Origin of the sequence: Salinisphaera orenii subsp. halophila YIM 95161 (genome assembly GCF_003732545.1) — a bacterium.
GTDB lineage: Bacteria > Pseudomonadota > Gammaproteobacteria > Nevskiales > Salinisphaeraceae > Salinisphaera > Salinisphaera orenii_A.
This window is the reverse complement of sequence record NZ_AYKF01000132.1, coordinates 1-56,950: the sequence shown is the minus strand read 5'-3', so window position 1 is coordinate 56,950 and position 56,950 is coordinate 1. Positions and strand designations below refer to the sequence as shown.

Sequence of the window (56,950 nt, the reverse complement as noted above, 5' to 3'; positions counted from 1 at the left end):
ATATCGGGATGCGGCGGTTGATGTAGCCCTGCATCACGATCTGCCCGCTCATCGTGCCGACCGACGAGCTCGAGAAACCGCTGGCCAGCAGGCCGATGCCGAACAGCGTGGCCGCCAGCGAGCCGGACACGGCCTCCAGATGCGCGAAGGCGCCCTCGAGCGTGGAGACCGGCTCGACCGCGCCGAAGAACAGGCCCGCGGCCATCACCAGCATGGCGCCGTTGATGAGCCCGGCCAGGCCCATGGCGATGAGGATGTCGATCAGCTCGAAGTGGAAGATGAGGCGCCGCTGGGCAGCGTCGCGGCCCACGACGCGTCGCTGGGTCAGCGCCGAATGCAGATAGATGACGTGCGGCATGACCGTGGCGCCGAGAATGCCGGCGGCCAGCAACAGGCTGTCGGTGCCCGCCAGCCGCGGCACGAACAATCCGGTCAGCAGGTCGCCGCCGTCCGGGCGCGCGATCCAGACCTCGTAGGCAAACGCCGCGACGACGACACCGAGCAGGGCGGAGATACCGGCCTCCAGCGGGCGAAAGCCGCGGCGCTGGAGTTCCAGCAGCCCGAATGAGAACACCCCGGTGATCACCGCCGCCGGAAACAGCGGGATCCCGAACAGCAGATACAGGCCAAGCGCGCCGCCGATGAATTCGGCCAGATCGGTCGCGATCGCGATGATCTCGGCCTGGATCCACAGCCCGATCGTCACCGGTCTTGGAAAGCGTTCACGCGAGAGTTCCGGCAGATTGCGGCCGGTGGCGATGCCGAGCTTGGCCGACATGGACTGTATGAGCACCGCCATGAGATTCGACACGGCGACGACCCAGAGCAGCATGTAGCCGTAGCTGGAACCGGCCTGGATATTGGTGGCGAAGTTGCCGGGGTCGATATAGGCCACGGATGCGATGAAGGCCGGCCCGAGGAAGGGCAGGAATCGCCGCAGGCCGCGCTGTCGGCCGGCCAAAGCGGCTTCCGCGGCGCGCGCGGTGGCGTTCTCGCCGGGCAGCGGATCCACGGCGGCATCGGCGGCGGCACGTGACTGCGTCACGCCGGAACCGCTCTCGGGCAACGGCGATGTCGTGGTCGTTCGTATTGCATCAAGGGGTGGTGTTGGGTCCGGACGCGGCGGGCTCGAACGACAGTCTTCGGCTCGCGCATCAAAAATTAGCTAAGGCTTATTTTTGATGCGTTGACAGCCCGGGTCAAGCCGCATCGACGTCATGGGGCATGCCGGCGGCCGGCCGCCGACGTACAATCGCGCGATGATTGCCCCTACCGATGGCCTGCCCGCTGTTCTCGCGGGCCCGATAGTGCGCCGCGCCGAACCGGAGCGCGTCGTGTTGTGGCTCGTGACGAGCCGCGACATGCCGCTCACGCTGGCGCTGTATCCCGACGATGACGGTCGCGCCCAGGAGCCCGCCGCGCGCATACCGCTGGCCGCGGCCACCCGGGGCGTGCGCATCGGCAGGCACGCCTGGATTCAGCTGATCGATGTCGATCTGGCGGCACACGCGGTCCCGCCGCTGCCGGTCGACGTCCCCATCGGCTACGACCTCGAACTCGGCGCCGCGCGGACCTCGCTGGCCGCGGCCGAACCGGGGCTGTGCTATCCGGGCGAGCGGCGGCCGCGATTCGCCATCCGCCCCCGGCTGACGAACCTGCTGCACGGCTCCTGCCGGCGACCGCATCACGATTCCGGCGACGGCATGGCGCGCGCCGATCGCTGGCTCGGCGCGCAGCGCGATGATACCGCGGAGTGGCCTTCGGTGCTCCTGCTGACCGGGGATCAGATCTATGCCGACGACGTGGCCGGGCCGATGCTCCGGGCGATCCATGCCCTGATCGCACGGCTCGGTCTGTGGTCGGAGACGCTCGCCGGCGCGACCCTGCCGGACAGCGAAGCGCTGTACGCCTGCGAATACTGCTACTACCAGCGCGAGGAACTGCTGCCGATGGAAAAGACCACCCGCGACCTGCGGGACCGGTTCTTCGGCGGCACGCGCAAGCCCGTGTTCACTTCGGCTACGGCCGGCAATCACCTGATCACGTTGGCCGAAGTCCTGGCCATGTATCTGCTGTGCTGGTCGGACGCGCCGTGGCGAGGCCTGACCTTCACGCGTCCGGAACTCCAGGGCGACGAGAATGCGACCTACGATGCGGAACGGCCGGTCATCGAGCGCTTCGTGGCAGAACTGCCGGCCGCGCGCCGACTGATGGCGAATCTGCCGACCGCGATGATCTTCGACGATCACGACATCACCGACGACTGGAACCTCACCGGCGAGTGGATGGACAGCGCCTATGGCCACCCGTTCTCATGCCGGATCATCGGCAACGCGCTGATCGCCTATCTGCTCTGCCAGGGCTGGGGCAATCGCCCGGAGGCCTTCGACGACGGGGTGCTCGACCAGGTCGATCACTTCATCGCACGGCGCGACGGGGCCAGCCAGGACGCATTGATCGATCGGCTGCTGTCCTTTGACCAGTGGCACTTCACCCTCGACACCGAGCCCGCGGTCGTGGTGCTCGACACGCGCACGCGGCGGTGGCGGCGCCAGCGCCAGCCCACCCGACCCTCCGGGCTGATGGACTGGGAGGCCCTCAGCGAGATGCAGGGCCGGTTGCTCGGCCGCGATGCGGTGGTCATGGTCTCACCCGCCCCGATCTTCGGCGTGAAGCTGATCGAGAATATCCAGCGCGTGTTTACCTTTTTCGGCAAGCCGCTGATGGTGGATGCGGAGAACTGGATGGCCCACCGCGGCGCGGCGCATACGCTGCTCAACATCTTTCGTCACCGGGGCACGCCGCGCACGTTCACGATCCTGTCCGGCGATGTGCACTATTCGTTTGTTTACGACGTCACGCTGCGATTCTCTGCGATGCGCCAGCGCATCTGGCAGATCACGAGTTCCGGCGTCAAGAACGAGTTTCCGCGCACGCTGCTGGACTGGTTCGATCGCCTCAACCGCTGGCTGTATGCGCCGTATTCGCCGCTGAACTGGTTCACCAAGCGTCGCCGCATGCGCATCGTGCCGAGACGGCCTTCACCGGCCGAGCGCGGCGAGCGGCTCGTCAACGGCTCGGGCATCGGGCACGTGCGCTTCGACGCCGCCGGCCGGCCGGTCGCGATCACCGAGCTTCGCGCGGATGCCCCCGACGTGGTCTTCGATTATCCCGACTCGGAGGACGAGAACGGCCACGGCCGATTCTGAAGACGCGGCGGCGGGGTGGGATGCGCCCGGTGCCGGATCGCGCTTTTTCGGCCGTTTCAAGCGAACGCAGCCGCATCGACGCTGCCCAAGACCCGAGTGCGGCGTCGGCCGCGATCATGCAGACACGGGATCAAGCAATGAACACGAATGCGTCTCCGACCGGATATGTCATCGGCGCGCTGCTCCTTGCCGGCCTGGCCGGTACCGCTGCAGCGCAGGGGCCGCGCGGCGGCATCGACGCGCTGGATGCCAACGACGATGGCGTCATCAGCCGCCAGGAGGCGATGGACGCCCAGGTCGCCTCGTTTCGCCGGATGGACACCGACGGCGACGGCACGATCACGCGCGAGGAGCTCGAGCCGGCCCAGGCGGCCATCGAGGGCGACACGTCGAGTCCCGCGGTCCGGCGCGCCCGCGAGGCCGCGCGCGAGCGCTGGATCGACAACCTCGACCGGGACGACAGCGGGGGCATATCGCTGGAGGAGTATCAGGCGGCGATGACGCCGTACTTCGATCAGCTGGATGCCGACGACAACGGCGAGATCGATCCGGAAGAGCTCCGTCAGGGCTACGGGCTCGAGGAACAGGGCGGCGGCTGAAGGCGTTCGTCCCGCCCCGATCGACGTTGCCCGGATCCGGTGGTCCTGGTGCGTCGGCGAGCCGCGTGAACACGACCGCGCTCCAGTCGATGCGCGCGGCGTCGAACGCAGGCGCCCGGCGTTCGGGGACGCGTCGTAGGCGGCGGCCGGACAGCCGATCGTGCTCGTTCAGAGCCCGAGCGCGCTCAGCGACGGGTGATCGTCGGGACGACGGCCCTGTGGCCAGAAGAACAGACGGTCGCTGGCCCTGATGGGCAGGTCGTTGATGCTCGCCAACCGTGTGTGCATCAGACCCTGTGCGTCGAACGCCCAGTTCTCGTTGCCGTAGGCCCGGTACCACTGGCCGCTGTCGTCATGCCATTCGTAGGCGAATCGGACGGCCAGTCGGTCGTCCCGATGGGCCCAGAGTTCCTTGATCAGGCGATAGTCGAGCTCGCGGCGCCACTTGCGCTGCAGAAAGGCGATGACCTCCGCACGGCCCTGCGGGAATTCGACCCGATTGCGCCAGCTGGTGTCCGGGGTGTACACGGCGGCGATCGCCTCGGGATCGCGGGTGTTCCAGGCATCCTCGGCCAGCCGCACCTTGCGCAGCGCGCTGGCCTCGTCGAAGGGTGGAATCGGGGGTTTGGTATCCATGGTCGCTCCATCGGCATGCCTGCTCCTTCCGGCGCGCGCGATGTGCCGCGTGGCCATCCGAAGATCGTTGGCTCGGGCTTTTCCGGAAGCCGGCGATCAGCCTGTCTTCGTGTCGCGCGGTACCCGTCAATATGCCATGCCGGCGCGATGCGGCGCTCGCAGCGAGGGGACGCCGTGGCGTGTCGATCCGCGTCGGCGTCAGCGCAGAGCCTCGGCTAGGACCTGCGCTGCGCGCGTTATCGCGGCGTCGGCCCCACGCACCGCGCCGGCGAAGTTGAGAAAACCGTGGATCATGCTCGGCAGCCGGCGGTGGGTCGCTTTCGTGCCGGCCGCGGCGAGGGCGGCGGCATAGGCTTCGCCCTCGTCACGCAGCGGATCGAAGCCGCCGGTGATGATGTGGGCCGGGGCCAGGTCGGCGAGCCGACCGTGAATCGGCGATACGCGCGGGTCGCCATTGTCCATCGACGCCGGTATGTAGTGTCCGTGGAACCAATCCATGGAGGCCTTCTCGAGCAGGAAGCCGCGCGCGAAGGTCCGCACCGACTCGCGGTCCTCGGCGAAGTCGACCGCCGGGTAGAACAGGAGCTGGAAGGCCGGGGCGATGTCGTCGTCGGCCGTCTGCTGGGCGACCACCGTCGCGAGATTGCCGCCGGCGCTGTCGCCGCCGACGGCCAGCCGTGTCGGATCGAGGCCGAGGCTGTCGGCGCGGTGGGCGATATCGCGGAATGCCGCCACCGCGTCCTCGACGGCGGCCGGTGCCGGATGCTCGGGGGCCAGGCGGTAGGCCACCGAGACCACCACGCAGCCCGCGCGCGCCGCAAGCGCCCGGCAGATGCCGTCGTGCGAGTCGAGCGAGCCGATCACGAAACCGCCGCCGTGGTAGAAGACGAGCGCCGGCGCCCGGGCGGGGGCACCGTCCGGGCGGTAGAGGCGACCGTCGATCGGGCCCGCGCCGCCCGAAAGGCGCACGGCGCGCGTCTGGATCGCCCCGACGGCCCTCGGCTCCAGCAGGCGGCACTGGGCGTCCATAACCCGGCGCTCGTGGGCCGGGTCGCGACCGCCGAGCGCCGCGTTGCCCTGCAGCCGCTGCAGGCGCAGCAGCAGCTGGGTCTGGACGTCGAGGGTCTGACCGTCGCGCACGATGGGCGTGCCGGCGAGCAGGCGCAGCATCGGCGCCGGCAGATTGAGCAGGCCGCGGGCGGCGGCGGCCTCGAGGCGCGGCGGCAGGGCGGGTGTCGGCATGGCGGGTGTCTTGACGATGGGTTGTCTGCGCGGTCTCCGATCACGCATCTGACCAGAGGTATTGTCAGAAGTCTACCGCATCATCACGCCGATCGTCCGTGTCGCCCCGGGCCCGTACGGCGCCGACCGTCGCGCGCCCGACGCCGTGTCACGAAGCCGAGCGCGGCCGAGCGCGGCCGAGCGCGGCCGAGCGCCGTTGCGGCGAGACTGCGCCGCCCATCGGCCCGACGGCCGTCGCCGGTAGGCCGGCCGGAGGCGAGCCGGCGGGCCGTTCGATGGCGACAACCGGCTCCTGACGCGTTGCGCCCGGCCAGTCGCGCCCCGCCGGGACGACCCACCGGGCGCCCGTGCTAGCTCGGCGGGTTACGAAAGCCTTCGGCCAGCTCGTAGAAGTCCACGTCGAGGCCGGACAAGGGTTCGCGCAGCCGATCCAGTTCGGCCTTGGGGCCGTGGACTTCCATGCGCACCAGGCGGGCGACGGTCTGGGCCTTGGCGAAGAGTTCGCCGACGTTGTCCAGATGGGCGAGCACGCCGTCGGCGTCGTCGTAGCCCTCGCGACAGGTCGCCGTGTTGCCGTCGAACAGAAAGCCGTAGTACAGGCATGCGGGTTCGTTGCGCGTCGCCTCGACGAACTGATCCACCAGGGTCTGGAACTCGTCCATGCGGTCCGCCGGCACTTCGAAATAGGGCGCGATGGAACAGCAGTTATCCTGTGACATGTTTCCTCCGGTCAGAATAGGGTGCGGGGCCGAGCTTATCCTGTCGCAGGCGACGGGTGCGATGCCGGTGCCGTGACTGCCGCTACGGCGGGTGACGCGGCGCGTCTAGGTAGTGGCCGGGATGGCGGCGAGCGGCACGACATGGTTTCATGGGCAGCCGATAGGCAAGGAACGCTACTGGATGATCAATCTCGAGCTGCTCAAGCAGGCTGTCATGGACTCGCGGGATGGCATCACCATCACCGACGCGCGCCGGAGCGACCTGCCGATCATCTTCGCCAATCCCGCCTTCGAGCGCATGACCGGCTACCCGCTGGACAGGCTGGTCGGCCATCCCTGCGGCATCATGCGGCCCGCCGAAGATGCGTCCGCGGATGCCGCACGCACGGTTCTCGACGACGGGGACGGCTGCGAAGCGACGTTCGCGAGCCGCCGGCGCGACGGCAGCCGTTTCTGGAACGAGGTCAGCATCTCGCCGATCTACGAGGCCGACGGGACCCTGACCCATTACATCGGCATCCACAAGGACGTGACCCAGCGCGTGCTGCTGGAACGTGAACTGCGTTCCAAGACGCGCGACCTGGCCACCGCCAACGCCGAACTGGAGAAGCTGGTGGCGCTCGATGCGCTGACGGGCATCTACAATCGGCGCCACTTCGATGAGCGGCTGGCCGTGCTCTGGGAGTTCGCCGCGCGCAACGCCGATCCGATCGCGCTCTTCTTCATCGACATCGACCACTTCAAGCACTACAACGACGCCTTCGGCCATCCCGCCGGCGATCGGGCGCTTGTGCAGGTGGCACAGCGCCTCGCGGAGATCTTCCAGCGCGGCTCCGACGTCCTGGCCCGCTACGGTGGCGAGGAATTCGTGGTGCTGGCCAGCGGCATGGCCCGCGAGCCGGCGGCGCGCTTCGCGCAGCGCCTGTGCGAGCGGATCGAGGCGCTCGAACTGCCGAACCCGGAAGCGCCCGGAGCGCGTCTGACCATCAGCGTCGGTCACGTCGTGGTCACCCCCAAGGCGGGGATGCGGCCGGCGGAAGCCGTAGAACGCGCCGACCGGGCGTTGTTCGAGGCCAAGACCAGCGGTCGCGGGCGGGCGGTCGGCGCGGTCGAGGTGGCCTGAGCGCCCCGGGGCGTTCGCTCCCGGTGTCTATACCGGATCGGACCGCGAATACGCGTCGGCCGGGCCCGGGTCACTCGCGATCCTCGGCTTCCCCTTTCGCGCCGCGGCCCGGATCGGCCCCCTGACCGCGCGCTGGCAAACGAAACTCAGTCGCGGGCGGCGAACCGGTCGGTCGCCTCGAGCAAGGCATGCCGGTTTGCGGGCTCGAAAGCCGAATGGCCGGCGGCGGGGCTGATCCGCAACTCCGCCTCCGGCCAGGCGCGATGCAGATCCCAGGCGTTGGCCAGCGGGCAGACCACGTCGTAGCGGCCGTGCACGATGACGGTCGGGATGTGGCGGATGCGGTCGATCTCCCGCAGCAGCTGATCGTCGTGTTCGAAGAAGCCGCCGTGCACGAAGTAGTGGCATTCGATGCGGGCGAAGGCCAGCGCGAAACGGCTGCCGGCGGTGGTCTCGAGATAGTCGCGGCTGGGCTGGAGATGGCTCGTCGCGCCTTCCCAGGTGGACCAGTGCCGGGCCGCCGCCATACGGACCTCCGGATCGTCGCTGGTCAGGCGCCGATAGTAGGCGCCGATCATGTCGCCGCGCTCGGCCGCGGGAATGTGATCGCGATAAGCTTCGAAGGCATCCGGGAACAGCGCGTTGGCGCCCTGTTGATAGAACCAGAGCATCTCGGCGCGGCGCAGCATGAAGATGCCGCGCAGCACGAGCTCGGTCACCCGCTGTGGGTGCGCTTCGGCGTAGGCGAGGGCGAGCGTCGAGCCCCAGGAACCGCCGAAGACCTGCCAGCGGTCGACGGCCAGATGCTGTCGCAGACGTTCGATGTCGGCGACCAGGTGCTGGGTCGTGTTGTCGACGAGGTCCGCATGTGGCGTCGAGCGTCCGCAGCCGCGCTGGTCGAACAGCACAATGCGATAGCGCTCGGGATCGAAGAAGCGTCGGCTTGCCGGGGCGCAACCGCCGCCCGGGCCGCCGTGCAGGAACACCACCGGCTTGCCGTCGGGACGCCCGCACTGCTCGTAGTAGAGCGTGTGGCGCTCGGACACGGCGAGACGGCCACTGTCGAAGGGCTCGATCTCCGGGTAGAGGGCACGAAACGTGTGATCGGTCATCAGGATGAGGCCATGGGATATCCGCTCAGGCTATCATCGCGGCCGGTACGGGCCGCTAACCGAAAAGCGCGATCACGGTCACGGCGGCGGCGAGCGTCGAGGCGAGCGTCAGGGCGCATAGCGACAGGTGCCCGCTCCAGGTTACCGACACCCGCCAGTTGTCGTAGCCGGTGAGCCGCTGGACGAGCAGGGCGTTCGCGGAATAGGGCGTGCCGGCGATGGTCAGCCCCCAGCCGGAGACCAGTGCGATGCCGAGACCGAGACCGGCCGCCGGCGGCCACAACCGGCCGGCGAGACCGCCGAGCAGCGTCACCAGCACCAGGGGATTGAGGCCGCAGAGCCCGCCGCCGAACAGCAGCCAGGGCGTGCCCAGCGCGATCAGCGGGAAGGACCACAGGGGCAGCGCGAAGTCGGCGCCGAGCCGGGTGGCGACGAACGCACTCAGGGTCGCGCCCAGAAATGCCGAACCGCCGATGATCGCCAGCTCGTTGCCGATGCCGCCCATGGCCGGCACGCGCTCGGCGCGCGGGGCGCCGAGCAGCCCGAGCGCGACCACTGCAAGGCAGCTGCAGGTGACCGCGCGGGCGTAGTCGAAGCCGGCGAGCTGGCGCAGCAGGCCCGTGCCCACACAGATCAGTCCGATGCAGCCGGCAAAGAACAGCCAGGATGCGGCCACCTGGCCGGCGGACCGGTCCGGCACCCGGCCCGCGTCGGATTCGGGCTCGCGAAACCAGGCGCCGAGGGACAGATAGGTTGCCGCCAGCGGAAAGGTCAGTGCGATCAGCGACGTGCCGTCGATGCCGGGAACCAGGGTCAGGGTGAGCACGACCGCGATCGACAGCGGCGAGCACAGTGACGCCGAACCAAAGCCCCTGAGCACGCCGCGGGCCGCGTTCCGTGTCCCGGCGGAGTCGCCGTGACGTTCGATCTCGCGGCCGATGAGCGTGCCGACGACGCTGACCGCGCCGAAGTTCAGCGGTACCGCCAGGAACAGACTGCCGAAGGTCACGCTGAGATAGCGCGTCAGCGCCCGTCCGGAGAACAGATGCTCCGAGATCACGCCCAGATGCCGCGAGCGGCCGAGCGTATGCGCGAGCAGCATGACGGCGATGATCAGGGCGGCCAGCCGGGTCAGCGTGCGGCCGCCGTCCACCAGCAGCGCGGGTGCGGCGAGCAGGCAGACCCCCGTGGTTGCGGCGGCGACCGCGAGGATGAACCGGGGGACGCGGTTCAGCGACGGCCAGGCGAGGGCCACATAGGCCAATACCGCCGGCGCGCCGACGAAGGCCGCCCCGTGGCCCACGCCGGCGACACCGGCGGCCAGCGCGATGTAGGCGAGCGCGCTGCGCAGCCGGGCGCTGTCGAGGTTCGCGTTCAGGCCGCCGGCGGCAGCAGCCGGGTGCCGGTCGCCGCTTGGACGTCTTCGAAGCTGTTGCCGTCGTGCAGTTCCACGACCTGCAGCCCCGCGTCGGTGACCTCGATCACGGCGAGATCGGTGTAGATCCGACGGACCACCCCGGTGCCGGTCAGCGGATAGCTGCACTCGTCGAGGATCTTGGGCTGGCCGTCCTTGGTGGTGTGCCGCATGAGCACGTACACCGCCTTCGCGCCCACCGACAGATCCATGGCGCCGCCCACGGCCGGCGGGTATTTCTCGTTGTCGGTCGCCCAGTTGGCCAGATCGCCGGCCGCGGAGACCTGGAAGCCGCCGAGCACAGCGATGTCCAGATGGCCGCCGCGCATCATGGCGAAGGATTCGGCCGTATCGAAGAAGCAGCCGCCCTTGATCAGGGTGACGTACTGCTTGGCCGCATTGATCAGATCCGGATCCTCGGTGCCCGGCGCCGGCGTGGGGCCGACGCCGAGGATGCCGTTCTCGCTGTGATAGATCACATCCCGGCCCTCGGGCACGAAATTGGCGACCATCACCGGCATGCCGATGCCGAGATTCACGTAGCTGCCGTCGGGAATGTCCTGGGCCAGCCGTTCGGCCATCTGTTCGGGTGTCAGGCGCTGCATCAGTTCATGCCCTCCTGTGCGACGACGCGGTTCACGAACACGCCGGGGGTGGCGACGCTTTCGGGGTTGAGATCGCCGAGCTCGACGAGATGCTCGACTTCGGCCACGGTGACCTCGGCGGCCATCGCCATCACCGGATTGAAGTTGCGGCCGGCGGTGTTGTAGGCGAGGTTGCCCCAGCGGTCGCCCTTGTGGGCGCGGACCAGGGCGAAATCCGCCGACAGCGGATGTTCGAGCACATAGCCGCGACCGTCGATCTCGCGGGTCTCCTTGCCTTCGGCCATCTTGGTGCCGTATCCGGTCGGCGTGAAGAAGCCGCCCAGGCCCGCGCCGGCCGCACGCATGCGCTCGGCGAAGGTCCCCTGCGGGATCAGCTCCAGTTCGATCGCGCCTTCCTCAAACAGGCGCTCGAACCAGATCGAACCCTGGGAACGCGGGTAGCTGCAGACCACCTTGCGCACCAGGCGATCGCGCAGCAGGGCGGCGATGCCTTCCTCGGCCACGCCGGCGTTGTTGGAGATGATGGTCAGATCGCCGGCGCCGTGCTGACGCAGGGCCTCGATCAGTTCGAACGGAATGCCCGAACTGCCGAAGCCGCCGATCATCACCGCGCTGCCCGGCGCGACGTCGGTCAGGGCCTCGCGCATGGAGGCGATACGCTTGTCTATCATTCAGATTCCCTCGTGGGTCGCGGGCTTGTCTTCGGCGGCCTGCTGTTCGGCCCGTTCGCGGGCATACCGCTGGGCCTCCTTCGAGCCCAGGCGGCCGCCCAGGGCGGCGTCGGCGATGTAGACGCCGACGATGATCGCAAGGCCGGCCAGGTCCGTCTGGCGCTCCGGATAGATGAGGGCCGCGGCCGCGACCAGCACGATCAGGCGCATGGCCGGGTTGATCGTGCCGACGCGGTAGAGATAGCCCTCGAGCGCGGAGGCCACCAGCCAGATCGCGGTGAGCGCGGTGGCCGCCGAGATGACGATATGGAGCAGGTCACCCTGCAGGATCAGCGACGGATTGGTCACGAACAGGAAGGGCAGCACGAACAGAATGCTGCCCAGACGCATGGCGTAGAGTCCCGTCCGCGAGGCCTTGGAGCCGGCCACGCCGGCCGCCGTGATCGCCGCCAGCGCCACCGGCGGGGGGATGTAGGACATCATGCCCCAGTACAGGATGAACAGATGGCTGGCCAGCGGATTCAGCCCGGCCTGTACCAGCGCCGGCGCCAGCAGGATCGACAGGAAGATGTAGCAGGCGCTGACCGTCATGCCCATGCCCAGCACGAAGCTGGTGATCGCGCCGGCGCCGAGCATCAGCGCGATGTTGCCGTCGGCATAGAGCAGCAGTTCGCGCGAGAACGCGCCGGCCACGCCGGTATAGGACAGCCCGCCGACGACCAGGCCGATGCCCGCGAGAATGGAGACCAGGCTGCCGACGCTGCTCGTCAGCGTCATGATCAGATACTGAAGCCGTGTCCAGTTCATCCGGTACTGGCGCTTGAACACCGAAATCACCAGCAGAACGACGGTCGCGTAATAGGGCGCGTAGGCGTCCAGGCGCATGACCAGCAGCATGTAGATGAGCATCGCCAGGCTGAACAGATACGGCCAGCCCGTCTTCAGCGTATCCAGCACCTTCGGAATCTGCGACTCCGGCATGCCGATGAGTCCGCGCCGGGCGGCGTAGGCGTCGACCTGGAACAGCAGCGCCATGTAGAACAGCAGGGCCGGCAGGAAGGCCGCGATCATCACCTCGGCGTAGGGTACGTTCAGAAACGAGGCCATGATGAAGGCCACCGCGCCCATCACGGGCGGCATGAGCGTGCCGCCGGTCGATGCACAGGCCTCGATCGCGCCGGCGTAGTGGGCCGGATAGCCGGCCTTTTTCATCGTCGGGATGGTGATCGGGCCGGTGGTCAGGATGTTCGAGATCACGCTGCCCGACAGGCTGCCCATGATCCCGCTGGAGACCACGGCCACCTTGGCCGGACCGCCGCGGCTGCGGCCCATGAGCGCAAGCGCGAAATCCATGAAGAAGTCGCCACCGCCGGTCACCGTGAGTGCGGCGCCGAAGACGACGAAGCCGATGATCAGGTTGGCCACCACCTGCATCGGAATGCCGATGACCGACTCCACACCCATGACGTGTGCGCGCAGCGTCTCGCCGAAGCCGTACTGCGTGCCCCACAGAAACCCGGGCATGTAATCCGCGAACAGCGGATAGCTGCCGAACAGAATCGCAACGAGCAGTAGCGGAATCCCGCCGCAGCGTCGCGTGCCCTCCAGGATCAGCGCCAGCAGGACGCCGGAGGCGATGGTGGCTTCGAGCGGTGCACTGAAATCCCAGCCCTCGCGGATGATCTCGAGGCCGTGATAGCCGAGATAGAGCGCGGGGATGATCGCCGCGATCGCCAGAACCCAGTCATACAGCGGCACGTGGTGCTTGGCGCCGGACCAGGCCGGATAGTAGAGGAAGGTGGCGGCGAGGAAGATGCCGATCAGGTAATAGAGAAACGAGTTGCCCAGCGGCTGAAAGCCGAACGGGCCGATATTGAACGTCTGGTTGATGGTCAGCAGCAGGCCGACGGTGCCCAGCAGCAGCACGATCCAGTAGGACACACCGGAAAGTCGACTGCCAGCTTCGCGCTCGGCTTCCATGTTCAGCTCGGTCGCCGAGGGGGTTTGGGTGCTCATGAAACCGGTCTCCGTTGCAAACGGGATAAGCGTCGGGCGCAGGTCTCCGCCTGCGCCCGACGGGCCACGGCGCTCGGTCTAGAGGGAGTCGAGTGCGTCCTGGCGGTGCTTCTGCCAGATCTCGGCGAAGGCGTCCTCGTCCTTGCCCTCGCCCTCAGCGACGGCCTCCTTCCAGGCCGATTTCAGCGCGTTGAGCCGGGCCAGACGCTGATCGTTCCAGGCCTGCATCTCGTCGGTCCAGATGCCCTTTTCCTCGAGATACTTGATCGCGCCCGGGTGGAACGGCGCGTCGATCGGCGGCGTGCCGGCGCGATCGAGGTCCCAGCGCTGCATCACCGAAGTGCCGTCCTTGTACATCGAATAGGTCTGGTCGAACGCCTTGAGGAAGTTGTAGACGAAGTCCTCGTCCGCGTCCGCCTGGACCACCAGCACCGGATAGCGATAGGCGAAGATGTCGACCGGATTGTCCTCGCTCAGGCCCGCGCCCGCGGTCTCGCGGTAGGGCTGGAGGAAGGGGGCGACCTTCTTCAGGCGGTCCCAGCCTTCGGTGTTGTCCGGATCGACCTCGAGCCAGCGGATGCCGCGCGGCGACTCCGCGAGCTCATAGACCTGGCTCGGCGTGGTCGTGGTGCAGGAGGCGTCGGCCTTGTCCTGGGCCAGAGAACTCATCGCCGCGTTGTAGGTCGGGAACATGCGCGCATCGACGTCGTCGCGGCTCAGGCCGGCGAAGGCGAGCAGCGCATCGCACTTCTCGTTGATCGAGGGGTTGCCTGCCACATAGGCGAAACGCTGGCCCTCGAGTTCCTCCATCGACGTGATGTCCGCATCGCGCGCGGTGAAGATACCGAACGAGGACGGCCGGCCGGCCATCGTGCGGAGGTCCTGCGGGCCCCATTTGCGCTGGCCGAAGTCGGCGACGCCTTCGGTCGCGAAGAAGGTCTCGGTCGCCAGGAACCCGACCTGGGCGCGATCGCGCAGCAGCGGCTGCAGCCGGCCGATCGCCGAGCCCGAGGGCTGGATGCGGATCCGGGTGCCGAACTCGCGGCCGAAGGCGTCGGCGATCGCGGACGCCTCGGCGTAGCCGGCGGAACCGACGTCATAGGACGACCAGGTCATGGTGCCGGGCAGGTCGGGCTTGCTGTCCTCGTCGGCGACGGCCTGCGTCATCGGCGCGAGCGCAAGGGCGCCGAGCACGAGCGAGGCGGACAGTGGACGCAGAAAGGAATCGATGAGCATGGGCTGCTTGATCTCCGGTTTTATTGTAAAAGCGTCGTATTTGGCGGCCCGGTACGATTTCGATCCCGCGATGGGGAAACACGCTTTGGCCGGACCACCGGAAAGCGGCGTTCGCAAGCCTAAACGGCCGTCGTTCGAGCGTCAATATATTTATCGAGCACGATGGAATGCGGCTCTTGAAGGGTGAATTGTTTTTAAAAAACGGGAGAAATAACGAAGGACTGAACTTATTTCGTATTTGCCGTCGACGGCGGAATATTGAATCGACATGCGCCGCTGCGAGCGTACCCGAGACCGATGTTCGTATACAGAATACGAAGCCCTTGTCGCCGCGCCGAGTCCGGTGTACAAAAGGCTCGAGACATTGAGTTCGCTGTGAAAGTTGAGTAGCGTCGAGCCGCGAACAAAGAGGTGCTCAACTTCGCACAGATTCCACCGGGAGGTTCGCCGAAGCGGACTTGCCGGCCCGATAATGTCATTCGCACACTCGCCTGTGCCAATGGGCGAAAGATAGTATCGCTAAGCGGAATATATGTCGAGGTGTGCCATCCCTTGCCATGGAGTGGACGCTCCGATACGCGCCGCCGACGGCTCAGTGCGACACGCCTGCCGGCGCCGGCAGGGAATCGGCGCCGCTGCCACCGTGTCCCGTCGGGCTTCGGGCGTCTTAATCATGCGCCTCGAAGTGCGGGCTCATAGGGGGCGGGCAAGACGCCCACACCGAAGCGGACACCGCCCTCAGCGATCGCGCCAGTGCGGCGCGCGTTTCTCGAGGAAGGCGTCGATGCCTTCCCGTGCGTCGTGCGAGGACAGGTCGCAGGTGATGGCCTCGCTCGCATCGGCGTAGGCCTCGGCCAGGGGGCGCTCGATCTGGCGATGGAAGAGCGCCTTGCCGCGCCGAATGGCGTGACGGCTCTTGGCACAGATGCTGTCGGTGTAGCGGGCCACGCCCTCGTCGAGCGCGGCGTCGGTGACGACGGCGTTCACGAGGCCCCAGTCGCGTGCGGTCACGGCGTCGATGAAATCGCCGGTGACGAGCATCTCGAAGGCGCGCTTGGGCGCGATCGCACGGCTGAGCGCCACGGCCGGCGTCGAGCAGAACAGGCCGGCTCGGATACCGGAAACCGCGAACTGCGCCCGTTCGGCGGCGACCGCCAGATCGCAGCTGGCCACGAGCTGACAGCCGGCGGCGGTGGCCAGGCCCTGCACTCGTGCGATCACGGGCACGGGGTGAGCGACGATGCGCTGCATGAGCCCGCTGCAGCGGGCGAAGGTGGCCTCGTGGACGCGCCGGTCCTCGCTGGCGCGCAGTTCCCGGAGATCGTGGCCGGCACAGAACGCGGGCCCGTTCGCGGCGATCACCACGCAGCGGACCTCCGGGTTCTCGCCGCTGGCCAGGAGCGCGGCGTCGAGTTCGTCCAGCACCGCGTCGGACAGGGCGTTGTACTGCCGGGGTCGATTCAGTGTCAGGGTGCAGACACCGCGAGCGTCGACGCTCTGCAGCACCAAAGCGTCGGTGTCGTCGATTCGCGTGGGAGCGGTCTCGGATGGAGTCATCGGATTTAGCACCGAGCGATTTTCAGCCGATCATGCCACATACCGCCACGAGCCACGGCCTACTACTTGGGCTGCATCCGGATGGCGCCGTCGAGCCGGATGGTGCTGCCGTTGAGCATCGGATTCTCGATGATGTCGCGGGCCAGGCGGGCGTACTCGGCCGGCTGCCCCAGGCGCGACGGGAAGGGCACCATCGCCCCGAGCGAATCGCGGACATCCTCGGGCAGTTCGGCCATCATCGGCGTGTCGAACAGCCCCGGCGCGATGGTCATCACGCGAATGCCGTGGCGTGCCATCTCGCGGGCGATGGGCAGCGTCATGCCGACGACGCCGCCCTTGGAGGCGGCATAGGAGGCCTGGCCGATCTGGCCCTCGAAGGCCGCCACCGAAGCCGTGTTGATGATGACGCCGCGTTCGCCGTCGTCGTCGGGCGTCTCCGCGGCGATCGCCTCGCTGGCCAGCCGGATCATATTGAAGCTGCCGATCAGATTGATCTGGATGACGCGACTGAACTGGGTCAGGTCGTGGGGGCCGTCCCGGCCGAGCACCTTGGCCGGGATGCCGATGCCCGCGCAGTTGATCAGCCCGTGCAGCCCGCCGCCGTGCTCGCGTGCCGCGGCCACGGCCGCGCGGCCGTCCTCCTCGCGCGTGACGTCGCAGTGGACGTAGTGGGCGGAGCTGCCGATGGCGTCGGCGGTCTCGCGTGCCTTGGTGTCGTCGATATCCGCCAGCACGACACGGGCGCCCGCCTCGACCAGCGCGCGAGCGCTGGCGGCGCCGAGTCCGGAGCCGCCGCCGGTGATCAGGAAACAGCGATCCTCGATGCGCATGATCTGTCCTTGTTATCTGCATGAACGCCGGATCGCAGCCTAGCAGGCCCGGCCCGCAGGGCGCAGGCGCGGGCGTTTCGCGACTCAGCGTCGATGCGATCCGGGCTTGGGCGCGGACGTGGCGCCAGCCGACCAGGCGCCGATCCAGCGTCTGACGAACGGGGCCAGGTCATGTGGCTGACAGGCGCGCGCGACGTTGAATCGACGCACGGAGCGGCATCGATAGGTCGCCGGCAGTCCAGATCCACGCACGGTGCGTGTCGAGGCGGGCCGGCTGCTGCTGCCGGCCGCGCACGCCGACATGCGATGGCGGCCGGCCAGCAGCTGCAGCGGCTGTCGCGGGCGGGCGCAGTGAATGGCGTTGAAACGATGGACCAGCCCCGGCTCGTTCATCACCGCGAGTGGCGACAGGAACAGGTGGACGCCGCCGTCGGATTGCGGTTCCGACCACAGGCTGACGTCCTCGGGGCTGCCTGCGGCCCGATGGGCGTTTTCGAACGCTTGTTTCACACGCTCGCGTTCGCCGCGCGTCAGCGCATTGGCATCGAGGGCGATCCGGTACCAGCTCGCCGTCATGCGCATTCGTCGCGTTCGATGGCTCAGAAGCATGGCGATCTCCTCCTGTGTTATGGCGATCCTCATTTCGCCACGCGGCTGCGACGTGCGTCCATCCGGTAATTTACCCCCTCGGGCCGCCGTTGCGCCCCGGCGCGCCCTGTGCTGGACGATAGCCCGCGGCGTGCGAGGCGCCTGGTCAGAAAATGACCGCCGGCCGCAATCCCTTGGTACAGCGGGGCTGTCGCCGTTTGTTCACAGGCTTGTGCACGCCTGGTGTTGATTGTTGTTGGGGTGCGCACGGGCGGTTGTCTGCGCGGCAGCCTCGCACCGCGTCCACTTGGCGGGGCGGCCAGCGGCCCAAGCACGACGCGATCGCGGAAACCACGGCGTCCGGTCGCTCCGAGCCCCCTGTGCGCGAGCGCCGGCCGGGGCGCAGCTCGGGCGGCTGACTGCCGTATCAGTCGGGTTGCCAGCCGTGACGCTCGAGGTCGATACGTCCGCCGATGAAGACTACGCCCTCGGTCTCCAGCCGTCGCCGCTGGGTGAGCGCACCGGTGCTGCCCTCCGGCAGCGACAGCCGTCCGCGGGCGTTGATCACGCGATGCCACGGCAGTCCCGGCGGACATTGATGCATCGCATAGCCGACCTGGCGCGCGGCCCGGGGATGCCCGGCCAGCCGGGCGATCTGGCCGTAGGTGGCGACACGGCCCTCGGGGATCCTGCGCACCAGGGTGAAGATCGCGGCGTGGGTGAGCTTTGACTTGCGGCTTGCGGACATGGGCGCGGACATCGCGCTTTACAGGGTTCGGGCAGGCTGGCACAAACGTAGGCTCAGCGTTGCGGGCAGAGCAGGACATTGCGTCATGGGTGAAGCGTACATCGTATCGGCAATGCGCACGGCCGGCGGACGCCGGGGCGGACGCCTGTCGGGCTGGCATCCGGTGGATCTCGCCGGCACGATGATCGACGGACTCGTGGACTCCACCGGCGTCGCACCGGATGCGGTCGACGACGTCATTCTCGGCTGCGTCGGCCAGGTCGGCGAGCAGGCGGTCAACGTCGCCCGCAACGCGGTGCTGGCCTCGAGCCTGCCCGAAGCCGTGCCGGGTACCAGCGTCGACCGGCAGTGCGGTTCGTCGCAGCAGGCCCTGCACTTCGCCGCCCAGGCCGTGATGTCGGGCTGTCAGGACGTGGTCGTCGCCGGCGGGGTGGAGAGCATGACCCGCGTGCCCATGGGGGCGCCGCTCACGCTGGCGAAGCAGGCCGACATGGGTCTGTACATGAGCCCCGCGATCCGGACGCGCTATCCCGCGACGGAGCTGTTCAGCCAGTTCGAGGGCGCCGAAATGGTGGCCGAGAAATACGGCCTCGAACGTTACGCGCTGGACGAGTTCGCGCTCGACAGCCATCGCCGGGCCGCACAGGCGGCCGAAGCCGGCGCCTTCGACGACGAGATCCTGCCGGTCTCCGTGCTCGATCCCGAGACCGGCGGCCAGTGCATGCACGCGGTCGACGAGGGCATTCGCTTCGACGCCACGCGGCAGGCCATCGCCGGCGTCTCGCCGCTGGCCGAGAACGGGCGCATCAGTGCCGCGACCGCGAGCCAGATCTGCGACGGTGCCAGCGGCGTGCTGGTGGTCAACGAGAACGGTCTGCGGCGGTTGGGCGTGACGCCGATGGCGCGGGTCCACCACATGAGCGTCATCGGCCACGACCCGGTGATCATGCTGGAGGCGCCGCTGCCGGCCACGGACCGGGCGCTGGCGCGCACCGATCTGTCGGTCGACGACATCGACCTGTTCGAGGTCAACGAGGCCTTCGCCCCGATCCCGCTGGCCTGGCTGGCGGCGACCGGCGCCGATCCGCAGCGGATGAACGTGCACGGCGGCGCGATCGCGCTCGGGCACCCGCTCGGCGCCTCCGGCACCCGGCTCATGACGACGCTGGTGCACGGGCTGCATCGCCACGGTGGGCGCTACGGGCTGCAGACGATGTGCGAAGGCGGCGGCATGGCCAACGTCACGATCGTGGAGCGGCTGTGAGACCAGGGTGTCTGGCATGAGTCCTCCGGTCTGTGCGATTCCCGGTGCCGGCCCGGGCAACGGCCGGGCGCTGGCCCGGCGCTTCGCGGCGGCGGGCTATCGCGTGGCCCTGATCGCGCGCCGCGACGAGACGGTCGCCGCGAGCGCCGAGGGGTTGGACGCGGCGCACGGCTATGTCTGCGACGTGACCGACGGCGCGGCCGTCGAGGCGACGTTCAAGACCATCGCGACGGAGCTCGGCCCCGTCGAGACGCTGCTCTACAACGCGGGTAACGCCGTGTTCGGCAGCGTGGACGAGGTCGAAGCCGCGGATCTCGAAGCCGCCTGGCGCACGAACACGCTCGGCCTGTTCCACTGCACGCGCGCGGTCCTGCCCGGCATGCGTGCGGCCGGCGCCGGCCACATCGTGGTTTCCGGCGCCACCGCGAGCCGCAAGGGCGGGGCGCGTTTCGCCGGGTTCGCCCAGGCCAAGGCCGCGCAGTACAGCCTCGCGCAGTCGCTCGCCCGCCAGCTCGGACCCGAGGGCATCCACGTGGCGATCGCGATCATCGACGGCGTCGTCGCCACCCCGCGCACCCGTGAGATGATGCCGGACAGGCCCGATACCTTCTTTCTCGATGCCGATGCGATCGCGGAATCCGTCTATCAGATCACGCGTCAGCCGCCGTCGGCGTGGACGTTCGAGTTCGATCTGCGGCCGTTCGGCGAGCGCTGGTAGCACCACCACAGCAGAGTTCAAGACATGAAGACGGTGACACTGCCCTGCGGCGAGTCGGTGCCCGCGCTCGGCCAGGGCACCTGGTTTCTGGGCGACGATCCGGCGACGCGCGACACCGAGGTGGCCGCGCTACGCGCCGGCATCGATCACGGCATGCGCCTGATCGATACCGCCGAGATGTACGGCAGCGGCCGCGCCGAACGACTGGTCGGCGAGGCGATCGCCGGCCGCCGCGACGAGGTGTTCCTGGTCAGCAAGGTGCTGCCGTCGAACGCGGACACGTCCTCGGCCATCGCCGCCTGCGAAGCCAGCCTCGAACGGCTCGGCACCGATCATCTCGATCTGTATCTGCTGCACTGGCAGGGCAGCGTGCCCTTCGAGGCCACGCTCGAAGCGTTCCGGCGGCTGCAGGCGGACGGCCGCATCCGCCACTTTGGCGTGAGCAATCTCGATCTGGCGGCGAGCCGGCGCTTCGTCGACTGTGAGGGTGGGGCGGCGATCCAGGCCAACCAGCTGCTCTACAACCTGGCCCAGCGCGGCATCGAATGGGATCTGCTGGATTGGCTTCGGGAACGCGGGATCGCAACGATGGCGTATTCGCCCTTCGACCACGGCGGGCTGCTGCGGCACGCGGGTCTGGCCGCTTTCGCCAGGGAGCGCGACCTGACGCCGGCCCAGGCCGCGCTGGCCTGGCTGCTCGATCGGGACGGGGTGATCTCCATCCCGAAATCCGGCGACCCGGATCGCGTGGCCGAGAACGCCGCAGCACTCGAGGTCACGCTCGGCGCCGACGATCGGGCCGAGCTCGACCGGCTGTTCGCGCCGCCGGCCGGGCCGGAGCCGCTGCAGATCTACTGACCCGTCTGACCCGTCATTTCCCGGAGACCGACATGCCGCGTTTGAACGGCGTCATCGAGACCATTCTTTATACCGCCGATATGGGGCGTGCGCGGGCTTTTTTCGAGCAGGTCATGGGGCTGACGGCGCACGTGGCCGATCATCGCTTCACCGCCTACCCCGTCGGCACGAACATGCTGCTCCTGTTCGCCCAGGGCGAGACCCTGGAAACGGTCGAGCTGCCCGACGGCATGGGCACGATTCCGCCGCACGACGGCGGCGGGCGCCAGCACATCGCGCTGGCGATCCCCGAGGACGAGCTCGCGGCATGGGAGGCACAACTCGCCGCGCACGAGGTCGCCATCGAAGGCCGTACGCACTGGCCGAAAGGGGCCGAGAGCCTCTATTTCCGGGATCCCGACGGCCATCTGCTGGAGGTCGTCACCCCCGGCATCTGGCCGAACCACTAGCTTCCTGTTCCGCCTTGGGGCCGTCGTCGCAGCCTGGCGGGGACGACGCCAGGGTTGGGCACATCACCGTGGGTCGGCCGGCCAGCAAAGGCGGCGATGTCGCCTCGGCGCTCGGGCTGGGGCGGTTAACGCTTCATGCGAGGCCGTGCCGAGCGTCGTGGTGCGGCAAGTCGGGGCGTCATGCGCGCCGGGCAGTCATTGTGCCAACGTGCAACAACGCTGGATTGTCGTGCCACAGCGCTTGGCTTTTCGGGTTGGGTCACACATCCCGCGCTGCGGCGTTGCCCGCCTGGATCGTGGCTCGCCACGATCGGCAATTCGCGCCTTGCCGCGCACCATGTACGGTCTCCAATGCGGCGCTCGAATGCAATGTTGATAGGCCCTGACGTCCGCGGACTAAGTCGAGAATCGAGTGTCGGCGGCGCTGCGCGGCGTCGCTGCAGGGCCGCGACGGTGCGTGCGAGCCGCCGCCACCCGGCCATCGCTTGCCCGGGGACTGGCATGACCATGGGCGAAACGGAGGCTCCGGCGACATGGCGAATTCGCACGGCCCGCAAGCGAACCGGTGCGGCGCGCATCCGGCATGCAGGTTCGCCAGTGGCCGCCACCGGGCTCTTGTCGTGTCGACTGCCTTCCGGCATTAATGCAATCGATCCAACCTGCGGTTTCGATGCCGCGTTGTCGATGCGGCGCCGTCGCGTGGCCTGGCGGCGTTATGGCCCGGAGCGTTGGCTGGCCGTCACGGGTGAACGAGTCGGCCGGCGTGTGCCGCGGCCGATCGGGGTCGGATTGGCCTGCCGGCATCTAACCTGGGCTCGCCGGCGCGAATGCGTACGCCTGCGATGCGAGACCGGCGATGTCGCAAGGGCGAATCCAGTCCGCGGCGATGATTTGGCCCGCGGGCATACCGGCCCGCCCCCCTGACACGCGGCCGAGGCCGTCAGTGAAAATCCCGTGACCGCACGTCGAGCTGGCCCAGCAGCGGAGTGTCGTCGATGATATGCCGCGCCACGCAGTGGGTGACCGGCCCGTTGCGCTGCATGACGCCGAGCACCCGCAGCAGCCGGGCGCTCACGACCGCCACCCGATAGCGCGCCAGCAGGCGGGCATGGATGATCAGATTCACCTGTCCGGTCTCGTCCTCCAGCGTGACGAACGTGGTGCCCTTGGCGCTGCCGGGGCGCTGGCGCATGGTCACGATCCCGGCCACATGCACGTTGCGGCCGTCGGCCTGACGGTTGAAGTCGGCCGCGCAGAGCACGCCGGTGGCGCGCAGCCGGTCGCGCAGCAGGGCCATCGGATGGCGGCGCAGGGTCAGGCCGGTGCTGGCGTAGTCGGCGACGATGTCGGCGGCTTCGCGCGGCTCGGCCAGCGTCACCGACGGCTCGGGCGCATCCAGGCCGGCGAACAGATCGTCCTGGACGCCGGTGGCGGCGATCTGCCACTGGGCGCTGTGGCGGTGTCCGGCCAGTCCGCGCAGGGCATCGGCGCGGGCGAGGGCGTTGCGGGCGCGGCGGTCGAGCCGTGCCCGCTGGACCAGGTCGGCGACGCTCTGAAAGGGCGCCTCGGCGCGTGCGGCGGCGATGCGTTCGGCCGCGGCCGGGGCCAGGCCGCGCACCAGCCGCAGTCCGAGGCGCAGCGCCGGCCGATCGCCGGCGGCCGCGGCGACGCCGGGCTCGGCCTCCAGGCTGCAGTCGACGTGCGAATGGCGCACGTCGGTCGGGCGTACCGCGACGCTGTGGCGGCGGGCATCGGCCACGATCTGGGCAGGCGCATAGAAGCCCATCGGCTGGCTGTTGAGCAGGGCGGCCGCGAAGGCGGCCGGCTCGTGGCATTTCAGATACGACGAGACATAGACCAGCAGGGCGAAACTCACCGCGTGGGACTCGGGAAAGCCGTAGCTGCCGAAGCCCTTGATCTGTTCGAAGATGCGGTCGGCGAATTCGTCGGCATAGCCGTTGTCGCGCATGCCGCGCTTCAGGCGTTCGCGCCAGGGCTCCAGGCCCCCTTTCTTCTTCCAGGCCGCCATCGAACGGCGCAGGCCGTCGGCTTCCGCAGCGCTGAAGTCGGCCGCGACCATGGCGATCTTCATCACCTGCTCCTGAAAGATGGGCACGCCGTGGGTGCGTTCGAGCACGCCGCGCAGCGCCTCGCTGGGATATTCGATCTCGGCGGGATCCCGTGCCCGGTTGAGCAGATAGGGGTGGACCATGCCGCCCTGGATCGGGCCCGGCCGCACGATGGCGACCTCCACCACCAGGTCGAAGAAACGCCGGGGCCGGAGCCGCGGCAGCATGCTCATCTGGGCGCGGGACTCGATCTGGAACACCCCCACCGTATCGGCGGCGCTGATCATGTCGTAGGTGGCGGTATCGCCGCCGGGAATCTCCGCCATCGTCCAGCGCACGCCGCGGCTCGCTTCGACGAGGTCCAGACAGCGACGGATGCAGGTGAGCATGCCCAGCGCCAGCACGTCGATCTTGAGCAGGCCGACGGCCTCAAGATCGTCCTTGTCCCACTGGATGATGGTGCGTTCGGCCATCGCCGCGTTCTCCACCGGCACCAGTTCCTCGAGCGGCCGGTCGGAGAGCACGAAACCGCCCACGTGCTGGGACAGATGGCGCGGGAAGCCGATCAGGTCGTCCACCAGCCAGAGGATGCGTTCGAGGCTGCGCTGGCCGATGTCGATCCCCCGCTCGGCCAGCTGCGCAGCCAGCGTGCCGTCGGCGCTGCGGCTGGATAGCGCCGAGGCCAGGGTGTCGATGCCGTCCGCGCTCAGACCCATGGCCCGGCCCACGTCGCGCATGGCGCTGCGCGGCCGGTAATGGATGACGGTGGCCGCGAGCGCGGCCCGGCCGCGGCCGTACTTGCGGTAGATGTACTGGATGACCTCCTCGCGGCGCTCGTGCTCGAAGTCCACGTCGATGTCCGGCGGTTCGTCGCGATCGCGGGAGATGAAGCGCTCGAACAGCAGCTCGTGGCGGGCTGGATCGACCTCGGTGATGCCCAGGCAGAAGCAGACCACCGAATTGGCCGACGAGCCGCGGCCCTGGCAGAGAATGTCCCGGCTGCGGGCATGAGCGACGATGTCGTGCACGGTGAGGAAATAGTGCGGATAGTTCATTTCGCCGATCAGCGCCAGTTCGTGCTCGATCTGCCGGCGCAGGCGCGGGCTCGGCCCCTGCGGCCAGCGTCGCGCGCTGCCGCGTTCGACCAGACGACGCAGATGCGACAGGGCGGTCTCGCCGGCCGGCACCAGTTCCGCCGGGTAGTCGTAGTGGATCTCGCGCAGCGAGAAATCGCAGTCCGCGGCCACCCGGCGCGCGGCCGCCAGCGCTGCGGCCGGATAGAGCCGGTGCAGGGTGGCGACCGGACGCAGGTAGCGTTCGCCGTTGCCGGCCAGCCGGGTGCCGGCCGCGGCGACCGTGGTGCCGTGGCGCAGGGCGGTGAATACATCCTGCAGGGCACGCCGCGCGCGGCTGTGCATGTGGACATCGCCCGTGGCGATCAGCGGCAGGCCGTACTGGGCGCGCAGGGCGGCCAGCGTATCCCTGTGGGCCGTATCACGAACCCGTCGATGCAGCGCCAGGGCGATCCGGGCGGTACCCGGGTAGCGCGTGGCCAGCCAGGCGAGGGTGGCGTGCAGCGCGGGCCCGGGCGGGGTGTCGTGCTCGGGCAGGACGATCAGCCAGCAGTCGTCGAGATCCATGGCCTCGAAGTCCGCCCGTTCGATGCGATAGCCGCCCTTGTCCGCCCGTCGCCGGGCGGTGGTGATCAACTGGCAGAGACGAGTGTAGCCGTGGCGGTTGCGCACCAGGACACCCAGCGTGACGCCGTCGCTGCAGGTGAAGCGCGCCCCGAGAATGAGCTTGATGCCGATCTTTTCGGCGGTCTGCAGGGCGCGTACGGCACCGGCCAGGCTGGCCTCGTCGGTCAGCGCGATGGCCTCGTAGCCGAGTGCCGCGGCCCGGGCGACGAGCTCCTCCGGGGTCGAGGCGCCGCGCTGGAAGGAAAACGCGGACAGGCAGCACAGCTCGGCGTGCGTTGCGCTCATCCGAACAGGCCGTGCAGATAGTAGGGCGACGGACCGCCGCGGGCCGCGTCGAGATCGCGATAGATCCAGAGCAGGCGGCCGCGCCGGTCGCGGGCCCGATAATAGTCGCGGCGCACGGCCTGCGCGTCCCACCAGCCGCTTTCGATGCGCTCGGGGCCGGCGATGAAGGTCAGCGTCTCCGGTGCCGCGATCGGCCGGGGATGCGCGTAGAGCCACAGCGGCCGCATGGCGTTGCCGGTCGGCGCTTCGATCGGCGGCCGATCGCCTGTGGCGCTGGCTTTTTCGGGGCGATGCGCGTCCGGCGCGTGCAGCCACCCGACGGCGTCGTGCCCGAGCCGGGCGCGCAGCCGGTCGAGCACGGCCGGCCATGCGCCCGGCTCGACGCCCGGCCGGGCGGCCTCTGACAAGAGCTGGCTCTGGGCCTGCTCGCGCCGTCGCAGGCGTTCGCTGGCCAGGCCGATCTCGACCACCGGGGCCGTCAGCTCGACCCGGGTCAGGCGATCGTTAACCACCCGCTCGAAGTGCGCGGCGTCGTGGGCCGGGCTGTTCAGGCGCAGATCCAGTCGAGTGCGGCTATCGTCCTCGTGGATGAGGATGAGCCGCAGATGCTGGATGGCGGCGTCGGCGCCGCGCAGGAACGCGGCCAGATCGGCGAGAACACGCCGCAGCACGAAGACCAGCCCCTGGGTCGTGACCACGGCGCCGGTGAGTTCGTGACGGGTGCGATAGCGGGCGGGCAGTCGATACAGGGGCAGGCCGTGCGGCCTGTGGCCCTGGAGCCGGTCCAGATCATCGAGCAGGGCGGCGCCGTAACGCCGCATCAGGGTGGCCGGGGGCAGCGCGAGCAGTTCGCCGAGCGTTCGGAAGCCGCTGGCCTGCAGCGAGGCGAGCGTGCCCGCGTCGAGGGCCAGACAGGACAGCGGCAGTGCCGCCCGCTCTATCCGCGCCCGGGATCGGGGCGCGCGGGTTCGTGCCAGGGCGACCTGCGGCGTGCTGTCGATACCGGCTACATGGCGATGGCCGAAGCGCTTCAGATCCAACGCGATGCGCCGGCGCAGCGCGCGCCGGCCGCCGAACAGACGCAGACTGGCCCCGATCTCGAACACGAGATGGCTGCCGCCGGCGGTGTCGTATGGCGGCTCGCCGGCGCAGGCGAGGTGCACGTGATCGCTGTATTGCCAGGCCCAGCCGGCCAGACGCGTCAGGGCGGCCCGCTCGCCGGCCGGACGACGCGACAGCACGCCGGCATCCGGCTGTCGCAGTCGTGCATCCGCCAGGTCCATGCCATGGCGCACACCGGCGGCCACCGCATCGGCCGTGGCCGCGACCACGAAGCAGCGGCTGCCGCGGGTCTCGACCACCAGCCACGAACCGTCGGCCGTTTCCCCGGTGCGGCTATCGAGGGGCCAGTGGGGGAAACGCAGAGCGAGCCACAGTGCCGTCGTCATTGCAGGCCTCGGCATGGGTTTCGAATCCTCGGGTCGCGGGCGACGACTCGGGCATGAAGATCCAGGGCCGGTCAGGACCCGGCTGCAGACCGTCGAGGCGGGCGCCGGCCGGACCGCGACATTTGCGGACCTCGATCCGCTGGCCTCGGTCGCCCCGGGTGATCGCAAGCCGAAGGGCCGCCGGCGAGCGCTGCCCGGCGCAGGCCAGATCGCGATAGACGAAGATCGGGCAGGCGGCGTTCTCGGCGGCCAGTTGCAGCTTGCGCAGGGCCGTGTTCGTCAGGCCGTCAGACCAGAACACGAAGCCCACGAAGCCGCCCGAGCGCGCCATCTGCTCGATGGCCCAGACACATTCACCGTCATTCCCGCCGGCGATCAGCGGCAGGCGCCGGATATCCAGCCCCTGGGCCGCCAGCGCCGGGGCATTGAGCGGGCGGGGCGGGGCGACCAGACCGATTCGGCTGTCGGGATGCGCACTCAGCCGTTGCCCAAGACACGTCAGGAGCAGACTGAATTCGCCCGTCCCGGCCGTCTCGACCAGAAACTCCGTCACGGCGTGGGCCGGATAGCCGCCACCCGGCAGCAGGCGATCGAGGGCACTCCAGCTGCTGCCCACGATGGACTGACGCGCCTGCTGACTGGCCCGGCGCAGCCCCAGTCGCTGCCACTGGCTCGTGTCGCCCGGCAACGAATGGCGGCGCTGTGTCTTGATGGGTCGCGCGGATCGCATGACTGTATTTATATACAGTTATAGGCGCCGTGGCCAGCCTCCGGTCATTCGGCCGACTCAAGTCCCTGTATGGGCGACCGTGCGTTGCGGCATCGCCTGACGCCAACGGCTGATCCGCGCGAATCTCTCGAACCAGAACTCGAACTCGAATCGCAAACCGGGGAGGAGCGTGGTTGCGACCGTACGTTCAAAGCCGGTCGGCCCCTCGTTCTGCCGTCTTGCGGCGGTTCAGCGCCTGAGAAATCGTCACTGCCTTGCCTGGCAGGATGGGCGATCAGAGATACGGCGCGAGCGGGGGCGTATCAAAAGGTACGCTTATCGGCTTGGACAGGGCTTGAACGCAACCGCGCTGTCTTCCTGCAGCGCCCGTTCGTGCTCGCTCTGACCCGACAACCGATCTGCGGCCGGGTATTAGGCAAACACGTCACAGTCCTGTCCACGCTTTCGCTGGCGCCGCTCTCTTGCGCATGCTCGCTCGGCAGACCGTTTTTGCCGTAGGAAAAACGGGTGGAGGCTGTTGATATCGTATAGCGGTGTCAGGGCAAGTTTGGCTCTGCCACATGCCAGATCGAGTGGCGAGCTGATGGAGTTCATCCCGAACTAAGCGATCTATACGAAGTTGTCGCCCATCAAGCGCGCAGTGAAACCGCGCACGAAAGGAGGCTGTTGGTGCGCGCCTTCGTGCATCAGCGTGCGTACCTGCCGGCGAACTATTGGATCGAGTGGCAGCGGAGTAGGGGGTAAGCAACCACACCTGATACGACCGGAGGAGGCCAACCCGTGCTTCTTTGCCGGGATCTGGAGCAAGCCCCACAAGTCTGTCCAAGGACCATCAAGTCAGCGGGCAGGTGACATTTGCGATTCTGACCGGTGTTCCGAACGCCGATCTCGATCATATCCCATATCCGCGACCGCCAACCGCAGGCGCTTACGCTGACAGGCGGTAGGCAATGGCTGGATCCCGACAGTCAGCCAACAACCTGCATGAGGTGCTCGCCGAGAGCCGCTAGAAGGCCGACGAGAATTGGCCCATCTTGCCCCGGGTGTCGGCAGCCCGGCGAAGAACGACGCATGGCTGTTTGGCCTATTTGAGCGACCAGCCGGCGCCGCCGTTGCTCGTGCGCAGTTGCTGGCGGTAGCGGCACATTCGCACTGCCACCGCCAAACCTTTCAGGCCATGCCATCTTGGGCCATTGCTCCCGTCGGGCACTTTGCCTGCGGGCTACCCTGGCACGAATTGCGGCTGCAAGTTGACACGCTCACGCTGGCGAGCGTTCATTCCAGATGGTGAACCTCGGGAATGCCATACACCGGGGTATCGATGCCTTCCATTCGCGCCTTGAGTTGGAGTGCGAGATAACGCGAGTAGTGACGCGACAGGTGCAGATTGCCGCTATGAAACCACAGCCCGGGTTGCTGCGTGGGTTTCCACATGTTGCGCAGTTCGCCTTCCCAGGGGCCGGGATCCTTGGGTGTATCCGACCCCAGGCCCCAGCATTTGCCGACGCGGTCGGCCACCTCCTGCGAGATCAGTTCGGCCGCGAAGTTATTCATCGAGCCGTACCCGGTCGCGAGGATGATCACATCCGCCGGCAGCTCCTCACCATCCGTGAGGACCACGGAATCCGACTTGATGTGGTCAATACTCACGCGGCTGCGCAAGCCGATCTTGCCCTCGATCAGGAGCTCCGAAGCGCCGACATCGATGTAGTAGCCGCCGCCGCGCCGAAGCGCTTTCATCAGCAGGCCCGTGTCGTCGCCGCCGAAATCGAGCACGAACCCGGTCTGTTCCAGACGCTCATAAAAATCGGCGTCCCGCTCGCGAAGCAGTGCGCCCATCCCGCCGGCCATCTGGGGCAGAACCGCATAGGGCGTCGATGCGAAAAGCATGTCGGCCTGATCGACATCCAGACCATTCTCGGTGGCTTCCTGGGAATAGAGTGCACCCAGGGACAGTTCGCAGAACGAATCCGACTTCACTACGTGTGTCGACGACCGCTGAATCATGGTCACGTCGGCCCCGTTCGCCCACAGATCGGCCGCGATATCGTGGGCCGAGTTGTTGGCGCCCAACACGATGCAGCGCTTGCCGGCGTACCCCTGGCCGCCGGGGTGCTCACTCGAGTGGTGGAGCGTGCCGTTAAAATCGCTCGCCCCCGGGATCTCCGGCACATTGGGCATGCCCAGTGCGCCAGTGGCCATGATCAGGTGCTTGGGCCGCAGCGTGTGCGTCTGGCGTTCGCCGTCGCCGGTGAACTCGACGTCAACGCGCCATTCCTCGCGTGTTTCGTCGTATTGGGCACTTTTACATTCCGTGGCGCTCCAGTAGTCGAGCTCCATCACCTTGGTGTACATCTCCAGCCAATCGCCCATCTTGTCCTTGGGCGTGAACACCGGCCAGTTCTCGGGGAAACGAATATAAGGCAGATGGTCATACCAGACCGGGTCGTGCAGGCACAGCGATCGGTAACGGTTACGCCAGGAATCGCCGGCCCGTTCGTTGCGCTCGACGACCAGCGTCGGTACGTCCAGCTGTTTGAGACGCGCCGCCAGCGCGATGCCGGCCTGACCACCGCCGACGATCACGCAATAGGGCTGCTCGGAATGGCCGAGGCGCGCCTGATGCTCTTTCTGGCGCTCGAGCCAGTTCGGGCGCTCGGGCTCGATCCGGTGCACGGTGCCGAGAGGCCGGTGATGGCCCGTGGCTTCGGGGTGATCGACGAGATCCGTGATGGCGGTGAGCAGGGTCCACGCCTTGCCATTGATCAGGCGGACATGGCCCTGTGCATGGGCTACGCCGGTGTTGAAGGTAAACCAGCCTTCCACGACGCCCTCGAGTTCGGTGGCCTCGCCGTCGATCGTGAAGTCATGGGGGCGCACGTTGCCCAGCATCGCGCCCAGCATGTCGCGAATCGAATCGCGGCCCTCCAGCGTCTTGATATTCCAGGTGAACACGACCAGATCGCGCCAGTAGCAATCATCTGCGAACAGCGCACTGACAGCGTCGACGTCGTTGTTGCCGAGCGCAGTCTCGAATGCGGCGAGCCACTCGGTAAGCGCACGCGCCTCACGCTGGGTTGAGCCCATATCTCCTCCTTTGGACGGGTGAATCGATCCACCCCGGTTGTCGCATGGATACGGTTCTCGGCCGACGGCTTGGGCATCGGGAAAACGCACAAAAGGCTTATTTATGCCTTTTGGATCGAACCTATCAGGTTTGCCCGTTACTGACGATTCGCCACCTCGGGCCTGCAATGCGTTGGAAATATTGCCGTAAGCGGATTTCATGCGGTTTGAGGCAGTCGCATGGCGACGACCTGCGTTCTCCAATATCGCGCAAGCGAACGGCCGGTTCGACCGCCTGTCGCCTCGCTTGCGCCGTTACGCTGCTGTATGGCTCGCCCGGTCTGCTGATCACGGCCGGCGAAGAGGTCACTCATGTCGATGGCAACCGCCACCGGCTGAGAGTGTTGGAGATCAATTCTCACGCGGCCGTCGCCCTGGGCGCGGGCGGCGTGGCAAGAGAGTCTGCATCCGGCTGGATGATCAGGGCCTCATGCGAGATGCTCGGGCTCCAGTAAACGTGGTCATTGAGAGGTCGTGCCGCGTATAAAGTCCTATAAGCGGCATACTAACCGGCAGAAACCGGCTTTTATCTCGATGGTTTGCGTCGAAAATATTCGATTTAATTATTAATAATCATAAATCTAAACGCCATTATATTTTCCGTTAGAGCGGCAGAAGAACCGGCAAAAATTTGGCATAATCGGCGAAATATTTCGCCTTATGAATCAATGACTGACCTGACGTACGGGCTTGCACCGTGGATGCCGTCCGACCCCTCACGCGAACTCGCGTCCAGGGCGTATCAATTGGCACAGAAATCGGCGGCGTTGAGCGGCTTGCCGGCTGCGACACGGGGTGCGTTGCAGGACATGCTTCGGATGGTCAATACCTACTATTCGAATTTGATCGAAGGGCAGAACACCCATCCGGTCGAGGTCGATCGGGCGGTGCGCGCTGGTGAGCAGATGCAAACCCCGGGGGTGATGATTTCTCTGGCGCTGCGTGAGGCACAGCAGATCATCGCCGCACGCGATGAAGCCGGCAGCCACGAGCGTCCAACCGATCCCGATTTCATTCGCCGGATCCACCAGCTCATCTTTGAGACGGCACCCGAGTCGGAACGGCGCATTTCTGATTCCAACGGCAATCAAAGCGTTGTCGTTCGACCCGGCGAGCTGCGAACGACCGATGTGCGCGTCGCAAGACATGTCGCAATCAGCCATGATCAGCTGAGCGCGGCACTGGCCTGTTTTGCTGACGCGTATCGTCCTGATCGAGCGAGCCTGCGCGGTGACCAGGGCCTGATAGCGGCCGCTGCCGCACATCATCGGCTGGCCTTTCTGCATCCCTTTGTCGATGGCAACGGCCGCGTCGCGCGCCTTTTCAGCGAGGTCTATATCGATTGTGTGCTGGAACAGCCCGCGATCTGGAGCCTCTCACGCGGGCTCGCGCGTGCCCGCCAGCGCTACTACAGTCACTTGGCGGATGCGGATGCGCCGCGACAAGGCGCTCTCGATGGGCGCGGGCAGCGCAGCGAACGGGCGCTGTATGCGTTCTGCAAGTTTTTCCTGGATACCTGCGTGGACCAGGTCGACTACATGGCCGACGTACTTGGCATCGAGGGCTACAAGCGGCGGGTCGAATATCTGGTTCGTCAGGCCAGCGAGCGGGCACTTCCGGACGTACCCGCGCTCGACCGCGGCGCCGAAGGCGTACTTAAGGCGGCGTTCATTGAGGGCGAGTTGACCCGAGCGGAGGCCGGCCGACGTACCGGATACAAAGAGCGTATGGGGAGACAGGTGGTTAGCGAACTCCTTAAAGAAGGCTTGCTCGTCAGCTCGAATCAACGAGGTCCGGTTCGACCGGCATTTCCCGCCACCTACCTGGATTATCTATTCCCGAAGATGGCGGGGCTGGTGAACTGATGCGGCACTGCCCTCCATACGTACCACTGCTCGGCGGCGCGCTGATGGACCAATGGACGATCGCCGCGCTGCTCGCGTTTATCGCTTCGATGTAACCACCAACGGTTCAGCGGCTGTGACGCTAGCCGATATCGCTATGGGGACCGGATAGGGCAACCATGCGCGACATCAACTACGTTCGGATGGCGTTCGCTGTCGCCGGCGGCCTTGTCATTGGCTGGATCGCGATGAGGTTGATCGCAATGCTGTTAGGCGCGGTCGTGATCGGCGGACTGATGTCCAGCATTAGTGACGCCATCGAGTTCGACAGCACGCCGGAGTCGTCAGTGACCAGTAGTCGCCAATACCGCGACGCCCAGGCAACTGAACGACAGGCCCAAGCCCGCCAGCGCCAACGTCAGGCCGAGAATCGCCGAGCCCAGACACCCAAAGGTAAACAATTGCGACACACATGCGCCGAGTGGCGCAGGAATCAGCGCATGACGCCTACGGAAACGACCCGGATCAACGCGGAGTTTCACTGCGACCGCTATGGTCGTTATTTGCAGACGGGCAGTCTGCGTCCTCGGTAGCCAATTCACAGAAGGCGCACGGCGCGCTCGCTTCGCTAGGCTATGTAATACGCATAATGTATATTATGTTAAATATTGTGTCGGGCTGAGCAGATGTGAAGCACATCGCTAGTTCTTCGGCTGCCACTCCACTATTGCGACGCGCATTCAGTGTGAAGGTCATCACTGCTGGTATCCGCGTGGCAACGGCGCGTTTCGACGCCCACACTCAGGGCATCGGCCACGACCTCTTCGCTCTAGCTCGAACGAGCGAGCCTGTTGTCCAGTCAGGCCTGACGCTCGTTGATGTTATCGATTGCGTCACCGCGTGCGTGTCCGCGAGCGCATCGTGAAGACGCACTCCGATGGTTATCGCGTCGAATCACTGGGTGTTATCGGGCGCGACGAGCCCGCCGTCTGTGATGTCGAGGTTGAACAGCGAACGGGAGTTCGCGAACGGCGACGAGTCTGCGACCAAGTCAGGCGCTTGCCGCTGACATGGACCGGATGACGTGGTCCGATGCGGTTGCTCAACACCCTGTTGGTCTGAGCTGGCCTGACGATCGGATGCGGACAATGTCTTTCCGCGTGGCCGGCAGCGCCTGTTCTCGTGGCGCACCTATTCGAGCGGTTGTTCGTAGCCTTCCTCGAGTTCCAGAATCGCGTTCTCGATGTGTTCGCGATAGGCGCCGGGTTCGTGCCAGAGGCCGCGCTGCATGGCTTCGAGCATGCGTTCGGACATGTTGCGCAGCGCATCCGGGTTGTGAGCCTCCACGAACGCCCGGTTGTCCTCGTCGAGGATCAGCGCATCCGAAACGGCGGCGTACTGGTAATCGGCGACCACCTGCGTGGTGGCGTCGTAGGCGAACAGGTAGTCGACCGTGGCGGCCATCTCGAAGGCGCCCTTGTAGCCGTGGCGCTGCATCGCGCCAATCCATTTGGGGTTGGTCACCCGGGCCCGGATCACGCGGTTGATCTCCTCGGTGAGCGTGCGGATGCGCGGCGCGCCCGGGTTGCTGTGGTCGCCGTGGTAGACGGTCGGCATGCGGCCGCTGCGGCGGCTGCGGGCGGCGTTGGCCATGCCGCCCTGGAACTGGTAGTAGTCCGCGGAATCGAGGATGTCGTGCTCGCGGTTGTCCTGGTTCTGGATGACCGCCTCGAGCCCTTCGAGGCGGTCGTTGAACGCCTCGAAGGCCGCCTCGCCGTATTCGCGTTCGCCGTAGGCGTAGCCGCCGCGCTCGACGTAGGCGTCGGCCAGATCGTCGCCGTCACCCCAGTCGCCGGCGTCGATCCGCTCGCTCAGGCCCGAGCCGTAGGTGCCGGGCCGCGAGCCGAACACTCGGAAGCAGGCCTGGCGCATGGCGCTGTCGTGGTCGTGGCCCTGGGCCAGAAGTTCGGCCACCCGATGCTCGACGTTCGTCCGGATGGTGTTGCCGTCGCCCGGGTCCTCGAACGTGGCCAGCTGGCGCACCGCGGCATCGAACAGCCGGATGATGCCGGCGAAGGCATCGCGAAAGAAGCCGGAGACGCGCAGGGTGACGTCCACCCGCGGCCGGCCGAGCTGGAAGGCGGGCACGATCTCGAAGTCCACCAGACGATTGGAGCCCGGGGCCCAGACCGGCTTGATGCCCATCAGCGCGAACGCCTGGGCGATGTCGTCGCCGCCGGTGCGCATCGTGGCCGTGCCCCAGACGGACAGCCCGATCCGGCGCGGATAGTCGCCCTGCTCCTGCAGATGCCGCGTGACCAGCGCCTCGGCCGATGTCTTGCCCAGTTCCCAGGCCGTCGTCGTCGGAATCGCGCGGCTGTCGACGGTGTAGAAGTTGCGGCCGGTGGGGAGCGTGTCCAGGCGTCCGCGGGTGGGCGCACCGCTCGGCCCCGGCGGGACGAAACGCCCGTTCAGCCCGCCGAGTGTGTGCGCGATCTCGTCGGTGACGCCGCGCGTGAGCGCCGGCAGCAGCGTGTCGCGGACGTAGCTCAGCAGCGCCGCGGTCTGGGTGAGGCCCCGCACGGCCGCCATATCGCCGTCGATCACCGCCCGGGCGACGAGATCGACCGCCAGCTGCTCGAGGCGTTCGCGGGTGTGATGATCCGTGCGCCAGCCCTGAGACGACAGCGAGGCGAGGATCGCCGGCTTCGGCCCGTCCCAGGCCTGGCCGTCCACCCGGAGCGGGTCGAAATCCCCCAGTTCCAGATCGGCCGCGAGGGCGTGCAGCAGACCGCGGTCGGTCGCGCCCTCCCCGCGCTGCATGCGGGTCAGCGAGACCAGAGTCTCGGCCAGCTGCGCCCGATCCGGCAGCCGGCCGAGGCAATGCAGGCCGCCCCGGATCTGGGCTTCCTTGAGATCGCAGATATAGGTGTCGAGCCGGGCCAGGATCGCCTCGTCGTCGCTCGGGTCCTCGGCGATCTCGTCGGCGACGTGGCTGCGGCGGGCGATCTCCAGAATGCGATCGCGCAGATAGGTCTCGCGCCGGCGATCCAGGCCCGCGGCCTCGAAGTATTCGTCGACCAGGCCTTCCAGCTCGGCCAGCGCGCCGTGGCTTTCCGCGCGCACGATCGGCGGCGTCATGTGGTCGATGATCACGGCCTGGCTGCGGCGCTTGGCCTGGGCGCCCTCGCCCGGATCGTTGACGATGAACGGATAGAGTTGCGGCATCGGGCCGAGGGCGATGTCCGGCCAGCAGTGTCGTGACAGCGCCACGCTCTTGCCCGGCAGCCACTCGAGGTTGCCGTGCTTGCCGACGTGGATCACGGCATCCACCGCATAGACTTCGCGCAGCCAGGCGTAGAAGGCCAGATAGCCGTGGGGCGGCACCAGATCGGGGTCGTGGTAGTTGGCGGCCAGGTCGATCCCGAAGCCGCGCGCCGGCTGCGGCCCGACGAACACGTTGCCGAAGCGCAGCCCGGCGATCTGCAGACGCCCGTCCTGATGTTTCGGATCCGCCCGCGGTTCGCCCCAGCGCTCGAGGACCGCGGCCTGACTGGCGGCCGGCAGGGTCGCGAACCAGTCCTCGTAGACGGCGATGTCCAGACTCTGGTGACTCGGCTTGAACTCGTTGCGCGCGGCATCGTTGGAGACCGCCGCCCGCAGGTGCTCCATCAGCGCGGTCGGATCGTCGGGCAGCGCGCCGGTGTCGTAGCCGTCCGCGCGCAGCGCGGCCAGCAGCTCCAGCGTCGAGGCCGGCGTGTCCAGCCCCACGCCGTTGCCGATGCGCCCGTCGGTGCCGGGGTTGTTGGCGAGGATCAGGGCGATGCGCTTGTCGGCGTTCGGCCGCGTCTGCAGACGGGCCCAACGTCGGGCCAGATCGGCCACGAAAGCGGCACGTTCGGGCATCAGCTCGTGGCGAACGACATCGATCTCGCAGCGTCGGCTACGGTACGCCAGGGTCTTGAAGGCCACCGCGCGGGTGACGATGCGGCCGTCGAGCTCGGGCAGCACCACGTACATTGCCAGATCGCGCGACCGCAGGCCCGCGTTCTGCTCTGTCCAATCCGCTTCGGTGGTGCTGGCCGGGATCAGCTGCAGGACCGGGATGTCGCGGGCGAAGGTGGCGCGACCGGTGCCGGGGTCAGAGGCCGTGGCCGCGTTGGTCGCCGCCCGCAGCGCGAAGCCGGTGGTGTTGAGCACGACCGCGGCGTCGGCCGCCTCGATCAGCTCGTCGATCGCGGCGAGACAGGCGGGCTCCTTGAGCGAGGCGACGGCCACCGGCAGCGGGTTCAGCCCCCGGGCCATGAGCACCTCATACAGGGCCTCGAACACCGCGGTGTTGCCGTTCTGCAGATGACTGCGATAGAGCACGACGACGGCTACCGGCCGGTCGTGGCCCGCCGGCCAGCGGGCACGCCAGTCCGCGAGCGTGGCCGGCAGCCGCTGGGGGTGATGGATCAGCGCCCGCGCCAGCACTGTCGGCTCGCGCCAGTCGAAGTCCCGGTCGAGACAGGTGGCGGCGACGAAGCGCATCAGCGCCTCGGCATTGTCCGCCCCGCCCTCGCGGGTGTAGCGCCACACGCGGTGGGCAGTGTCGTAGTCGACCGTCGAAAGCGCGAAGACCTCGTCGTCGTGGTAGTCCTCGCCGGGAACCACGATCAGCTGGCGGTCGGAAGCCGCAGTGGCCCAGTCGGTCAACTGCTCGACCCCGTACGGCCAGTAGGCGCGGCCGCCGATCAGCGATACGACCACCACCCGGGCCCGGTCCAGCGTGCGGTCGCGATACAGATCCAGCGCCGCGGGCTTGGACAGATTGCGCCAGTTCGCCAGACGCAGGCTCGGAAATTCCGCCGGCAGCCGTTCGGCGGCCTCGGCCAGCATCGCCAGCACGCCGTCGGCCGCGCTCAGGATCACCATGTCGGCCGGCGACTGGTCGAGGTCGATGATGCCCTCGCCGTCGGCGAAGCCGCCCGGTTGTGCCGCCAGTAGATGCATGTCGCTCTCGGGCCGGTACGCGCGTCGAACGCGGCGCCGTTTCAGTCGGCGTCGGCGGTGGCCACCTCGGCCTCGCCCAGCACCGCGCGGATGCGGTCCCGGTCGAGATCGTGGCCGATGAACACCAGCCGCGTCTCGCGGCGCTCCTCGGCCGCCCACAGGCGATCGAAGTAATGGGCGACGCGTTCGCCCACCGCCTGGACGACCTGGCGCATCGGCTTGTCGCCCACGGCGGCAAAGCCCTTGGCGCGATAGATCGTCTGTTCCGCGATGAGCTGCTGCATGCCCGCCAGCAGGCGCTCGCTGTCGACCGCCCCGAGGCTGATCACGGTCGAATCGAAGTGGTCGTGGGCGTGCTCGTGCGCCTCGCCGGCCGCGTGGTGGGCGTCGTGATGGGTCTGGAGCGCCTCGATGCGATCTTCGGTCGCCGAGTCCAGCCCCGTCAGCAACTCCGGATCGGCGGCGCCGTTGTCCACGAACAGCGTCTTCACCCGCGCCGGCAGCCGTGACCGCAGCCACTCGTCGACCGTGTCGCGATCGGTCGCGCTCAGTCGGTCGGCCTTGCTCACGATCGCCAGATCCGCGGCGGCGAGCTGATCGTCGAGCAGTTCCTCCAGCGTTGGGTCGTGATCCAGGGCATCGTCGGCGAGCCGGGCGGCGTCCACGCGCTCCGGCTCGTGCGCCCAGGTGCCGGCCGCGATCGCCGGGCCGTCGAGCACCGCGATGACCGAGTCGACCGTGCAGTGCTGCTTGATCTCGGGCCAGTTGAAGGCCTGGACCAGCGGCTTGGGCAGCGCCAGACCGGAGGTTTCGATGACGATGTGGTCGATCGTATCGCGCTTTTCGATGAGCTTTTTCATCACCGGCACGAACTCCTCCTCGACCGTGCAGCAGATGCAGCCGTTGGCGAGTTCGAAGATGCCGTCTTCGCCCTCACCCTCGTCGCCACAGGCCAGCGGACAGCCGCGCAGCAGCTCGGCGTCGATATCCATTTCGCCGAACTCGTTGACGATCACGGCGATGCGCTTGTCCTGCGCGTTGCGGATCAGGTTCGACAGAAGCGTGGTCTTGCCGCTGCCGAGAAAACCGGTGACGACCGTGGCGTGGATCTTGTCGAGTTGCATGATCGGACTCCGAAGCGTCGGTTGGAGAATCAGGAGACGGCGGTCGTGGCGGTCTGTGCGCCGGCGGTCGATGACCGCGCGGCGCCGCCGAGCAGGGCTGCCGTGGCCGCCGGATTCGAGGCGAAGAACAGATGCAGATAGGTCGCGGTGAGGCCGCGATCTCGCACGATCGCTTCACCGGGCGCGGGATGCCGCGGCCGGCGCCCGTGCGCGATCGGCACCGCGCCGTCGTCAGTGGCCGAACGATGGTGGGCGTGACCGCGGATCTCGCCCTCGGGCAGCGGCGCGGTCTGCATGCCCTGGCAGCCGCCCTTCGCGCGCATCCGCCCGGCGCCGGGAATCAGACCGACCATCCGATGCGTCGGCCCGTCCAGCTCGGTGAGGCTGTCCTGCAGATAAAGCATGCCGCCGCATTCGGCGAGCATCGGCCGGCCCGAGCGATGAAACGCCTGCAGCGCGGCGTGCATCGCGGTGTTGGCGGCCAGATCGGCCGCGTGCAGCTCGGGATAGCCCCCGGGCAGCCAGAGCGCGTCCACGTCCGGCAGCGCGGTGTCGTCAAGCGGCGAGAAATACCGCAGTTCCGTACCCATGCTTTCCAGCAGCCGCTCGTTGGCGGCATAGGCGAAGCTGAATGCGGCGTCCCGGGCGACGCCGATGCGGTGGCCCGCGAGCCACGGCCCGGGCACGGCCGCCGGCTTTCGGGTGAAAGCGACCGGAAGCGGAGCGTCCGGCAGCGATGTTCTTTCGATGCGCTCGGCCGCGGCGTCGAGGGCCGCCTCCAGAGACGCGCCCTGCTCCTGCGCCTGGACCAGGCCGAGATGCCGATGCGGCAGGGCCACCGCCTCGTCCCGGGCCAGGCAGGCCAGCAGCGTCAGGTCCGCGGGCAGCGCCTCGGCGATCAGGTCGGCATGGCGCGCGCTGCCGACACCGTTGGCCACCAGGCCGGCGACCGCCAGTTCCTCGCGGGCGTGCTGCAGTCCGGCGGCCACGGCGGCCGCGGTCTGGGCCATGCCCCGGCAGTCCAGCACCAGGGCCACGGGCAGACCGAATTCGGCGGCGAAGTCCGCGCTTGACGGCTGGCCGTCGTGAAGGCCCATGGTGCCTTCGACCAGAATCAGATCGGCCTCTCCCGCGGCCTCGAACAGGCGCTGGCCACAGTAGTCGGCGCCGGCCATCCACAGATCGAGCGGCTCGACCGCACTCCCGGCTGCCGCGGCCAGAATCTGCGGATCGAGATAATCCGGGCCCGCCTTGAATACCGCCACGCGCCGGCCGCGACGGCGGGCGGCACGTGCCAGCGCGGCCGTCACCGTGGTCTTGCCCTGCCCCGAGGCGGCCGCGCCGATAAGCAGCGCCGGACAGGCGCGTGTCTCGGTTTCGCGGCTCATGACGATACCGCCAGTGCCCGGGGGCTGGCGATGTAACCGCCGCCGAGTCGATTCGCCAGTCGGCGGGCGCGGCCGAGCGGCACGCGGGCGCGCTCGGTGTCGACCACGGCCAGCGCGCCGGGCCAGCACAGCTCCGGGATGTCGTCGCGACAGCGGCCGTCGGTGAACAGCAGCGTGCGCGTGCGCAGCCCGGGTTCCCGGCGTACCAGCCGTCGCAGCCGCTCCTCGGCGATGCGCAGCGCGGCGCGCAGCGGCGTGCCGCCGCCGGCGGGCCATTCGGCGAGCGCGCGCTCGCACTGTTTCGGCGCCCTTTTAGGGGCGATCAGCCAGTCGATCCGGTCGCCGCCGAAGGCCAGTATCGCCAGCCGTTCGCGGGCGCGCCAGGCGTGCCGGGCGATGCCGGCGACCGCCGACCGGGCCTCGTCCTGGGCGGCCTGCCCCAGGGTCGAGGCCGAGGTGTCGAGGAGAATGCAGTTCAGTGTGGCCGGCCGGGTGCTGGCCGGACGGTGCACGAGCCGGCGCGGACGCCGATGCGCGGTGCGCGCCGCATCGCCCAGGGTGCGGAACCAGTCGACGCGCCGCCCGGCCGGGCCTGCGAGCGACGCGCCGCCGCGCGGGTCGCGTCCGGGCCCCGCGCCTCGCCCGGCGACGGCGGTCTGCGCGGCTCGACCGACCGGGTCGGCGTTCGGCAGTGCCGCGGGATCGGTTGTGACGGCGCGCTGCGGCGCGATTCGTCGGGGCGGCAGTCCGCCCCAGGTGTCGCCCTGGCCGCTATCGGCCCGCTCGCTCGACCCCTCGGCACCGCCCTGCCCGCCGGCGGCGCCACCGGAGCCCTCGCCGTCGTCGACGTTCCGCCGATGACAGAGCACGAACTCGGCGACCGCGTCCACGTCTTCCGCGGTCACGTGCTCGCGTGCCTGCCAAGCGGCGTGGGCGACGGCGGCCTGGCGCCAGTGGATGTCCGCGCGAACGCCCTCGACACCCGCGGCCAGGCAGCGCTCGGCGATCGCGTTCTTGATCTCGTCGTTGCAGTCGACCTGCGGCAGCCGGGCGCGGGCGGCCTCGAGGCGTTCGGCGAGCGCGGCCTGGGCCGGGGCGTGCTCGGCGGCGAAGCCCTCGGGGTCGCGCGTGTAGGCCAGTCGCTGATCCACGATCCGACGACGCGTTTCGGCGTCGTAATCGGTATTGAGCACCACGCACAGCCCGAACCGGTCCGCGAACTGGGGCCGCAGGTCGCCCTCGTCCGGATTCATCGTGCCCATGAGCACGAATTCCGCGGCGTGCTCGTGGCTGATGCCGTCGCGCTCGATGCGATTGACCCCGGAGGCGGCCACGTCCAGCAGTACGTCCACCAGCGCATCGGCGAGCAGATTGACTTCGTCGATGTAGAGATAGCCGCCGTGGGCGCGGCCGATGACGCCGGGCTGGTGGGCGACTTCGCCGGTGCCCAGCGCGCGTTCCAGATCGAGCGTGCCGACGACCTGTTCTTCGGTCGCCCCCAGCGGCAGCGTCACGAAACGACCGTCGGCCCGCCGATCGATCGCGGCCAGTGCGCGGGCCAGCGTCGATTTCGCCGAGCCGCGCGGGCCGGAGATGAGCACGCCGGCCAGGCCCGGCTCGATCGCGGCGAGCAGCAGCGCGGTCTTCAGCCGCTCCTGGCCGACGACCGCCGCGAAGGGGAAATCAGCCCGCGGCATGCGCCCCGCCGATCACGTCGCGATCGAGCACCCAGCGTTGCATCGCCCAGCCGCAGGCCACGCCCAGCACCAGCCAGAACACGGCATTGGTCAGCCCGGCGGCCCAGACGAACTGGCCGTGAATGGTCTCCAGCGCGGCCGCGGTGGCGGCGTCGTGGCCGCCATAGGGCGAAGCGGGCATCTCCGGTGCGCCGAACAGATAGGGCAACGGCAGCAGCACGAGCGCCGGCAGCTTCCGCCAGCCCGGCGCGAACACGGCGATGGCCAGGGCCGCCGCGGTCACCGCGGCCGTGAACAGCCACCAGAGCTGGCGCTCGGTCAGGCCGGCCGAGGCCGCGCCGGGCACCTCGGGCGGCAGCCCCAGCGAGGGCGCGACGAACACCACGGCGAAGCCGGCCAGCCCCCAGGCCGCGCCGGTGGCGGCATTCACCGGTGCGCCGCGGCCGCGGGCGGCGATATACATGGCCACCATCAGCAGCAGGCTGAAGCCGATGGCCACGCCCATGTTGGTGACGATCGTGAAGCCGATGCGCTGGGCGCCGTCGGCGGGCGCCCAGGCCGTGCCGTCACCGTGATGGCCGTGGCCAGCCTCGGCGCTGTGTTCGTGTTCGTGGCCATGGGCGTGCCCGTGGCCCTCGGCCTGGTGTTCGGCCGCGGCGATCAGCGGCGCGGTGGAGAACTGCTCGCCGAGACCGAGCAGCGCGCCCACGAGGGCGCCCACCAGCACGGCGCTGAGAATCAAGCGTCGAAAGAGCATCGCGTATCCCGTTGGCATGCACCGGAACGCCGCGGGTCGGCGGCCGGCGCGAATGATCCGTATGACTGGCAGCGCGCACGGCGGGAGCCGCGGCGCGGGCGGGTCATCGGATCAGTGGCAGGGGAAGGTCGCGGAGTGCCGGGTGTCGTGCGCCGCGTTGTGCACCGGCATCAGGTGCGAGAAGCCGACGCCGTAGACGACGAACGCGCCGATGAGCGCCGCGCCGGCGAGCTGAACGATCTCACTGGAAATGGCCGTCGGCCGCGCCTGCGCGCTCCGGGCCGGATTCGACTGCTGGTTCTGCATGTACACACCCGTACGTCATGAGTTGTCGGCGGTCGTGTGACCGCGTCGAGCCAGGGCCGGTCTCCGGGCTTGCGAGCGGGCGGATGCCCGGGTTCGCGCCTTCCCGCGCTGTGCGCAGTGGCCGTGTGCGAACCTGAATCGCTTACCGTTGCGGGGGCAGCAGTGGACTGGTGCCCGTGGGCACGCACCACTTTCCCGATTATCCTTGTCCTGTCGGATCAAGGCACCCTGTCCGAGCGGAGTCTAGGCAGGCGCGTGCCTCCGGTCAAACCGCTGGTCGCGGAGGGATCGGTGGGCATACGGGGTTCGATAACGCCTGTTCACGGTCCAGGGAGACTCAGTGCCGCCGAATTCGTCATACGCCTCGGTACAACGAACACCGCTGTTCGTCGGCATCGGTTGTCGACACGGCTGCGGGTCGGACGTGCTTCGACAGCTGCTCGACGAGACCGCGGCGGCGCTTGCCTTCGACGTCCGTGATGTCCGGGTCATCGCCAGTATCGCCGACAAGCGCGAGGCGCCGGCAATGCGCGAGCTGGCCGCGGTCCTGGGCTGCGAACTCTGGTTCGGAACGGCGGCCCAACTCGCGTGTTTCGATGCGCAGGTGGCACGCCCGTCCGCCGCGGCCCGGGCGCGTTTCGGCGTGGCCAGCGTGGCCGAATGCGCCGCTCTTGCGGCTGCCGCTGCCTGCGGCGGCGATCGCGCGAAGACGCGGCTGCTCGGACCGCGCCGGGCCGGAGCCCGTGCCACCGTGGCTGTCGCAACCGATGCGCGAGAGGACGTACAGTGTCGCCTCGCCCGAGACCACAGGTGCCCATGGCGGGTCTGAACATCCAGCTCAATGCGGACGAGCGGCCGGCCGTGATCGGCGGCGGCGATCGTGCCGCGGCACGGCCGCTGGCGGCGCTCGCCCGCGCCGGGCTGACCGTGCGTCTGTGCTGCGCCGATCCCGAACCGTGGCTGCGTGATCTGATCGAGAGCCGGGCCATCGACTGGCGCCCACGGCCGGCGACGGCCGCCGACGTGGCCGCCGCGCGGCTGGTGATCGCCGCCAGCGCCGAACCGGCATGCGTTCGCGATCTGCGCCGGCTGGCCACCGACGCCGGCCGGCCGTTCCACGACGCCGTCACCGGCGGCGGCGATTTCGTCTTCGAGCCACCGGAGTCGACGCCCGCCGCGCGCGACGATCCCTGGCAGCATGTCCAGGTCTGTCTGGTCGGCGCCGGCCCCGGCGATCCGGGTCTTTTGACGCTGGACGGCGAGCGCGCCCTGCGCGGCGCCGACGTCGTTCTCTACGACCGGCTGGTCTCGCCCCGATTGCTGTCCTGGGCGCCCGCCCACGCGGAGCGTGTGTTCGTCGGCAAGCGCCGCGGTCATCATCATTACCGTCAGGCCGAGCTGAATCGCCACATGATCGCCCTGGCCCGCGCGGGCCGTCGCGTGCTGCGTCTCAAGGGCGGCGATCCGTTCGTGTTCGGGCGCGGCGGCGAGGAGCTGGTCGAACTGGCCGCGGCCGGGGTCGCCACACGCGCCATTCCGGGCATCACCGCCGGTTCCGGCTGCGCGACCTACGCCGACATCCCGCTGACCCATCGCGATCACGCCGCCGGCTGCGAATTCCTCACCGCCCACGGCCAGGCCGGCGAGATGCGCCACGACTGGGCCGCCCTGGTGCGCAGCCGGCATACGCTGGTGATCTACATGGGGGTAATGGCGCTGACCAATCTCTGTCCGGCGCTGGTGGCGCACGGGATGGATCCGGATACGCCGGCGGCGCTCATCGAGCGCGGTACCACGCCGGAGCAGCGGGTGCTCACGGGGTCCGTGACCAGCCTGCCCGCGACGGCGCGACGCCATACCGTCACCTCGCCGGCCGTGCTGATCGTGGGTTCGGTCGTGAGTCTGCGCGAGACGGTGCGCGCCGCGCGTCGCGGTCGCCTGCCCGACCCCGCCGTCGACCATCCGCCCGTACCCCGGGCCTGACGCCGCAACGACCATGGCGATCCCCATGCGCGAAGAGACCGCAGAGAACGGCGATCGGCCGCTGCGCACCGGCTGGACCACGGGCGCCACGGCCACGGCCGCGGCGATGGCCGCCGCCTACCAAGTGCTGGCGGATCGCACGCTGGAACGCGTGCATCTGTCGCTGCCGAAAAATCGCGAAGCGGATCTGGACGTTCACGACTGCCGCCTGATCACCCCGAGCGTCTGCGCCGAAGCGGGTCTGATCAAGGACGCCGGCGACGATCCGGACGCCACCCACGGCGCTCGGGTCTGGGTCCGGCTGACCCTGACCGAGGCCCCCGGCGTCGTCTTCCGGGCCGGCGCCGGGGTGGGCACGGTGACCCGCGCCGGGCTGGCGCTGGCGATCGGCGAGCCGGCGATCAATCCCGTGCCGCGGCGGATGATCGGCGAGCATCTGGCCCGCGTGGCGACGGAACTGGGCCACACGGGCGGCTTCGACGTGACGGTCGGCGTCGACGACGGCGAAGCGATCGCCCAGCGGACCATGAACGCGCGCCTCGGCATCCTCGGCGGGCTGTCGATCCTTGGGACCACGGGCATCGTGCGGCCGTTTTCCTGCGCCGCCTACATCGCCTCCATCCACCAGTCCATCGACGTCGCCCGCGCCAACGGCCGCGCCCACGTCGCGGCCTGTACCGGCTCGACCAGCGAAAACGCGATCCAGACCCACTACGGCCTGCCGGACATGGCGCTGATCGAGATGGGCGACTTCGCCGGCGCGGTGCTCAAGTATCTTCGCCGCAACCCGCTCCCGCAGCTGTCGCTGGTCGGCGGCTTCGGCAAGTTCAGCAAGCTGGCGACCGGGCGGCTCGATCTGCACAGCCGCCGCGGCGGCGTGGACTTCGATTTCCTGGCCGAGCTCTGCGCGGACGGCGGCGCGACGCTGCAGGCCGCGGTGCGCGCCAGCAACACCAGCCTCGAGGCGCTGTCGCATGCTGGCGAAGCCGGCATCGACCTTGATCGCCGCGTGGCCGAGCGTGCCTGGGAGGTGGCTGCCGGCTATCTGCCGCCCTCGAGCGCGCTGGAGGTCTGGGTGATCGACAAGCCCGGACGTCTGCTCGCCCGCGCGGGCCGGCTGGACGTGTCGCTGGCGGATCTCGCCCGCGGCTGAGCCGTTTACCGCGCGCGTCGGTCGTCAGTCCTCGCTGGCCCAGCGGTACTGGCTGACGTGCGCGGGGTCGTAGAGGGCGCTGTCGCGGAAGGCGCCGCTGTCCAGCGCCCCCAACACCCGGCCGACGAAGATGATGGCGCTGCGGCGCGCGGGCAGGTCCGCCGCGGCTTCGACGAGCGCATCCAGCCGGGCGCGGACGACGCGCTCCTCGGCCCAGGAGGCACGCTGCACGATCGCCGCCGGACAGTCGTCGCCGTAATACGGTTGCAGCCGCGCGACCACATCCTCGACGGCCTGCAGCGACAGATGCACCGCCAGCGTCGCGCGACTGGCGGCAAACGCTTCGAGCGTCTCGCCCGGCGGCATGGCCGAGGCGCGGCCCTGGGTCCGGGTCAGAACCAGCGACTGCCCCACCTCGGGCACGGTCAGCTCCTGGCCGAGCGCCGCCGCGGCCGCCGCGAACGCCGGCACGCCGGGCGTCAGCGTGTAGTCGATGCCCGCCGCGCGCAGCCGCCGCAGCTGTTCCGCCAGGGCGCTGTAGACGGCCAGATCCCCCGAATGCAGGCGGGCGACGTCGTGCCCGGCGGCGGTGGCCTCGCGAATACGGGCGATGATCTCGTCGAGCGCCATGCCGGCGGTGTTGATCGCCGCCACGCCGGCCGGCAGATGCGCCAGTACGCCGTCCGGCACCAGCGACCCGGCGTACAGGCACAGACCGCAGGCCGCGATGCGGTCGCGCCCGCGCAGCGTGAGCAGATCGGCCGCGCCCGGACCGGCGCCGATGAAGTGCACGGTCATGCGTTCTCGTCCGTGTCGTCGATGTTGCACCAGAGCGTGATCGGGCGCAGGGCGCGCCAGCCGGCAAAGCCGCCCAGCGGTTCGGCACGGCTGACTGCGATGCGGCGCAGGCTGCCGCCGCTGTCGGCGTGCAGCGCGGCGAGCGCGGCATCGCCCTCGACGGTCACGCTGCTGGCCACGATCCGCCCGCCCGGCGCCAGCGCGGCCCGACAGCGGGCCACCAGCCCCGGTTCGGTCAACCCGCCGCCGATGAACACGGCGTTCGGCGTACTCAGCCCCGCGAGCGCATCCGGTGCGCGCCCGGCCACTGTCTCGAGCGCGGGCACGCCGAGCGCCTCGGCGTTGGCCCGGACCCGGTCGAGCCGGTCGGTCCGGGCCTCGATCGCCACCGCGCGGTTGCTGCGATCGCTAAGCATCCACTCGATAGCGATCGCGCCCGAGCCCGCGCCGATATCCCACAGAGTCTCGTTCTGGCCGGGTGCGAGCAGTGCCAGGATCGCGGCGCGGACCTCGCGCTTGCTGATCTGGCCGTCGTGGGCGAACAGCCCCTCGGGCCGGCCGGGCGTCCGGCCGAGGGCCCGCGTACCGGGGGCGGCGACACAGCGCACCGCGATGGTGTTCAGGGCCTCGGTCTCGGCGGTGGCCCAGCTCTCGGCGTGGCCGTCGACACGCCGCTCGGCGTCGCCGCCCAGATGGGCGAGCACGCTCAGCTGCGACGGGCCGAAACCCTGCGCCGTGAGCCAGGCGGCCAGCCGGGCGGCGGTATGGCCGTCCCAGGACAGCAGCAGCAGGCGGGCGCCGTCATGCAGCGCCGGGCGCACGCGCGAGAGCCGGCGGCCGTGGACCGACAGGCAGGTGACGTCCTGCAGCGCCCAGCCCATGCGTGCCGCGGCCAGCGAGAACGCCGAAGGCTGCGGCCATACCCGCATGCGGTCGGCGGGCACGTGGCGTGCGAGCGTGGCACCGACGCCGTACCAGAAGGGATCGCCGCTGGCCAGCACCGCCACTGCAGTACCGCGCCGGGCGAGGATGGCATCGATGCCCTGGCTCAGCGGCGACGGCCAGACCATGCGCCGGCCGCGCACCGAGTTCGGGAGCAGGGCCAGATGGCGCGCACCGCCGACCACGAGTTCCGCCTCCTGCAGCGCGCGTCGGGCCGGCTCGGGCACGCCGGACCAGCCGTCGAGGCCGATGCCCACCACCGACAGCCACGGCGTCTGGACTTGATCGGCGTGGACGCTGCACATTAGCCGGCCCATCCGATATGACGAGCGTTGTCTCGATGAAACTGCTGCTGCTCGGCGGTACCCGCGAGGCCCGCCTGCTGGCCGAGCGTCTGGCGGTGCGGCCCGGCGTCGAGGCCACCCTGTCGCTGGCCGGCGCGACCCGCCGGCCGGCCGCTTCGCCGCTGGCCACGCGGGTGGGCGGCTTCGGCGGCATCGACGGGCTTGCCGCCTATCTGGAACGCCACGCGATCGACCGGGTGATCGATGCCACCCACCCGTTCGCGGCGGCCATGTCGCACCACGCCGCGATCGCCTGTCGCCGCTGCGGGGTCGCCCTCTGGCGCCTGGCGCGTCCGCCCTGGCGCCCGGGTGCGGAGGACGACTGGATTCACGTCGCCGACCTGACAGCGGCGTCCGCGTGCCTCGACGACCTCGGCCGTCGCGTGTTTCTGACCGTTGGGGCGCGCAGCCTCGGCCCGTTCGCCGATGCGCCCGGCCGCTTCTGGCTGGTGCGCAGCATCGACCCGCCCGAGCCGCCGCCGGCGTTCGATGACTGGCGCCTGATCACTGCCCGCGGCCCGTTCACGGTGGCTGACGAAAGCGCGCTGCTGGCCCGCCATGCCATCGACGTGCTGGTCACCAAGAACAGCGGCGCGCCGGCGATGCGGGCCAAACTCGATGCGGCCCGACAGCGCGGCGTGCGCGTGGTGATGGTCGAGCGCCCCGCCCTGCCCGCGGCGGACGCGGTCTTCGCCACGGTCGATGCCGCCTGCGCGGCGCTTTCCGACCAGGCCGGGCATCAGTAGTCCGCCGGGTACAGGCGCGGGGTGTAGACGCGGGGTCGGCCGTCGGCCGCGGCGATCACCCGCGTGGTGCTGGCACCGACGATGACCAGCGTGCGCATGTCCGCCGCGGCCGGGTCGAAACGAGCCAGGTCGGTGATCGTCAGCGCCTCGTCGGCCCGGCCGACGGCGGTGCCGAGGACCACCGGGGTGGCCGGGGCGCGATGCGCGGCCACGGCCTCGATCGCCGCGCCGAGCTGCCACGGCCGGGCGCGCGATATCGGGTTGTAGAAGGCCAGCGCGAAATCGGCCTCGGCGGCCAGACGCACACGCCGCTCGATCACGGCCCAGGGCTTGAGGTTGTCGGACAGCGAGATCACGCAGAAGTCGTTGCCGAGCGGCGCGCCGGCGCGGGCGGCGACCGCCTGGATCGCCGATACCGCGGGGGTGACGCGGATCTCGACCGCGGCCCAGCGTTCGTGATCGGCCCGTTCGAGGGTCTCCCAGACCGCGGCGGCCATGGCGAAGATGCCCGGGTCGCCGCCGGAGATGACGGCGACGCGCGCGCCGCTCGCCGCCAGATCGAGCGCGTGGGCCGCGCGCGCGGTCTCCTCGCGATTGTCCGAGACGTGCCGGCGCTGGCCGCTGTCGGCGACGCGCTCGACATACCGCTCGTAGCCCACCAGATCGGTCGCGGCGGCGATCACCGCACTCGTTTCGGGCGTCATCCACGCCGAATCGCCGGGGCCGGTGCCCACGACCGCGAGCCAGCCGCCCTCGCCCACCACGGCGCTCATACCCGCTGGCCCGTGCCCGGCAGCAGGACCATGGAGAAATACGGCGCCGGCCCGTCCGGGGCCTCGGACAGCGGCATGACGCGTTCGCCGCCCTGGCTGGCGCGCTCGACGTACCAGGCGCGGTCCGTGGCGCCGAGGGCTTCGAGTGCGGCGCGGATCCGCGGCAGGTTGCGGCCGACCTTCATTACCACCGCGGCCTGGGCCAGCGCGAGGCTGTCGCGCAGCGCCGCGTCCGGCAGCGTGCCGGGAATCACCGTGAGGATGTCGTCGCGCATGGCGATCGGCCGCGGCAGCCGGCCGGCGCCGGCGAGCATCGCCGGCACGCCCGGCACCACCTCGCAGGGCAGGCGCTCGCGCAGGCGCAGGAATATATGCATGAATGAGCCGTAGAAGAACGGGTCGCCTTCGGAGAGCACGGCCACCGAGCGGCCCGCGGCCACATGGGCGGCGACCTGCTCGGCCGATTCATCGAAGAAGCCCTCGATCTGCTCGCGGTAGGCGTCGCAGTGATGCGACAGCTGCGTGGTCACCGGATAGACCATGGGCAGCATGACGTGATCGTCGCGCAGATAGTCCCGCGCGGCCGTGAGCGCGTTGCCCGCCCCCGCCCGCTTGCAGAAATAGGCCACGACGGTGCTGCGCCCGAGCGCGCGCACGGCCTTGACGGTCATCAGTTCCGGATCGCCGGGGCCCGTGCCGACGCCGTAGACCGTGGCTCGGCTCATAGCGCCTCGCTGGCCAGGGCATTGACCGCGGCGGCGGCCATGGCGCTGCCGCCACGGCGCCCGAACAGCGTCAGGTAGTCCAGGCCGAGCGCCTGCGCGGCCAGTGCCTCCTTGCTCTCGATGGCGCCGACGAAACCCACCGGCAGGCCGATGACCGCGGCCGGCCGCGGCGCGCCCGCGGCGATGAGCTCGAGCAGATGAAACAGCGCCGTCGGCGCGTTGCCGATGGCGACCACGGCGCCGTCGAGATTGTCGCCCCAGAGTTCCAGCGCCGCGGCCGTGCGCGTGTTGCCGATCGAGCGCGCGAGCGTCGGCGTGTCGGGGTCGCGCAGCGTGCATACGACGGCGTTGTCGGCGGGCAGACGCCGTCGGGTCACGCCGTGGGCGACCATCTCGCTGTCGCAGAGGATCGGCGCACCGGCCTGCAGCGCGGTGCGCGCCGCGGCGGCCACGCCCGCGGAATGGCGCAGATCCGCCGCCAGGTCGGTCTGCCCGCAGGCGTGGATCATGCGAATGGCCACGTTGCGCAGGTCCGGTGCCAGCCCGTCCAGATCGGCCTCGGCCTCGATGATGGCGAAGGACTTTTCGTAAATGGCCCGCCCGTCGCGGATGTAGTCGTAGTCGACGTGTTGTTCACTCACCTGCGATTTCCGCCTCGCTCAGTTCAAGTAATCGTTGCCGGCCCAGGCGCCGGAACACGGCCAGCGGCGTCTCGCCGTCCTGCCGCTGGGCGACGTGGATGCGTTCCAGCGCCGCCAGGCGCGACCCGGCTGCCGCGACCGCCAGCCCTGTCCACAGCGCCGGCTCGTCCGGCGCTCCGGCGACCACCACATCGTAGCCGCCGGCGCGTCCCACGAGGGTGACCGCTGCCGGCCGGCGATGGGCGCAGCCCTTGGCACAGCCGGATACGTGCAGCCCGACCTCACCGGCGCCGGCCACGGTCGGCGCCCGTGCCGCCAGCGCCAGCGCGTCCGCGCGGGTGGCGGTCGTGGCCTGCGCGCAGCCGCCGCGACCGATGCAGGCCGCCAGCCCCAGGCGCGGATCGCCGGGGGTATCCAGGGCGCCGGCCGCGCGTAGCGCCGCGCTGTCGTTGGCGTCCGCGGCAGGCAGCAGCACCCGGCGGTCCGGCAGCAGCCGCAGATGCTCGCCGCGACGCGCCAGGCCGTCGGCGATCGTCTCCAGCGCGTCGGCGCCGATGCGCCCGAACGCAAAGGCGATCACGTGGCCCAGCCCGTCATGGTACCCCAGAATCGGCGGGCCGCCGGCCCGAGGCGCCGACCGAGGCTCCTTCGCCCGTGGCGGCGGGCAGGCCTCGGCCAGCCGCCGCGCGCCGTCGCGGGCGAGCAGATCACGCATGCGCCGGGGCCCCGGCGACCCGGCGGTCTGCGCGGCGGCGAACCGATCGATGAGCGCAGTGACCGCGGCGGTGAGCACGTCGGCCTGCCAGCAGCCCAGGCTCGTGGCCGAGGCGCGGCTGCCGGCCACCGCCAGCCGCCAGTGCCTGTCATCCAGCGCATCGAGGCGTATATCCGCATGCACCTCGGGAACGCCGAGGCGCCCGCCGCCGTCGATGGCGACGGCGAACTTGTCCGGCAGATCCAGCGTCGCATCGCGCCCGCTGAGTGCGGCATGCAGTCGCTGATGGACCGTCATCGCGTCCGCGATCGCCGCGGTGTCGATATCGGTGGCCGGCGAGATGATTTGATCGGGCAGCGCCGCGGTGGTCTCGTCCTCCATCCAGCCGGCTGCGCGCAGGGCCGCCGTGGTGGCGTCGGGATCGCGTATGCCGCGCAGTTCGAGCTTGGCCCGCCGGGTGAGCAGAACCGCGCCGTCCGCGTGACGCCGGGCGATGGCCGAGAGCCGGCGCAGCGCCGGCCCGTCCACACGCGCTTCCGGCGGCCGCAGACGCAACAGCCATCCGTCCGCCGCGGCCATCGGCCGCAGCGCGCTGGGACACCAGCCGCGACGCCGGTCGGCCGGGTCGGCGGCGGGCGATGTCGGTGGTAGTGTTCGCGTCATGGTCTCCATCCCGCAGCGGCTGCGCCTATCGCCCGAGGCGGCCGCGAGGCGCAGAGCCTTGCAAAGGCGGCCCGGCGAATTCAAACCGATGGGCTGGTGTAGCCTGTGCGCTTCGAGCCGTGAATTGCCAAGCGTGCCGCGACAACGCCCATGACCGAGACCCGCGATTCCCATCGTTACAGTCAGCCGGAGCTGGATGCCGTCTACCGCGTGATCGCCGAGCGGCGCGATATGCGTCATTTCATCGACGCTCCGGTCGATGCCGATGTGCTCCGGCGGCTGCTTGCCGCCGCCCACTACGCGCCCAGCGTCGGTTACATGCAACCCTGGCGTTTCATCCGTGTCTGCAGCCCAGCGCTGCGGCGGGCGCTGCACGACGAGGTCGAGGCCGAGCGTCTGCGCACCGCCGAGATCATGGGGCCACGCAAGCAGGCCTTCATGCAGCTCAAGGTCGAAGGTATCCGCGACTGCGGCGAGCTGCTCGTCGTCGCCCTGACCGACGGTCGCGAGCGGCATGTGTTCGGTCGCCGGACGCTGCCCGAGATGGATCTGGCCTCGGCGGCCTGTGCGATCCAGAATCTCTGGCTGGCGGCGCGCGCCGAGGGGCTCGGCGTGGGCTGGGTGTCGATGTTCGACCCGGCCGCGCTCGTCGATCTGCTGTCGATGCCCGACGGCGCGCACCCGATCGCCATCCTCTGCCTCGGCCATGTGCGCGAGTTCTACGACCGGCCGATGCTGGAAGCCGAGGGCTGGGCGGATCGTCTTTCGCTGGACGCGCTGATCGGCATCGACGGCTGGCCAAGCACGCCCGACGCGGAGTGACCGCTCACCCGGCTCGGGCAGCTAACGCGCCACCGCCCTGCTCAAGCCGTGCCAGTAGCCTCGTGAACGTTATGTTGCCGGTGGCGCGGCCGCAATCCGAGCCCATCGCAACGGTGTGATGCCTGCATGAGGCGCCGGCGTCAGTTCTCGGTCGTGTCGCCGGAATCCCGTTCGCGCTCGCCCGTGCCGTCCTCTTCGCCGCTGCCGTCATCGGCTTCCGGCTCGGCATCGGTGTCCCCGTTGTCGTCATCGACCTCGCTGGGCGACTGGTTCTCGACGACCCGGCAGTCGGTGTGTTCGGTGCCGTCGAGTACCAGCCGCACACCGCCCTCGCGAAAGGTCAGTGCATTGTCGTGCAGGTCGGTGTAGCGGTTGTCGCCGGCCGGCTGCAGCTCCAGGCGGCGATTGCCCAAGCGCAGGATCGCCCGCGTTCCGGCGGTTGCGGCCGCGAGATGGAAACCGTCCTCGCAGCGATACTGGGTGAAATCGGGTGTCTGCGGCTGCGGTGTCGCCTCGAGCTCGATCGTCACGGAGGTATCGGTGGATATGTCGTCGATGGCGAGCGGCTCGGGTGTCGTCCAGCGCACGTTGCCGTCGCCGTCGGTGATCTCCGCACGCAGTCCGTAGCGGCCCTCGCCCTCGAGCAGGCTCGGGTCCACGGAGATATCGAACTCGATCGGCTTGCTGCCCAGTTCGTGCAGCGAGCGTTCCGCGACGATGCGCTTGTCGGCGCCGGTCTCGCTGCGCTCGACCATGCTTACCCGCGCGTTCGAGCCGGCCGGGATCTTGGCGTTGCCTGCATAGGTCAACTCGCCCATGAGCTTGACGGGCTGGGGTTGGTCGGAACCGCAACCTCCGAGCAATACAAGGAGCAGTAATAGAACGGAGGCATACCGGGGCCCGCGGCCCCAACCCTTTTTTAAGTGCATTAAATACCGCGTCTAGTCAATTGAAAAAGCGAGAATCTGGCTGATCTGGCACAGCGGACGGTCGGATTCTGCCTGCCAGCCATTGAACAGGGCCTGAATCTCGGCGTGGGCGTTGCGGGTATGCGATTTGCCGCTGTAGGCCTGCCACTGCGCCATCGCCTTGACGACCCAGTCGGTCAGCATGAACGTGTCCTTGCCCGCCATGCGCAGGAAAGCGGGTCCGGAACGACCGCCGAGCTGGGTGAAGCGCTGGCGCAGCTCGTGCCACAGATCCACGATCTCGTCTTCGGGCCATTCGGCCAGCCAGAATCCGAAGCTGCCGAACTCCGCGATGATCGCCTGCATCGCCACGGCGTTGTTGCGGACGGCGAATATCTTTCTCCGATGACGGATCAGCGTCTCGTCGGCGGCGAGTCTCTTGAGGTCGTCGTCATCGAGGGCAGCGACAGCGGCCGGGTCGAAGTCATCAAAGGCGATCTCGAACGCCGGCCAGCGCGCATCCACCAGCCGATGGGTCAGCCCCGCCCGGAAGATGCGGCGACACATGACGGACAGGTAGCGATCGTCGCCGATCATGGCGAGCGATTCGGCGGGCTCGGGGCGAATCAGACGGGATTCGAGCGCGTCGCCTCCGCCGAGGCGCTCGCGAGCCGATTGTTCTATGGCGCTGAAAGCGGTCATGAAAGCGCGTCGTGGCCCAAACGCGCATCAGTCTAACCCATCGGCGCACACGGCATGGACGCGCCGCTGCGTCACGAACGCGGCGCCTGCACGGCACGCGCACAATCCGGCCACAGCGACGCTCGAGCCGCCGTGGCCTTTTATTTCATAATTTTATAGCCATCAACTCAAGTGATGCGTGGGCTGAAGACCGTAAACCGGCGTCTCGAAACCCTCCATACGCGCCTTGAGCTGAAGCGCGAGATAGTGCGAGTAATATCTTGATTGGGCGAGATTACCGCCGTGAAACCATAGTCCGGGCTGCTGGGTCGGCTTCCACATATTGCGCTCTTCGCCTTCCCAGGGGCCCGGGTCCTTGGGTGTGTCGGAACCGAGCCCCCAGACCTTGCCGACCTTGTCGGCGACGTCCTGGGAGATCAGGTCTGCGGCCCAGCCGTTCATCGAGCCGTAGCCGGTGGCGTAGATGATCACGTCCGCCGGGATCTCGCGTCCGTCCTCCAGCACGACGCTGTCCTCGGTGAGACGGGCCACTTCCGAGCCGCTGGCGAGCTTGATCCGGCCGTCGATGATCATCTGGGAGGCGCCGACGTCGATGTAGTAGCCGGAGGCGCGGCGCAGATACTTCATGAACAGGCCGGAATCGTCGGGGCCGAAATCGAGCATGAATCCGGCCTGCTCCAGGTCGCGGTAGAACTCGGCGTCGGCCTCGCGGATCTGGTCGAAGGCGGGCTTCTGAAAATCGGCCATGATGCCGTACGGGATCGAGGCGAACAGCAGATCCGCTTTTTCGGTGGTGATGCCGTTGGCCACGGCCTCCTCGGAATACAACGGGCCGAGCGCGTACTTCATCAGCGAATCGGACTTGGTGATGTGCGTCGACGAGCGCTGGATCATGGTCACGTCCACCCCGGCCTCGGCGAGCGCGGCGCAGATGTCGTGGGCGGAGTTGTTCGAGCCGACGACCGCGACCCGCTTGTCCTCCATGCCGTCCGGCCCCGGGTGTTCCGAGGAATGCTGCTGGATGCCGGCGAAGATGTCCTGGCCGGGAATCGACGGTGTGTTGGGCTTGGCCGACATGCCGGTGGCCAGCACGAGCTGCTTCGGCTGCAGGGTGATCTCGCGGCCCTCGCGTTCGACCACCACCGTCCAGGTTTCACTGGCCTCGTCGTAGCTGGCGCGCTTGGCTTCGGTGGAACCCCAGAAGTTGAGTTCCATGACCTTCGCGTACATCTCCAGCCAGTCGCCGATCTTGTCCTTGGGCGCGAACACCGGCCAGTTCTTCGGAAACTTGATGTAGGGCATGTGGTCGTACCAGACCGGATCGTGCAGGCAGAGCGACTTGTAGCGCTTGCGCCAGGAGTCGCCGGGGCGCTCGTTCTTCTCCACGATCAGCGCGGGCACGCCGTGCTGGCGGAGCCGCGCGCCGAGCGCGATGCCGCCCTGGCCGCCGCCGATGATCAGCACATAGGGCTGGGTGCTCACGCCGAGATTCGCCAGCTCCGCCTCGCGTTCCTCGGCCCAGGTCGGCTCGCCCTGCTCGTCGCCGTGCTTGGCACCCAGGGGACGCGAGTGGCCGCTGGGCTCCTCGTAGCCCTTGAGCTCGTGCATGGTGGTCAGCAGCGTCCAGATCAGGCCGTCCTTGAGACGGATATAGCCGTAGCCGCGGGCGACCTCGGTCTCGAATTCGATGAAACCCTCGGTGACGCCGTCGGCGTGGGCCGGTGTTTCGTTGTCGTCGACCGTCCAGTCGCGGGGCTTGACCTCGTCGAGCCGGGTCTCGAGCATGTCGCGCACCCCGGCCTTGCCCTCCACGGTCTTGATGTTCCAGGTGAAGGCCACGAGATCGCGCCAGTAGCAGTCCTCGGTGAACAGCGCGAGCGCATCCTCGATGTTGCGCTCGGCCAGCGCCCGGTCGAGCGCGGACAGCACGTTCTGAATCTTCGTGTCTGCTGCGGTGTCGAGCATATAGTCT

47 protein-coding genes and 1 riboswitch (1 of these 48 cut by a window edge) are annotated in these 56,950 nt (G+C 68.9%); of the genes, 14 read left to right on the top strand and 33 right to left on the bottom strand.

The window, feature by feature from the left end; translation table 11 throughout:
- On the bottom strand, positions 1 to 1,045 hold the 5' portion of the coding sequence (locus SAHL_RS16075; RefSeq protein WP_221178004.1) for an Nramp family divalent metal transporter. The gene continues 266 nt to the left of window position 1, outside the view; only the first 1,045 of its 1,311 coding nucleotides appear in the window; its start codon is at positions 1,043 to 1,045; its stop codon lies beyond the left edge, outside the window.
- A gap of 214 nt (positions 1,046 to 1,259) precedes the next feature.
- On the opposite strand from SAHL_RS16075, the gene SAHL_RS16070 reads away from it, so the two are divergent.
- Both SAHL_RS16070 and SAHL_RS16065 read left to right on the top strand, forming a co-directional pair.
- Complete coding sequence (locus SAHL_RS16070; RefSeq protein WP_123592482.1) at positions 1,260 to 3,209, top strand: metallophosphoesterase family protein; 1,950 nt, start codon at positions 1,260 to 1,262, stop codon at positions 3,207 to 3,209.
- Between the two features lie 137 nt (positions 3,210 to 3,346).
- Positions 3,347 to 3,808: an EF-hand domain-containing protein gene (locus tag SAHL_RS16065; protein WP_184947779.1), complete on the top strand. Its 462-nt coding sequence runs from the start codon at positions 3,347 to 3,349 to the stop codon at positions 3,806 to 3,808.
- A gap of 168 nt (positions 3,809 to 3,976) precedes the next feature.
- Here the strand turns inward: SAHL_RS16065 and SAHL_RS16060 are convergent, their stop codons facing one another.
- The 3 genes from SAHL_RS16060 to SAHL_RS16050 form a co-directional block, all read right to left on the bottom strand.
- Positions 3,977 to 4,444, bottom strand: a complete 468-nt coding sequence (locus tag SAHL_RS16060) for a nuclear transport factor 2 family protein (RefSeq protein ID WP_123592431.1) — start codon at positions 4,442 to 4,444, stop codon at positions 3,977 to 3,979.
- A gap of 198 nt (positions 4,445 to 4,642) precedes the next feature.
- Entirely contained in the window at positions 4,643 to 5,686 is a 1,044-nt protein-coding gene (locus tag SAHL_RS16055; RefSeq protein ID WP_123592430.1) for an alpha/beta hydrolase, read from the bottom strand.
- Between the two features lie 350 nt (positions 5,687 to 6,036).
- A complete protein-coding gene (locus SAHL_RS16050) occupies positions 6,037 to 6,405 on the bottom strand; it encodes a putative quinol monooxygenase (RefSeq protein WP_123592429.1) in 369 nt (122 codons plus the stop codon).
- Positions 6,406 to 6,586: 181 nt separating this feature from the next.
- On the opposite strand from SAHL_RS16050, the gene SAHL_RS16045 reads away from it, so the two are divergent.
- On the top strand, positions 6,587 to 7,528 hold the full coding sequence (locus SAHL_RS16045) for a GGDEF domain-containing protein (RefSeq protein ID WP_184947777.1): 942 nt from the start codon (positions 6,587 to 6,589) through the stop codon (positions 7,526 to 7,528).
- A gap of 146 nt (positions 7,529 to 7,674) precedes the next feature.
- Here SAHL_RS16045 and pip read toward each other — a convergent pair whose 3' ends face one another.
- The 10 genes from pip to SAHL_RS15995 all read right to left on the bottom strand — a co-directional run bounded on the left by pip (position 7,675) and on the right by SAHL_RS15995 (position 18,305).
- Positions 7,675 to 8,640: a prolyl aminopeptidase gene (pip, locus tag SAHL_RS16040; RefSeq protein WP_123592427.1), complete on the bottom strand. Its 966-nt coding sequence runs from the start codon at positions 8,638 to 8,640 to the stop codon at positions 7,675 to 7,677.
- A gap of 55 nt (positions 8,641 to 8,695) precedes the next feature.
- Positions 8,696 to 9,943 carry a hypothetical protein gene (locus SAHL_RS17910; protein ID WP_184947775.1) on the bottom strand — a complete coding sequence of 416 codons (1,248 nt, stop codon included), beginning with the start codon at positions 9,941 to 9,943 and terminating at the stop codon, positions 8,696 to 8,698.
- 71 nt (positions 9,944 to 10,014) lie between these two features.
- Positions 10,015 to 10,659 carry a 3-oxoacid CoA-transferase subunit B gene (locus tag SAHL_RS16030; RefSeq protein ID WP_123592425.1) on the bottom strand — a complete coding sequence of 215 codons (645 nt, stop codon included), beginning with the start codon at positions 10,657 to 10,659 and terminating at the stop codon, positions 10,015 to 10,017.
- Positions 10,659 to 11,330 (bottom strand): 3-oxoacid CoA-transferase subunit A, encoded by a 672-nt coding sequence (locus SAHL_RS16025; RefSeq protein ID WP_123592424.1) that lies wholly within the window; start codon positions 11,328 to 11,330, stop codon positions 10,659 to 10,661. The genes SAHL_RS16030 and SAHL_RS16025 overlap by 1 nt, the downstream gene beginning before the upstream one ends.
- Positions 11,331 to 13,346: a TRAP transporter permease gene (locus SAHL_RS16020; RefSeq protein WP_123592423.1), complete on the bottom strand. Its 2,016-nt coding sequence runs from the start codon at positions 13,344 to 13,346 to the stop codon at positions 11,331 to 11,333.
- A gap of 78 nt (positions 13,347 to 13,424) precedes the next feature.
- Positions 13,425 to 14,582, bottom strand: coding sequence for a TAXI family TRAP transporter solute-binding subunit (locus SAHL_RS16015; protein WP_123592422.1), 1,158 nt, complete (start codon positions 14,580 to 14,582; stop codon positions 13,425 to 13,427).
- Positions 14,583 to 15,320: 738 nt separating this feature from the next.
- Positions 15,321 to 16,139 carry an enoyl-CoA hydratase gene (locus SAHL_RS16010; RefSeq protein ID WP_123592421.1) on the bottom strand — a complete coding sequence of 273 codons (819 nt, stop codon included), beginning with the start codon at positions 16,137 to 16,139 and terminating at the stop codon, positions 15,321 to 15,323.
- A gap of 62 nt (positions 16,140 to 16,201) precedes the next feature.
- Positions 16,202 to 16,969 carry a 3-hydroxyacyl-CoA dehydrogenase gene (locus SAHL_RS16005; protein ID WP_123592420.1) on the bottom strand — a complete coding sequence of 256 codons (768 nt, stop codon included), beginning with the start codon at positions 16,967 to 16,969 and terminating at the stop codon, positions 16,202 to 16,204.
- A gap of 84 nt (positions 16,970 to 17,053) precedes the next feature.
- On the bottom strand, positions 17,054 to 17,578 hold the full coding sequence (locus tag SAHL_RS16000; protein ID WP_148045590.1) for a hypothetical protein: 525 nt from the start codon (positions 17,576 to 17,578) through the stop codon (positions 17,054 to 17,056).
- 406 nt (positions 17,579 to 17,984) lie between these two features.
- Positions 17,985 to 18,305: an MGMT family protein gene (locus tag SAHL_RS15995; protein WP_245965446.1), complete on the bottom strand. Its 321-nt coding sequence runs from the start codon at positions 18,303 to 18,305 to the stop codon at positions 17,985 to 17,987.
- Positions 18,306 to 18,390: 85 nt separating this feature from the next.
- On the opposite strand from SAHL_RS15995, the gene SAHL_RS15990 reads away from it, so the two are divergent.
- From SAHL_RS15990 to SAHL_RS15975, 4 genes are read left to right on the top strand one after another with little or no spacing between them, the layout of a single operon-like run.
- On the top strand, positions 18,391 to 19,569 hold the full coding sequence (locus SAHL_RS15990) for an acetyl-CoA C-acetyltransferase (RefSeq protein WP_123592417.1): 1,179 nt from the start codon (positions 18,391 to 18,393) through the stop codon (positions 19,567 to 19,569).
- Between the two features lie 16 nt (positions 19,570 to 19,585).
- The gene (locus SAHL_RS15985; protein ID WP_123592416.1) at positions 19,586 to 20,287 is read left to right on the top strand and encodes an SDR family NAD(P)-dependent oxidoreductase; all 702 of its coding nucleotides are present in this window, start codon (positions 19,586 to 19,588) and stop codon (positions 20,285 to 20,287) included.
- Between the two features lie 24 nt (positions 20,288 to 20,311).
- A complete protein-coding gene (locus tag SAHL_RS15980; protein WP_123592415.1) occupies positions 20,312 to 21,145 on the top strand; it encodes an aldo/keto reductase in 834 nt (277 codons plus the stop codon).
- A 32-nt stretch (positions 21,146 to 21,177) separates the two neighbouring features.
- Complete coding sequence (locus SAHL_RS15975) at positions 21,178 to 21,594, top strand: VOC family protein (RefSeq protein ID WP_123592414.1); 417 nt, start codon at positions 21,178 to 21,180, stop codon at positions 21,592 to 21,594.
- A 940-nt stretch (positions 21,595 to 22,534) separates the two neighbouring features.
- On the opposite strand, the gene SAHL_RS15970 is transcribed toward SAHL_RS15975, so the two are convergent.
- From SAHL_RS15970 to SAHL_RS15955, 4 genes are all read right to left on the bottom strand, one after another.
- Positions 22,535 to 25,648 carry an error-prone DNA polymerase gene (locus SAHL_RS15970; RefSeq protein ID WP_123592413.1) on the bottom strand — a complete coding sequence of 1,038 codons (3,114 nt, stop codon included), beginning with the start codon at positions 25,646 to 25,648 and terminating at the stop codon, positions 22,535 to 22,537.
- Entirely contained in the window at positions 25,645 to 27,096 is a 1,452-nt protein-coding gene (locus tag SAHL_RS15965) for a Y-family DNA polymerase (protein ID WP_123592412.1), read from the bottom strand. Before SAHL_RS15965 ends, SAHL_RS15970 begins: the two co-directional genes overlap by 4 nt.
- Positions 27,044 to 27,826: a translesion DNA synthesis-associated protein ImuA gene (imuA, locus tag SAHL_RS15960; RefSeq protein WP_123592411.1), complete on the bottom strand. Its 783-nt coding sequence runs from the start codon at positions 27,824 to 27,826 to the stop codon at positions 27,044 to 27,046. The genes SAHL_RS15965 and imuA overlap by 53 nt, the downstream gene beginning before the upstream one ends.
- A gap of 1,275 nt (positions 27,827 to 29,101) precedes the next feature.
- Positions 29,102 to 30,913 carry an NAD(P)/FAD-dependent oxidoreductase gene (locus SAHL_RS15955; RefSeq protein WP_123592410.1) on the bottom strand — a complete coding sequence of 604 codons (1,812 nt, stop codon included), beginning with the start codon at positions 30,911 to 30,913 and terminating at the stop codon, positions 29,102 to 29,104.
- Between the two features lie 707 nt (positions 30,914 to 31,620).
- Here SAHL_RS15955 and SAHL_RS15950 point away from each other — a divergent pair.
- Both SAHL_RS15950 and SAHL_RS15945 read left to right on the top strand, forming a co-directional pair.
- Positions 31,621 to 32,817: a Fic family protein gene (locus SAHL_RS15950; RefSeq protein WP_123592409.1), complete on the top strand. Its 1,197-nt coding sequence runs from the start codon at positions 31,621 to 31,623 to the stop codon at positions 32,815 to 32,817.
- Between the two features lie 158 nt (positions 32,818 to 32,975).
- A complete protein-coding gene (locus tag SAHL_RS15945) occupies positions 32,976 to 33,389 on the top strand; it encodes a hypothetical protein (protein ID WP_123592408.1) in 414 nt (137 codons plus the stop codon).
- Positions 33,390 to 33,987: 598 nt separating this feature from the next.
- Here SAHL_RS15945 and cobN read toward each other — a convergent pair.
- From cobN to SAHL_RS15915, 6 genes are all read right to left on the bottom strand, one after another.
- Positions 33,988 to 37,791 (bottom strand): cobaltochelatase subunit CobN, encoded by a 3,804-nt coding sequence (cobN, locus tag SAHL_RS15940; RefSeq protein WP_123592407.1) that lies wholly within the window; start codon positions 37,789 to 37,791, stop codon positions 33,988 to 33,990.
- Positions 37,792 to 37,832: 41 nt separating this feature from the next.
- The gene (cobW, locus tag SAHL_RS15935; protein ID WP_123592406.1) at positions 37,833 to 38,915 is read right to left on the bottom strand and encodes a cobalamin biosynthesis protein CobW; all 1,083 of its coding nucleotides are present in this window, start codon (positions 38,913 to 38,915) and stop codon (positions 37,833 to 37,835) included.
- A 29-nt stretch (positions 38,916 to 38,944) separates the two neighbouring features.
- Positions 38,945 to 40,303, bottom strand: a complete 1,359-nt coding sequence (locus SAHL_RS15930; protein ID WP_123592405.1) for a cobyrinate a,c-diamide synthase — start codon at positions 40,301 to 40,303, stop codon at positions 38,945 to 38,947.
- Positions 40,300 to 42,000, bottom strand: coding sequence for an ATP-binding protein (locus tag SAHL_RS15925; protein WP_123592404.1), 1,701 nt, complete (start codon positions 41,998 to 42,000; stop codon positions 40,300 to 40,302). Before SAHL_RS15925 ends, SAHL_RS15930 begins: the two co-directional genes overlap by 4 nt.
- On the bottom strand, positions 41,987 to 42,757 hold the full coding sequence (locus SAHL_RS15920) for a CbtA family protein (RefSeq protein ID WP_123592403.1): 771 nt from the start codon (positions 42,755 to 42,757) through the stop codon (positions 41,987 to 41,989). Before SAHL_RS15920 ends, SAHL_RS15925 begins: the two co-directional genes overlap by 14 nt.
- A gap of 111 nt (positions 42,758 to 42,868) precedes the next feature.
- A complete protein-coding gene (locus tag SAHL_RS15915) occupies positions 42,869 to 43,063 on the bottom strand; it encodes a CbtB domain-containing protein (protein ID WP_123592481.1) in 195 nt (64 codons plus the stop codon).
- A gap of 37 nt (positions 43,064 to 43,100) precedes the next feature.
- A riboswitch (cobalamin riboswitch) is annotated at positions 43,101 to 43,309 on the bottom strand.
- A 94-nt stretch (positions 43,310 to 43,403) separates the two neighbouring features.
- On the opposite strand from SAHL_RS15915, the gene SAHL_RS18550 reads away from it, so the two are divergent.
- The 3 genes from SAHL_RS18550 to SAHL_RS15900 are packed head-to-tail and all read left to right on the top strand — an operon-like array spanning position 43,404 to position 46,199.
- A complete protein-coding gene (locus tag SAHL_RS18550; RefSeq protein ID WP_184947773.1) occupies positions 43,404 to 43,892 on the top strand; it encodes a cobalamin biosynthesis protein in 489 nt (162 codons plus the stop codon).
- On the top strand, positions 43,880 to 45,046 hold the full coding sequence (cobA, locus tag SAHL_RS15905) for a uroporphyrinogen-III C-methyltransferase (RefSeq protein ID WP_123592401.1): 1,167 nt from the start codon (positions 43,880 to 43,882) through the stop codon (positions 45,044 to 45,046). The genes SAHL_RS18550 and cobA overlap by 13 nt, the downstream gene beginning before the upstream one ends.
- Positions 45,047 to 45,071: 25 nt before the next feature.
- Positions 45,072 to 46,199 (top strand): cobalt-precorrin-5B (C(1))-methyltransferase, encoded by a 1,128-nt coding sequence (locus tag SAHL_RS15900; RefSeq protein WP_123592480.1) that lies wholly within the window; start codon positions 45,072 to 45,074, stop codon positions 46,197 to 46,199.
- 24 nt (positions 46,200 to 46,223) lie between these two features.
- On the opposite strand, the gene cobM is transcribed toward SAHL_RS15900, so the two are convergent.
- Both cobM and cbiE read right to left on the bottom strand, forming a co-directional pair.
- Positions 46,224 to 46,997, bottom strand: a complete 774-nt coding sequence (gene cobM, locus SAHL_RS15895) for a precorrin-4 C(11)-methyltransferase (protein WP_123592400.1) — start codon at positions 46,995 to 46,997, stop codon at positions 46,224 to 46,226.
- The gene (gene cbiE, locus SAHL_RS15890) at positions 46,994 to 48,244 is read right to left on the bottom strand and encodes a precorrin-6y C5,15-methyltransferase (decarboxylating) subunit CbiE (RefSeq protein WP_123592399.1); all 1,251 of its coding nucleotides are present in this window, start codon (positions 48,242 to 48,244) and stop codon (positions 46,994 to 46,996) included. Before cbiE ends, cobM begins: the two co-directional genes overlap by 4 nt.
- 35 nt (positions 48,245 to 48,279) lie before the next feature.
- Between cbiE and SAHL_RS15885 the strand changes: the two genes are divergently transcribed.
- Complete coding sequence (locus SAHL_RS15885; RefSeq protein WP_221178003.1) at positions 48,280 to 49,029, top strand: cobalt-precorrin-6A reductase; 750 nt, start codon at positions 48,280 to 48,282, stop codon at positions 49,027 to 49,029.
- On the opposite strand, the gene cobJ is transcribed toward SAHL_RS15885, so the two are convergent.
- The 4 genes from cobJ to SAHL_RS15865 are packed head-to-tail and all read right to left on the bottom strand — an operon-like array spanning position 49,023 to position 52,546.
- The gene (cobJ, locus tag SAHL_RS15880) at positions 49,023 to 49,793 is read right to left on the bottom strand and encodes a precorrin-3B C(17)-methyltransferase (protein WP_416235862.1); all 771 of its coding nucleotides are present in this window, start codon (positions 49,791 to 49,793) and stop codon (positions 49,023 to 49,025) included. The genes SAHL_RS15885 and cobJ overlap by 7 nt on opposite strands.
- A 5-nt stretch (positions 49,794 to 49,798) precedes the next feature.
- Entirely contained in the window at positions 49,799 to 50,527 is a 729-nt protein-coding gene (locus SAHL_RS15875; RefSeq protein ID WP_123592397.1) for a precorrin-2 C(20)-methyltransferase, read from the bottom strand.
- Positions 50,524 to 51,168 carry a precorrin-8X methylmutase gene (locus SAHL_RS15870; RefSeq protein ID WP_123592396.1) on the bottom strand — a complete coding sequence of 215 codons (645 nt, stop codon included), beginning with the start codon at positions 51,166 to 51,168 and terminating at the stop codon, positions 50,524 to 50,526. The genes SAHL_RS15875 and SAHL_RS15870 overlap by 4 nt, the downstream gene beginning before the upstream one ends.
- Complete coding sequence (locus tag SAHL_RS15865; RefSeq protein WP_184947771.1) at positions 51,161 to 52,546, bottom strand: hypothetical protein; 1,386 nt, start codon at positions 52,544 to 52,546, stop codon at positions 51,161 to 51,163. The genes SAHL_RS15870 and SAHL_RS15865 overlap by 8 nt, the downstream gene beginning before the upstream one ends.
- A gap of 150 nt (positions 52,547 to 52,696) precedes the next feature.
- On the opposite strand from SAHL_RS15865, the gene bluB reads away from it, so the two are divergent.
- Positions 52,697 to 53,368 (top strand): 5,6-dimethylbenzimidazole synthase, encoded by a 672-nt coding sequence (bluB, locus tag SAHL_RS15860; RefSeq protein WP_123592394.1) that lies wholly within the window; start codon positions 52,697 to 52,699, stop codon positions 53,366 to 53,368.
- A gap of 140 nt (positions 53,369 to 53,508) precedes the next feature.
- Here bluB and SAHL_RS15855 read toward each other — a convergent pair whose 3' ends face one another.
- From SAHL_RS15855 to SAHL_RS15845, 3 genes are all read right to left on the bottom strand, one after another.
- Positions 53,509 to 54,186, bottom strand: a complete 678-nt coding sequence (locus SAHL_RS15855) for a YbaY family lipoprotein (protein WP_184947768.1) — start codon at positions 54,184 to 54,186, stop codon at positions 53,509 to 53,511.
- A gap of 123 nt (positions 54,187 to 54,309) precedes the next feature.
- The gene (locus SAHL_RS15850; protein WP_123592392.1) at positions 54,310 to 54,978 is read right to left on the bottom strand and encodes a DNA-3-methyladenine glycosylase I; all 669 of its coding nucleotides are present in this window, start codon (positions 54,976 to 54,978) and stop codon (positions 54,310 to 54,312) included.
- Positions 54,979 to 55,140: 162 nt separating this feature from the next.
- Positions 55,141 to 56,943 (bottom strand): NAD(P)-binding domain-containing protein, encoded by a 1,803-nt coding sequence (locus SAHL_RS15845; RefSeq protein ID WP_123592478.1) that lies wholly within the window; start codon positions 56,941 to 56,943, stop codon positions 55,141 to 55,143.
- Positions 56,944 to 56,950 lie beyond the last annotated feature (7 nt).

Coding starts and splice junctions, on each gene's coding strand:
- SAHL_RS16070 (WP_123592482.1), top strand. CDS start 1,260: ATGATTGCCCCTACCGATGGCCTGCCCGCTGTTCTCGCGGGCCCGATA.
- SAHL_RS15985 (WP_123592416.1), top strand. CDS start 19,586: ATGAGTCCTCCGGTCTGTGCGATTCCCGGTGCCGGCCCGGGCAACGGC.
- SAHL_RS15915 (WP_123592481.1), bottom strand. CDS start 43,063: ATGCAGAACCAGCAGTCGAATCCGGCCCGGAGCGCGCAGGCGCGGCCG.
- SAHL_RS15930 (WP_123592405.1), bottom strand. CDS start 40,303: ATGAGCCGCGAAACCGAGACACGCGCCTGTCCGGCGCTGCTTATCGGC.
- SAHL_RS16065 (WP_184947779.1), top strand. CDS start 3,347: ATGAACACGAATGCGTCTCCGACCGGATATGTCATCGGCGCGCTGCTC.
- SAHL_RS16025 (WP_123592424.1), bottom strand. CDS start 11,330: ATGATAGACAAGCGTATCGCCTCCATGCGCGAGGCCCTGACCGACGTC.
- bluB (WP_123592394.1), top strand. CDS start 52,697: ATGACCGAGACCCGCGATTCCCATCGTTACAGTCAGCCGGAGCTGGAT.
- SAHL_RS15885 (WP_221178003.1), top strand. CDS start 48,280: ATGAAACTGCTGCTGCTCGGCGGTACCCGCGAGGCCCGCCTGCTGGCC.
- SAHL_RS16050 (WP_123592429.1), bottom strand. CDS start 6,405: ATGTCACAGGATAACTGCTGTTCCATCGCGCCCTATTTCGAAGTGCCG.
- SAHL_RS16060 (WP_123592431.1), bottom strand. CDS start 4,444: ATGGATACCAAACCCCCGATTCCACCCTTCGACGAGGCCAGCGCGCTG.
- SAHL_RS16005 (WP_123592420.1), bottom strand. CDS start 16,969: ATGCGCATCGAGGATCGCTGTTTCCTGATCACCGGCGGCGGCTCCGGA.
- SAHL_RS16020 (WP_123592423.1), bottom strand. CDS start 13,346: ATGAGCACCCAAACCCCCTCGGCGACCGAGCTGAACATGGAAGCCGAG.
- SAHL_RS15865 (WP_184947771.1), bottom strand. CDS start 52,546: ATGACGCGAACACTACCACCGACATCGCCCGCCGCCGACCCGGCCGAC.
- SAHL_RS15845 (WP_123592478.1), bottom strand. CDS start 56,943: ATGCTCGACACCGCAGCAGACACGAAGATTCAGAACGTGCTGTCCGCG.
- imuA (WP_123592411.1), bottom strand. CDS start 27,826: ATGCGATCCGCGCGACCCATCAAGACACAGCGCCGCCATTCGTTGCCG.
- cobN (WP_123592407.1), bottom strand. CDS start 37,791: ATGCATCTACTGGCGGCACAACCGGGCGGCTTCGCCGACGGCGAGGGC.
- SAHL_RS15925 (WP_123592404.1), bottom strand. CDS start 42,000: ATGCCGCGGGCTGATTTCCCCTTCGCGGCGGTCGTCGGCCAGGAGCGG.
- SAHL_RS15965 (WP_123592412.1), bottom strand. CDS start 27,096: ATGACGACGGCACTGTGGCTCGCTCTGCGTTTCCCCCACTGGCCCCTC.
- SAHL_RS15945 (WP_123592408.1), top strand. CDS start 32,976: ATGCGCGACATCAACTACGTTCGGATGGCGTTCGCTGTCGCCGGCGGC.
- cobA (WP_123592401.1), top strand. CDS start 43,880: ATGGCGGGTCTGAACATCCAGCTCAATGCGGACGAGCGGCCGGCCGTG.
- SAHL_RS15955 (WP_123592410.1), bottom strand. CDS start 30,913: ATGGGCTCAACCCAGCGTGAGGCGCGTGCGCTTACCGAGTGGCTCGCC.
- SAHL_RS16015 (WP_123592422.1), bottom strand. CDS start 14,582: ATGCTCATCGATTCCTTTCTGCGTCCACTGTCCGCCTCGCTCGTGCTC.
- SAHL_RS15970 (WP_123592413.1), bottom strand. CDS start 25,648: ATGAGCGCAACGCACGCCGAGCTGTGCTGCCTGTCCGCGTTTTCCTTC.
- SAHL_RS16030 (WP_123592425.1), bottom strand. CDS start 10,659: ATGCAGCGCCTGACACCCGAACAGATGGCCGAACGGCTGGCCCAGGAC.
- SAHL_RS15990 (WP_123592417.1), top strand. CDS start 18,391: ATGGGTGAAGCGTACATCGTATCGGCAATGCGCACGGCCGGCGGACGC.
- SAHL_RS16010 (WP_123592421.1), bottom strand. CDS start 16,139: ATGACTCCATCCGAGACCGCTCCCACGCGAATCGACGACACCGACGCT.
- SAHL_RS15850 (WP_123592392.1), bottom strand. CDS start 54,978: ATGACCGCTTTCAGCGCCATAGAACAATCGGCTCGCGAGCGCCTCGGC.
- SAHL_RS16000 (WP_148045590.1), bottom strand. CDS start 17,578: ATGCTTCTGAGCCATCGAACGCGACGAATGCGCATGACGGCGAGCTGG.
- pip (WP_123592427.1), bottom strand. CDS start 8,640: ATGACCGATCACACGTTTCGTGCCCTCTACCCGGAGATCGAGCCCTTC.
- cobM (WP_123592400.1), bottom strand. CDS start 46,997: ATGACCGTGCACTTCATCGGCGCCGGTCCGGGCGCGGCCGATCTGCTC.
- SAHL_RS15920 (WP_123592403.1), bottom strand. CDS start 42,757: ATGCTCTTTCGACGCTTGATTCTCAGCGCCGTGCTGGTGGGCGCCCTC.
- cbiE (WP_123592399.1), bottom strand. CDS start 48,244: ATGTGCAGCGTCCACGCCGATCAAGTCCAGACGCCGTGGCTGTCGGTG.
- SAHL_RS15975 (WP_123592414.1), top strand. CDS start 21,178: ATGCCGCGTTTGAACGGCGTCATCGAGACCATTCTTTATACCGCCGAT.
- SAHL_RS15900 (WP_123592480.1), top strand. CDS start 45,072: ATGCGCGAAGAGACCGCAGAGAACGGCGATCGGCCGCTGCGCACCGGC.
- SAHL_RS15855 (WP_184947768.1), bottom strand. CDS start 54,186: ATGGGCGAGTTGACCTATGCAGGCAACGCCAAGATCCCGGCCGGCTCG.
- SAHL_RS16055 (WP_123592430.1), bottom strand. CDS start 5,686: ATGCCGACACCCGCCCTGCCGCCGCGCCTCGAGGCCGCCGCCGCCCGC.
- cobW (WP_123592406.1), bottom strand. CDS start 38,915: ATGCAACTCGACAAGATCCACGCCACGGTCGTCACCGGTTTTCTCGGC.
- SAHL_RS15950 (WP_123592409.1), top strand. CDS start 31,621: ATGACTGACCTGACGTACGGGCTTGCACCGTGGATGCCGTCCGACCCC.
- SAHL_RS15980 (WP_123592415.1), top strand. CDS start 20,312: ATGAAGACGGTGACACTGCCCTGCGGCGAGTCGGTGCCCGCGCTCGGC.
- SAHL_RS15875 (WP_123592397.1), bottom strand. CDS start 50,527: ATGAGCCGAGCCACGGTCTACGGCGTCGGCACGGGCCCCGGCGATCCG.
- SAHL_RS16045 (WP_184947777.1), top strand. CDS start 6,587: ATGATCAATCTCGAGCTGCTCAAGCAGGCTGTCATGGACTCGCGGGAT.
- SAHL_RS15995 (WP_245965446.1), bottom strand. CDS start 18,305: ATGTCCGCAAGCCGCAAGTCAAAGCTCACCCACGCCGCGATCTTCACC.